At 65.3% G+C, this 57,671-nt stretch carries 44 protein-coding genes (2 of these 44 running past the window's edge); 20 read left to right on the top strand and 24 right to left on the bottom strand.

Features of this window, described 5'->3' with window-relative positions; translation table 11 throughout:
- Window positions 1-463, bottom strand: partial view of a GtrA family protein gene (locus tag J1M81_RS19665; RefSeq protein WP_371831416.1) — the 5' portion only. The gene continues 56 nt to the left of window position 1, outside the view; the window shows 463 of its 519 coding nt (coding positions 1-463); the start codon lies at window positions 461-463; its stop codon lies beyond the left edge, outside the window.
- Window positions 464-510: 47 nt separating this feature from the next.
- On the opposite strand from J1M81_RS19665, the gene J1M81_RS19660 reads away from it, so the two are divergent.
- Genes J1M81_RS19660 through J1M81_RS19650 form a run of 3 tightly spaced genes read left to right on the top strand, consistent with a single transcriptional unit; the run spans window position 511 to window position 4,687 of the window.
- Window positions 511-1,962 (top strand): FAD-binding oxidoreductase, encoded by a 1,452-nt coding sequence (locus J1M81_RS19660; protein WP_027494795.1) that lies wholly within the window; start codon window positions 511-513, stop codon window positions 1,960-1,962.
- The gene (locus J1M81_RS19655) at window positions 1,959-2,723 is read left to right on the top strand and encodes a decaprenylphospho-beta-D-erythro-pentofuranosid-2-ulose 2-reductase (RefSeq protein WP_027494796.1); all 765 of its coding nucleotides are present in this window, start codon (window positions 1,959-1,961) and stop codon (window positions 2,721-2,723) included. Before J1M81_RS19660 ends, J1M81_RS19655 begins: the two co-directional genes overlap by 4 nt.
- A gap of 5 nt (window positions 2,724-2,728) precedes the next feature.
- On the top strand, window positions 2,729-4,687 hold the full coding sequence (locus J1M81_RS19650) for a galactan 5-O-arabinofuranosyltransferase (protein WP_206498645.1): 1,959 nt from the start codon (window positions 2,729-2,731) through the stop codon (window positions 4,685-4,687).
- A 45-nt stretch (window positions 4,688-4,732) separates the two neighbouring features.
- On the opposite strand, the gene J1M81_RS19645 is transcribed toward J1M81_RS19650, so the two are convergent.
- Window positions 4,733-5,185: a helix-turn-helix domain-containing protein gene (locus J1M81_RS19645; protein ID WP_032374170.1), complete on the bottom strand. Its 453-nt coding sequence runs from the start codon at window positions 5,183-5,185 to the stop codon at window positions 4,733-4,735.
- A 79-nt stretch (window positions 5,186-5,264) separates the two neighbouring features.
- Here J1M81_RS19645 and J1M81_RS19640 point away from each other — a divergent pair, with 79 nt between their 5' ends.
- The 5 genes from J1M81_RS19640 to J1M81_RS19620 all read left to right on the top strand — a co-directional run bounded on the left by J1M81_RS19640 (window position 5,265) and on the right by J1M81_RS19620 (window position 15,680).
- Complete coding sequence (locus J1M81_RS19640) at window positions 5,265-5,963, top strand: nitroreductase (protein WP_045841680.1); 699 nt, start codon at window positions 5,265-5,267, stop codon at window positions 5,961-5,963.
- A 96-nt stretch (window positions 5,964-6,059) separates the two neighbouring features.
- Entirely contained in the window at window positions 6,060-7,829 is a 1,770-nt protein-coding gene (locus tag J1M81_RS19635; RefSeq protein WP_032374171.1) for a hypothetical protein, read from the top strand.
- Window positions 7,830-7,839: 10 nt separating this feature from the next.
- On the top strand, window positions 7,840-11,010 hold the full coding sequence (locus tag J1M81_RS19630; RefSeq protein WP_283348111.1) for an arabinosyltransferase domain-containing protein: 3,171 nt from the start codon (window positions 7,840-7,842) through the stop codon (window positions 11,008-11,010).
- Between the two features lie 75 nt (window positions 11,011-11,085).
- Window positions 11,086-14,403 (top strand): arabinosyltransferase domain-containing protein, encoded by a 3,318-nt coding sequence (locus J1M81_RS19625; protein WP_206498643.1) that lies wholly within the window; start codon window positions 11,086-11,088, stop codon window positions 14,401-14,403.
- Between the two features lie 305 nt (window positions 14,404-14,708).
- Window positions 14,709-15,680: a hypothetical protein gene (locus J1M81_RS19620; RefSeq protein WP_032371690.1), complete on the top strand. Its 972-nt coding sequence runs from the start codon at window positions 14,709-14,711 to the stop codon at window positions 15,678-15,680.
- 163 nt (window positions 15,681-15,843) lie between these two features.
- Here the strand turns inward: J1M81_RS19620 and J1M81_RS19615 are convergent, their stop codons facing one another.
- The 16 genes from J1M81_RS19615 to cobM all read right to left on the bottom strand — a co-directional run bounded on the left by J1M81_RS19615 (window position 15,844) and on the right by cobM (window position 40,077).
- Entirely contained in the window at window positions 15,844-17,388 is a 1,545-nt protein-coding gene (locus J1M81_RS19615; protein WP_206498642.1) for an acyl-CoA carboxylase subunit beta, read from the bottom strand.
- A gap of 3 nt (window positions 17,389-17,391) precedes the next feature.
- Entirely contained in the window at window positions 17,392-22,431 is a 5,040-nt protein-coding gene (pks13, locus tag J1M81_RS19610) for a polyketide synthase Pks13 (RefSeq protein WP_206498641.1), read from the bottom strand.
- 42 nt (window positions 22,432-22,473) lie between these two features.
- Window positions 22,474-24,372: a long-chain-fatty-acid--AMP ligase FadD32 gene (fadD32, locus tag J1M81_RS19605; RefSeq protein ID WP_032382997.1), complete on the bottom strand. Its 1,899-nt coding sequence runs from the start codon at window positions 24,370-24,372 to the stop codon at window positions 22,474-22,476.
- Between the two features lie 179 nt (window positions 24,373-24,551).
- Entirely contained in the window at window positions 24,552-25,550 is a 999-nt protein-coding gene (locus J1M81_RS19600) for an LLM class F420-dependent oxidoreductase (protein WP_027494807.1), read from the bottom strand.
- Between the two features lie 289 nt (window positions 25,551-25,839).
- Window positions 25,840-26,793 (bottom strand): cutinase family protein, encoded by a 954-nt coding sequence (locus tag J1M81_RS19595; protein ID WP_027494808.1) that lies wholly within the window; start codon window positions 26,791-26,793, stop codon window positions 25,840-25,842.
- Window positions 26,794-26,802: 9 nt separating this feature from the next.
- On the bottom strand, window positions 26,803-27,354 hold the full coding sequence (locus J1M81_RS19590) for a DUF732 domain-containing protein (protein WP_032374174.1): 552 nt from the start codon (window positions 27,352-27,354) through the stop codon (window positions 26,803-26,805).
- Between the two features lie 83 nt (window positions 27,355-27,437).
- Window positions 27,438-29,339 carry an alpha/beta hydrolase-fold protein gene (locus J1M81_RS19585; RefSeq protein WP_094643115.1) on the bottom strand — a complete coding sequence of 634 codons (1,902 nt, stop codon included), beginning with the start codon at window positions 29,337-29,339 and terminating at the stop codon, window positions 27,438-27,440.
- Window positions 29,340-29,558: 219 nt separating this feature from the next.
- Window positions 29,559-30,572, bottom strand: coding sequence for an alpha/beta hydrolase family protein (locus J1M81_RS19580; protein WP_027494811.1), 1,014 nt, complete (start codon window positions 30,570-30,572; stop codon window positions 29,559-29,561).
- Window positions 30,573-30,903: 331 nt separating this feature from the next.
- Window positions 30,904-31,914: an alpha/beta hydrolase family protein gene (locus J1M81_RS19575; protein ID WP_174557192.1), complete on the bottom strand. Its 1,011-nt coding sequence runs from the start codon at window positions 31,912-31,914 to the stop codon at window positions 30,904-30,906.
- A gap of 213 nt (window positions 31,915-32,127) precedes the next feature.
- The gene (zomB, locus tag J1M81_RS19570; RefSeq protein WP_283348112.1) at window positions 32,128-33,993 is read right to left on the bottom strand and encodes a flagellar motor control protein ZomB; all 1,866 of its coding nucleotides are present in this window, start codon (window positions 33,991-33,993) and stop codon (window positions 32,128-32,130) included.
- On the bottom strand, window positions 33,971-34,876 hold the full coding sequence (locus tag J1M81_RS19565) for a decaprenyl-phosphate phosphoribosyltransferase (protein ID WP_027494814.1): 906 nt from the start codon (window positions 34,874-34,876) through the stop codon (window positions 33,971-33,973). Before J1M81_RS19565 ends, zomB begins: the two co-directional genes overlap by 23 nt.
- Window positions 34,873-35,409 (bottom strand): phosphatase PAP2 family protein, encoded by a 537-nt coding sequence (locus tag J1M81_RS19560; protein WP_174557191.1) that lies wholly within the window; start codon window positions 35,407-35,409, stop codon window positions 34,873-34,875. Before J1M81_RS19560 ends, J1M81_RS19565 begins: the two co-directional genes overlap by 4 nt.
- Window positions 35,387-37,294, bottom strand: coding sequence for a glycosyltransferase (locus tag J1M81_RS19555; RefSeq protein WP_206498640.1), 1,908 nt, complete (start codon window positions 37,292-37,294; stop codon window positions 35,387-35,389). The genes J1M81_RS19560 and J1M81_RS19555 overlap by 23 nt, the downstream gene beginning before the upstream one ends.
- Complete coding sequence (glf, locus tag J1M81_RS19550) at window positions 37,291-38,520, bottom strand: UDP-galactopyranose mutase (RefSeq protein WP_027494817.1); 1,230 nt, start codon at window positions 38,518-38,520, stop codon at window positions 37,291-37,293. Before glf ends, J1M81_RS19555 begins: the two co-directional genes overlap by 4 nt.
- 67 nt (window positions 38,521-38,587) lie before the next feature.
- Window positions 38,588-39,337 (bottom strand): precorrin-6A synthase (deacetylating), encoded by a 750-nt coding sequence (cobF, locus tag J1M81_RS19545; RefSeq protein WP_027494818.1) that lies wholly within the window; start codon window positions 39,335-39,337, stop codon window positions 38,588-38,590.
- Window positions 39,334-40,077 carry a precorrin-4 C(11)-methyltransferase gene (gene cobM / locus J1M81_RS19540; RefSeq protein ID WP_032388104.1) on the bottom strand — a complete coding sequence of 248 codons (744 nt, stop codon included), beginning with the start codon at window positions 40,075-40,077 and terminating at the stop codon, window positions 39,334-39,336. Before cobM ends, cobF begins: the two co-directional genes overlap by 4 nt.
- A gap of 314 nt (window positions 40,078-40,391) precedes the next feature.
- Between cobM and J1M81_RS19535 the strand changes: the two genes are divergently transcribed.
- On the top strand, window positions 40,392-42,578 hold the full coding sequence (locus tag J1M81_RS19535; RefSeq protein ID WP_206498639.1) for a peptidoglycan recognition protein: 2,187 nt from the start codon (window positions 40,392-40,394) through the stop codon (window positions 42,576-42,578).
- Between the two features lie 79 nt (window positions 42,579-42,657).
- Here the strand turns inward: J1M81_RS19535 and J1M81_RS19530 are convergent, their stop codons facing one another.
- Complete coding sequence (locus tag J1M81_RS19530) at window positions 42,658-43,494, bottom strand: Cof-type HAD-IIB family hydrolase (RefSeq protein ID WP_027494821.1); 837 nt, start codon at window positions 43,492-43,494, stop codon at window positions 42,658-42,660.
- Window positions 43,495-43,569: 75 nt separating this feature from the next.
- Between J1M81_RS19530 and J1M81_RS19525 the strand changes: the two genes are divergently transcribed.
- From J1M81_RS19525 to J1M81_RS19495, 7 genes are all read left to right on the top strand, one after another.
- Entirely contained in the window at window positions 43,570-44,601 is a 1,032-nt protein-coding gene (locus tag J1M81_RS19525; protein ID WP_206498638.1) for an NADP-dependent oxidoreductase, read from the top strand.
- Window positions 44,602-44,656: 55 nt separating this feature from the next.
- Window positions 44,657-45,169 carry a peptide-methionine (S)-S-oxide reductase MsrA gene (gene msrA / locus J1M81_RS19520; RefSeq protein ID WP_027494823.1) on the top strand — a complete coding sequence of 171 codons (513 nt, stop codon included), beginning with the start codon at window positions 44,657-44,659 and terminating at the stop codon, window positions 45,167-45,169.
- A 147-nt stretch (window positions 45,170-45,316) separates the two neighbouring features.
- Window positions 45,317-46,615: a YhgE/Pip domain-containing protein gene (locus tag J1M81_RS19515; RefSeq protein ID WP_371831418.1), complete on the top strand. Its 1,299-nt coding sequence runs from the start codon at window positions 45,317-45,319 to the stop codon at window positions 46,613-46,615.
- 19 nt (window positions 46,616-46,634) lie between these two features.
- A complete protein-coding gene (locus J1M81_RS19510) occupies window positions 46,635-47,378 on the top strand; it encodes a CPBP family intramembrane glutamic endopeptidase (protein ID WP_027494825.1) in 744 nt (247 codons plus the stop codon).
- 5 nt (window positions 47,379-47,383) lie between these two features.
- A complete protein-coding gene (locus J1M81_RS19505) occupies window positions 47,384-47,977 on the top strand; it encodes a DinB family protein (protein WP_206498637.1) in 594 nt (197 codons plus the stop codon).
- A gap of 428 nt (window positions 47,978-48,405) precedes the next feature.
- Window positions 48,406-48,843, top strand: coding sequence for a nitroreductase family deazaflavin-dependent oxidoreductase (locus J1M81_RS19500; protein ID WP_283348114.1), 438 nt, complete (start codon window positions 48,406-48,408; stop codon window positions 48,841-48,843).
- A gap of 61 nt (window positions 48,844-48,904) precedes the next feature.
- Complete coding sequence (locus tag J1M81_RS19495; RefSeq protein WP_027494828.1) at window positions 48,905-49,738, top strand: LLM class F420-dependent oxidoreductase; 834 nt, start codon at window positions 48,905-48,907, stop codon at window positions 49,736-49,738.
- 83 nt (window positions 49,739-49,821) lie between these two features.
- Here J1M81_RS19495 and J1M81_RS19490 read toward each other — a convergent pair whose 3' ends face one another.
- Window positions 49,822-50,430 (bottom strand): hypothetical protein, encoded by a 609-nt coding sequence (locus tag J1M81_RS19490; RefSeq protein WP_206498635.1) that lies wholly within the window; start codon window positions 50,428-50,430, stop codon window positions 49,822-49,824.
- A 127-nt stretch (window positions 50,431-50,557) separates the two neighbouring features.
- Here J1M81_RS19490 and J1M81_RS19485 point away from each other — a divergent pair, with 127 nt between their 5' ends.
- Window positions 50,558-51,241, top strand: coding sequence for a response regulator transcription factor (locus J1M81_RS19485; RefSeq protein ID WP_080731811.1), 684 nt, complete (start codon window positions 50,558-50,560; stop codon window positions 51,239-51,241).
- On the top strand, window positions 51,238-52,653 hold the full coding sequence (locus J1M81_RS19480) for a HAMP domain-containing sensor histidine kinase (RefSeq protein WP_283348115.1): 1,416 nt from the start codon (window positions 51,238-51,240) through the stop codon (window positions 52,651-52,653). The genes J1M81_RS19485 and J1M81_RS19480 overlap by 4 nt, the downstream gene beginning before the upstream one ends.
- Window positions 52,654-52,678: 25 nt before the next feature.
- Here the strand turns inward: J1M81_RS19480 and J1M81_RS19475 are convergent, their stop codons facing one another.
- Together J1M81_RS19475 and J1M81_RS19470 are read right to left on the bottom strand one after the other, a co-directional pair.
- A complete protein-coding gene (locus J1M81_RS19475; protein WP_027494832.1) occupies window positions 52,679-53,164 on the bottom strand; it encodes a GNAT family N-acetyltransferase in 486 nt (161 codons plus the stop codon).
- A 9-nt stretch (window positions 53,165-53,173) separates the two neighbouring features.
- A complete protein-coding gene (locus J1M81_RS19470; protein ID WP_027494833.1) occupies window positions 53,174-53,914 on the bottom strand; it encodes a 1-acyl-sn-glycerol-3-phosphate acyltransferase in 741 nt (246 codons plus the stop codon).
- A 100-nt stretch (window positions 53,915-54,014) separates the two neighbouring features.
- Here J1M81_RS19470 and J1M81_RS19465 point away from each other — a divergent pair, with 100 nt between their 5' ends.
- The gene (locus J1M81_RS19465; protein WP_206498634.1) at window positions 54,015-54,902 is read left to right on the top strand and encodes a hypothetical protein; all 888 of its coding nucleotides are present in this window, start codon (window positions 54,015-54,017) and stop codon (window positions 54,900-54,902) included.
- A gap of 7 nt (window positions 54,903-54,909) precedes the next feature.
- On the opposite strand, the gene serS is transcribed toward J1M81_RS19465, so the two are convergent.
- Together serS and J1M81_RS19455 are read right to left on the bottom strand one after the other, a co-directional pair.
- Window positions 54,910-56,163, bottom strand: a complete 1,254-nt coding sequence (gene serS / locus J1M81_RS19460) for a serine--tRNA ligase (protein ID WP_032371704.1) — start codon at window positions 56,161-56,163, stop codon at window positions 54,910-54,912.
- 11 nt (window positions 56,164-56,174) lie between these two features.
- The gene (locus tag J1M81_RS19455; RefSeq protein ID WP_206498633.1) at window positions 56,175-56,567 is read right to left on the bottom strand and encodes an ankyrin repeat domain-containing protein; all 393 of its coding nucleotides are present in this window, start codon (window positions 56,565-56,567) and stop codon (window positions 56,175-56,177) included.
- A 34-nt stretch (window positions 56,568-56,601) separates the two neighbouring features.
- Between J1M81_RS19455 and J1M81_RS19450 the strand changes: the two genes are divergently transcribed.
- A protein-coding gene (locus J1M81_RS19450) for a septum formation family protein (protein ID WP_027494837.1) crosses the window boundary here: on the top strand, window positions 56,602-57,671 show its 5' portion. Its footprint extends 13 nt past the window's final position; 1,070 of the gene's 1,083 nt are visible here — the first part of the coding sequence; its start codon is at window positions 56,602-56,604; the stop codon falls past the right edge of the window.

Raw genomic sequence — 57,671 nt, 5'->3', positions numbered from 1 at the left:
TTCCCTGCGCGACGACGAACGCCACGTTGGCGTACCAGAAGCCGTCGGGCAGAACCTGGTAGAGCCAGGTGTAGATCCCGACCTGGACGGCGAAGGTGACTCCGTACAACGCGACGACGGCGAAGAACCGGGCCCGCGACGGTGCCGCGTTGAACGTCCACCGACGGTTGATCAGGTACGCCGTGGTGGTGCCGAGCACGAACCCGATTGCCTTGGCCAGAGTCACCCCGACGCCGAACACGAAATGCAGGATCAGGTTGATGCCCTGATCGACGATCGCCGACAGCACACCCGTCGCCAAGAACCGCATTACCTGCGTCTTGAGATCGAGGGCCGCGTCGGCGATGTTCTCGGTCAGTGGCAGCTCGACGGGCAGCGGGACGTGATGCTGCAGCTCGTCGTCCTCGGGCGACCAGTCGTCGTTCCCGGAGCCGTCTTCGATGGAGCGATCAGGGGTGGACACGAGGACTGACATTAGCTGCTATCGCAATGCGGGTACCCTCTTGAGCGATGTCCACGACAGCCGACGACGCACTCTTCCCCCTGGAACCACAGGCCGGGAACACTGCGCCGCTACCCACGCAGACCCGCACACTCACTGGTTGGGGCCGCACTGCGCCCTCCACCGGCGAGGTGCTCTCGACCTCCGACCCCGAGCTCATCGCGAACGCGGTCAAGCAGGTCGCCGAGCAGAACGACTCCAAGCCGGCTTACCTCCGACGCGGCGTCATCGCCCGCGGCCTCGGCCGCTCCTACGGCGACAACGCGCAGAACTCCGGCGGACTCGTGATCGACATGAATGCCCTCAACGGCATTCACAGCATCGACGCCTCGACGCGCATCGTCGACGTCGACGGTGGCGTCAACCTCGACCAGCTGATGCGTGCTGCACTGCCGTTCGGTCTGTGGGTTCCAGTGCTTCCGGGTACCCGTCAGGTCACCATCGGCGGAGCGATCGGCACGGACATCCACGGCAAGAACCACCACAGCGCGGGCAGCTTCGGCAACCACGTCCGCTCGATGGAACTGCTCACCGCGGACGGTCAGATCCGCCACCTGACGCCGACGGGCAAGAACGCCAAGCTCTTCTGGGCGACGGTCGGCGGCAACGGCCTGACCGGCATCATCCTGCGCGCGACGATCGAGATGACGCCCACGGAAACGGCCTACTTCATCGCCGACGGCGACGTCACCAGCACCCTCGACGAGACCATTGCCCTGCACAGCGACGGCAGTGAGAACAACTACGACTACTCGAGCGCCTGGTTCGACGCCGTGGCTCCGCCCCCCAAGCTCGGCCGCGCAGCTCTCTCACGTGGATCGTTGGCGCGCCTCGACCAGCTTCCCGAGAAGCTGCAGAAAGATCCGCTGCGCTTCAACGCCAAGCCGCTCGTGAAGTTCCCCGATATCTTTCCGAACGGGCTCGCCAACAAGTACACGTTCTCCGCCGTCGGCGAGGCCTGGTACCGCAAGGCCGGCAACTATCGGAACAAGGTTCAGTCCCTGACAGCGTTCTACCACCCACTCGACATGTTCAGTGAGTGGAACCGCGCCTACGGCTCCAAGGGATTTCTGCAGTACCAGTTCGTGGTGCCGCCGGAGGCCGTCGACGAGTTCAAGAAGATCATCGTCGACATCCAGAAGTCGGGGCACTACTCGTTCCTCAACGTGTTCAAGCTGTTCGGGCCCGGAAACAAAGCGCCACTGAGCTTTCCGATTCCAGGCTGGAACATCTGCGTGGACTTCCCGATCAAGCCGGGCCTGAACGAGTTCGTCCGCGAACTCGACAAGCGTGTGCTCGAGTTCGGCGGTCGTCTGTACACCGCGAAGGATTCGCGCACCGACGCCGAGACGTTCCACTCGATGTACCCGCGGATCGACGAATGGATCAAGGTTCGTCGATCTGTAGACCCCACAGGCGTTTTCGCCTCCGATATGGCTAGAAGGCTGGAACTGCTGTGACGATAGACGCCGTAGGTAACCCACAGACGATTCTCGTTCTGGGTGGCACCAGCGAGATCGGTCTCGCGATCACCGAGGAGTACCTGTCGAAGTCTCCGGCACGCGTCGTTCTCGCCGCGCTGCCCAACGATCCACTGCGTGAGAGTGCCGTTGCACAGCTCACCGCCAAGGGCGCGAAGTCCGTGGACGTCATCGACTTCGACGCACTCGACACCGCGTCGCATCCGAAGGTCATCGACGCGGCCTGGGCCAAGGGTGACGTCGACGTCGCCATCGTTGCCTTCGCCGTCGACTTCGATGCCGAGCAGCTCTGGCAGGACCAGCGCAAGGCCGTCCTGGCCGCGAACATCAACTACACCGCATCCGTGTCGGTCGGCGTTCTGCTGGGCGAGAAGATGAAGGCGCAGGCGTACGGCCGCATCATCGTCATGTCCTCGGTGGCAGGCGAGCGGGTCCGTCGCTCGAACTTCGTCTACGGCTCCACCAAGGCCGGTCTCGACGGTTTCTACCTCGGACTCGGAGAAGCGTTGCGCGAGTTCGGTCCTCGGGTCACCGTCGTTCGTCCGGGCATGGTGCGCACCAAGTTCAGCGCCCACGTCAAGGAAGCGCCGATGACCGTCGACAAGGAGGTCATCGCGAAGCTCGCGGTGAACGCTTCGCGCAAGGGCACCCCGCTCATCTGGACTCCCGCACCGTGGCGTCTGGTGATGATGGTGCTGCGACACGTGCCGCGGCCGATCTTCCGCAAGCTGCCCATCTGATCTCGATGACTGACGGGGTTGCACCGGCTCGCAGAACCGCCTCTGCCGTCGGGGAGATCGTTCTCGGTGCGCTCGTCGCAGTCGTGGTGGCGACGGTCGGGCTGTACGCCTTCTCACTGGTTCAGTGGCCGGCGTTCAACTCGTCCAACGTCACTCGCGCTCTGACAACTCTGGGCCAGGTGGTAGCCGCGGCCCTGTTCGCGTCGTCGATCTACCTGTACCGAATCCGTAAGTGGCCGTGGATCGCTCGACTCTCGGCGTGGGTCGGGCTGTCCGGCTTCGTTACCGTGACCCTCGGAATGCCTTTGGCGGCAACCAAGCTGTACCTGTTCGGCATCTCCGTCGACCAGGAGTTTCGCACCGAATACCTGACGCGGCTGACGGATTCGGCGTCGTTGCGCGACATGACGTACGCCGACATCCCACCCTTCTACCCCGCCGGTTGGTTCTGGCTCGGTGGACGGGTCGGCAACCTGCTGGGTATGGACGGCTGGGAAGTGTTCAAGCCGTACGCAATCGGACTGCTTGCTGTCACGTCGGTGGTCGCTTTCGTACTGTGGAAGGCCCTGATCCGCAGTGACTGGGCTGTCGCCGTCAGCGCTGTCACGACTGCATTGGTTGTCGCCTACGCCTCGCCCGAGGCCTACAGCGCCGTCATCGTGCTGCTGTTCGCCCCGGCATTGCTCCTGGCCTGGGGCGCGTTGCATCGCCCCGTCGGGATGAATGCGGCATCCAGTCGGTCAGACGGCAAGAATGGGACATTCATCCCCACGGGGGGACGCGCAGCAGGCGGCTGGGGAGCGGTAATCGGTACCGGCCTGTTCCTCGGCCTGGCCGCGACGTTCTACACCCTGTACCTGGGTCTGGCCGCGTTCACCGTCGTGCTGATGGCCTTGTTCGCCGCCGTTCTCGCCTGTCGCGAGCGCAAGACCTGGCGGGCCCTGATTCCCATTGCACTCAAAGTGGCTGCGATCGCCGTCATCTCGGGCCTCATAGCGGCGACGGTATGGCTGCCGTATCTCGTCGACTTCCTCCGCGGCGCACCGTCCACATCGGGCACCGCACTGCACTACCTGCCCGAGGCCGGTGCAACGCTTCCGTTCCCGATGTTCGAGTTCTCGATGATGGGCATTCTGTGCCTCTTCGGAACGGTATGGGTCGCAGTACGTTTCTCGTCGTCGCGTCGAGCACAGGCACTCGGAGTCGGCGTCGTCGCGGTCTACCTGTGGACGTTGCTGTCCATGGCGGCCACGGCTGCGGGCACCACACTGCTCTCGTTCCGACTCGAAGCGGTTCTCATCGTATTGCTCGGCAGCGCAGGCGTTTTCGGATTCCTCGAAGGCAGCCACGCGATCTACCAGGCCATCAACGAGCCACCGAAGTTCCGCATCGCTGCCGTCGTCGTCGCGACCATCGGCGCAATGGCCTTCGCGCAGAACATCCCCCAGGTACTGCAGAGCGAGATCACCGTCGCGTACTCCGACACCGACGGTGATGGCAACCGTGCCGATATGCGTCCGCCGAGCGCCGTCTCGTACTACCGCGAGGTCGACGACGCCCTGACCGAACAGACCGGTCGACCGCGCGACGAAACCGTCTTGCTCACTGCGGACACCTCGTTCCTGAGCTACTACCCGTACTTCGGATTCCAAGGACTGACGTCGCACTACGCCAATCCACTGGCGCAGTTCGATCAGCGGGCCGACGCCATCGAGCGGTGGACCGAGCTCGAGACCCCCGACCAGATGATCGAGGCGCTCGACACCAGCCAGTGGCGCGCCCCCGACGCCTTCCTGTTCCGCCGCGGTGCCGACGGCTACACCTTGAGACTGGCGGAGGACGTCTACCCGAACGATCCGAACGTGCGGCGCTACACCGTCACCTTCCCCGAGTCACTGTTCGAGGATCCACGCTTCACCGTGACCGATATCGGCCCCTTCGCACTGGCGGTGCGCACTGCATAAACGCCATGCGCGCCGGATCGAGACCGCGGCCGCAGGCCGAGTACGTCACGGCACAAGCGGGTTACCCGCGGCAGGCGCCGGCAGCACCTGACGAGCCGTGATCTCATCGCCACACGAGTCACACTCGAGCCTCACGTGTGCGTTGCCCCCACAGTCGCGGTGCGTGTAGTGCACGGGGACACCGTCGGGTGCCATGTACGCGTCGCCCCAGTCTTTGAAGGCCATCAGAATCGGATAGATGTCGTGGCCCTTGCGGGTCAGCCGGTATTCCGCGTAGGTGGAATCGGTCTGCACCTTGGCGAGAATGTCGTGCTCGACGAGGCGGTCGAGTCGATCCTGCAGCCGACTTCGTGAGATCCCCATGGCGCTCTGGAAGTGGTTGAAACGGCGAACCCCTGCGAACGACCACTTCAGAATCACCAGCGTCCACCGGTCACCCAGAACGGACAGAGACCTCGAAATCGAGCAGGGCACATCGGCCAGCTCCGCATGACGCATACCGTCGACCTTACCCAGCAGTCTCGAAACGAGACTATTGCTGCTACTTTGTAGTCTCGAAATGAGACCAGGGGTGTACATGGACGCTGTGACAGACGATCGAGGGCAGCAATTCTCGGCACTCGCCGGAATTCTCGAAGAACGCTGGACGTGCAGACAGTTCCGGCCGGATGCAGTGCCACGCGGCGATATCGAGCGTGTGCTCGCCCTGAGCCAGCGCACACCGTCGTGGTGCAACACCCAGCCGTGGCAGGTCATCGTGACGGAAGGGGAAGGGACAGACCGCTTCCGCCGGACACTCCAGGACCACGTCCGCGGCGGCGGCCCCGTGCAGAGTGACATCCCCTTCCCCACCCAGTACGCCGGCGACTATCGCGACCGTCGCCGTGCGTGCGGACTGCAGCTCTACGACAGTGTCGGCATCGAGAAGGGGGATCCGCGCGCCCTTGCTCAGATGCTCCGTAACTTCGACTTCTTCGATGCGCCACACGTCGCCGTGATCACCACCGAGGCCGATCTCGGCGAGTACGGAGCGATCGACTGCGGTCTGTACGTCAACACCTTTTTGCTCAGCGCACACAGCCTCGGCATCGCAACCGCCCCACAGGCCGCCCTCGCGTCGTACTCCGATTTTCTGCACGATTACTTCGACATACCGGAGCACCGGCGCATCGTGCTCGGTATCTCGTTCGGATACGCGGACCTGGAGCACCCGATCAACTCGTTCCGAACCGAACGGGCAGACGTGACGAACGTGACCACCTGGATCGGTGACTGATCCGTACATAGGGGTGGGGCGGCGTCGCACTCCAGCCGGTGTGACCCAGCACGTTCGAGTTTTCGCCGACCGTGATCTTTCTGTAACCTCGACGCGATGACCACCCACGACCAGAGAGTTCTCGAGCGGCAGCCGACCACGGCACCGGCTCGACACTCCGGCGTCGGGCGAGGCGACCTCGTGGCGGCCGTCGGATTTCTGATCGCCGCCGTGTACGTCCTACAGGGTCAGTGGCGCAATCTGAACGGCGGCTACCTCTACAACAGCGGCCAGGACCAGACGATGTGGGAGTGGTTCTTTTCCGTCGCCGCCCATGCCGTCGCGCATCTGGACAATCCACTGTCCAGTGACCTGCAGAATTACCCGCTCGGGGTGAATCTGATGGCGAACACGGCGATGTTCGGCATCTCCATCCCGCTCGCTCCGATCACGCTGTTGTTCGGACCCACCGTCACCTGGGCAATCGCCCTCGCCGCCGGCCTCGCAGGCACCTCGTTCGCCTGGTACTGGCTGTTCTCGCGTCAGCTGAACGCGTCCAAGGGTGCCGCCGCAATGGGCGGCGCACTGTGCGGGTTCGCGCCCGGTGCCATCTCCCATGCCAACGGCCACCCCAACTTCGTGGTGCTGTTCCTGCTCCCGGTCATCGCGATGCTGGTCACCCGCATCGCACACGGCGGCGGAACCACCAAGAACACCGTCGGGCTCGGCCTGATCGTCGCGCTGCAGATCCTGCTCGGCGAAGAACCGCTGCTGATCTTCGCGATGTCGTTCGCCATCTTCGCCGTCGTCTACTACCTGTCCCGGCCGCGTTCCCTGTGGCGGGCCGTACGCAATGCCGTACCCCGGCTCGCGGTGTCGGCGACCATCGCGCTGGCCATCGTCGCCTTGCCGCTGTGGTGGCAGTTCTTCGGACCGCAGTCGTACTCCTTCCTCGAACACGGCCCGATGGGCAACGACGCCAAAGCCCTGTTCCAGTTCCCGACGCAATCCATCGGTGGCGTCGCCACCCCAGGTCAGAACGTACGGATCAACGCCACCGAGGAGAACGCCTACTTCGGCTGGCCGCTGCTCGTGCTGTGCCTCGTGGCGGCAGTGTGGATGTGGCGTGTTGCCTGCGCCAGAGCCGCGGCTGCCACGGCCATCGTCATGAGCGTGCTCTCGCTCGGCGCAACGCTGATGATCGGCAAGAACGACACCGGCATCACCCTGCCGTGGACGAAACTCGCCGAATACCCACTCGTCGAATCCGTCCTCGAGACCCGCTTCGCCCTCGGCGCGGTCCCCGCACTCGCTCTGTTGCTCGTCCTGGCCACCGATCGGACGTTCCGCAACGGACTACGGCCGTTGCCTGCATTCTGGATCGCCGGACTCGCCCTCGCCCTCGTTCCGCTGATCCCGACGCCGCTGGTCACCGTCGACAAATCCCCCACACCTCGGTTCTTCGCCGACGGCGATTGGCAGAACTACGTCGACGACGGTTCCGTCGTCACCGTCCCTCTCCCACGGCCCGAGGACGCCCGGCCGCTGCGTTGGCAGATGGACGCGGACATGGGCTTCACGCTTGCCGCCGGATACTTCGTCGGACCGAGCGATCAGGAAGAGAAGGTCGCCAAGTACGGTGCCGTCGATCGCCCGACGGCGCTGCTGCTCGGCTCGGTCTACGACTCCGGCACCGTTCCGGAAATCACCGCCGATCAGCGCAGCCAGGCGGCGCAGGACATGAGCTTCTGGGAAGCCGACGTCGTGGTACTTCCGCCGAGCAAGAACACCGTCGCCCTGCGCAGCACGGTCACCGAGCTGCTCGACGTCCAGCCGCAATACACCGGCGGCGTATGGGTGTGGGATGTGCGCTCGCTCGTCCAATAGCATCGCCGGTGTGCCTGCGACCGCTCCGAACATCACGACTGCCCGGCTGATAGCGATCGTCACCGGCATCATCGGTGCCGTCCTGGCCATCGCCACTCCGCTGCTGCCGGTGCAGCAGGACGTCTCCACGCTGTCGTGGCCGCAGAGCTCGTTCGGTAGTGTCAACGCTCCGCTGGTGAGCTACTCCCCGCTCGATCTGGACGCGACGATCCCGTGCAGTACTGCCACTCGGCTCGACGGCGGCGGCACGGTGATGTCCACCGCTCCGATCGCAGCGGCGAAAACCGAGCAGCGAGCACTGACCGTGCGGGTCGACGACGATCGACTGCAGGTGCTGCTTCGCGATCGCGTTCTCGCCGAGGCTCCCGTATCCGACCTGGCCTCCGATTGCGCGCTGACGATCTCCTCGAACGCCGCTCGCACGGTGGTCGACCTCGGCGGCGCGGCCACCACTGTCGACGGCGACGTCCGACCTCAGGTCGTCGGCATCTTCACCGACCTCACCGCGTCGGTCGACGGTCTGAACGTGCGCGTGGACATCGACTCCCGTTACTCCTCGACCCCGACGACGTTCAAGCTGCTGGCGATGATCGTCGGCGCGCTGGCCGTCGTCGCCTCCCTGTTCGCATTGCATCGCCTCGACAGCGTGGACGGTCGGCGTCACCGCCGCTTCCTGCCGTCACGCTGGAAGTCGGTGACCGGCGTCGACGCCGTCGTCGTCGGGGTGCTGGTGTTGTGGCACTTCATCGGTGCCAACACCTCCGACGACGGCTACCTGCTCAACATGGCACGCGTCTCCGAGCACGCCGGATACATGGCCAACTACTTCCGCTGGTTCGGCGTTCCCGAAGCACCGTTCGGCATGCCGTACTACGACATGCTGGCCGCCCTCGCCAAAGTCAGCACCGCCAGCATCTGGATGCGCCTGCCTGCCACCATCGCCGCACTGCTGTGCTGGCTCGTCATCAGCCGCGAGGTCATCCCCCGCCTCGGGCGCGCGGTACTGACCAACCGCGTCGCGCTGTGGACCGCAGGCCTGGTGTTCCTCGCCTTCTGGCTGCCCTACGACAACGGACTGCGCCCGGAACCCGTCATCGCCCTGGGCGCGCTGCTCACGTGGTGCTCGATCGAGCGTGCGATCGCCACCGGACGACTGTTGCCCGCCGCGGTCGGCACACTGATCGCCGCCTTCTCGCTCGCCGCCGGACCCACCGGACTGATCGCCGTCGCCGCGCTGCTCGCCGGACTCCGCCCGATCGTGATGATCATCGTCAAACGAGCCCGCCAAGTGGGGTTGCTCGCGGTCCTCGCGCCGCTGATCGCGTCGGGACTGGCCGTGGTGATCGCGATCTTCGCCGACCAAACTCTGAGCACCGTGCTCGAAGCGACCCGGGTGCGCTCGGCTCTCGGACCCAACGTGCCCTGGTTCGAGGAACGGGTGCGCTGGGACGCGTTGATGACCATCTCCCCCGACGGCTCGCTCGCCCGACGATTCGGCATGTTCGCGATGCTGCTCTGCATCGTCGTCTGCATCGCGGTGATGCTCCGCAAGAACGGACGCATCCCCGGTACCGCCACCGGGCCATCGCGTCGGATACTCGGAATCGTCTTGGGCGCACTGGCTTTGATGATGTTCACCCCCACCAAGTGGACCCACCACTTCGGTGTGTACGCCGGTCTCGCCGCGTCTCTCGGCGCACTGGCAGCGGTGGCCGTCACGGCGGCTACCGTCCGATCCCCGCGAAACAGAACGCTGTTCACCGCCGCAGTGCTGTTCCTGACGGCCGTGGCGTTCACCAGCTCGAACGGCTGGTGGTACGTCTCGAGCTACGGCATTCCGTGGTTCGACAAGCCGCCGTCCATTGCCGGCAAGGGCTTCTCGACCATCCTGCTCGGCCTGACCGTGCTGACCCTGCTGTATGCCGCGTACCAACATGTCCGATTGCCTTATCGCACAGCAGAAACCACCACGCGTCGACGCTTCGCACCCTCCGCGTTGACCATCGTCGCAGGCGGTGTCGTCGCATTCGAAGTGCTCTCGTTCGCCAAAGGTGCTGTGGCCCAATACCCTGCGTACTCCATCGCGCGATCCAACTTCTCCGCACTCGCCGGCAACTCGTGCGGACTCGCCGGTGACGTGCAGGTGGAGACCGACGTCAACGGGTCCGTCCTGCAGCCGATCGACCCCGCCCCGGACGCGCCGGGAGCAGGTGGCAGCACCGGATTCACCCCGGACGGCGTCGCCGAAGACCTCACGGCCGACTCCGAGGACACCGCCCAGGGCAGTGCCAACTCCATCCGCCCCGAGGACTCCGAAGAGAGCGCGTCGGCCACCTCGTCGAACTCCGCAGGCACCTCGGGCGGAACCAACGAGAACGTCGGAATCAACGGCAGCACAGTCGCTCTGCCGTTCGGACTGAACCCCGAAACGACCCCGGTCCTCGGCAGCTTCGGAGCGACCGAGCCCGCGTCACTGACCTCCGGTTGGTATTCGCTGCCTGGAGAGGGCGACCTGATCGCCATCGCCGCCGCAGGCCGAATTCGCTCGGTGGACAAGGACGGCATCGTCACCCCGGGCCAACGCGTCGAACTGGAATACGGACGCCGCGACGGCGGCGACGTCCAGGCACTCGGCCGTGTCACGCCTCTCGACATCGGCCCCGCACCGTCGTGGCGCAACCTGCGCGTACCGATGAACGACCTACCCGCCGACGCGAACGCCGTTCGCATCGTCGCCGAGGACAACGACCTGGCCGGAGATCAGTGGCTCGCCGTCACTCCCCCACGCGTCCCGAAAACTCAGACGCTGAATTCTCTGGTCGGGTCCACCGACCCCGTTCTGCTCGACTGGGCGGTCGGGCTGGCGTTCCCGTGCCAGCGTCCGTTCGATCATCGCTACGGCGTCGCCGAGGTGCCGCAGTACCGCATCCTGCCCGACCGAACCGGAGCCGAATCCACCAACGCCTGGCAGGATTCTTTCGGTGGCGGCCCGCTGGGGTGGACCGAACTGCTGCTCGGTGCCCAGACTCTGCCGTCGTATCTGGCCGACGACTACGCCCGCGATTGGGGGTCGATCGAGAGATACACGCCACTCGATCCGGCTGCCGCGACCGCCCGGATCACCGTCGAGCAACAGTCTCGGTCGGGACTGTCCAGCGACGGACCGATGAAGACCGGCTGATTCCCTGTTTCTCCATCGGATCCGGGGACGGCGCCTGTGTGACCTCGAAGTCACGCTCGCATAACATCGACAATCGTGCCCGACGTCGTGACAGATTCATCAGCTGGTCCCCCCGTCCCCGCTCCGCTCGGAGCCTCGGACGAACTTCGTGCTCAGGTACGGATTCCCCGGCTGATCGCGATGGTGGCCGGCATACTCGGCGTGCTGTTCGCACTGATCACTCCGTTCGCACCCGTCACGCAGACCACCGCGAGCATCGAGTGGCCGCAGAACGGCCTTCTACAGGACGTGGACGCCCCACTGGTGTCCCAGGCACCCCTGCGACTGTCCGCCACCCTCCCGTGCTCTGCTGTGGCCGCACTACCCGCGTCGGGCGGGCTGTTGCTGGCGACCGCACCCCCGCAAGGTGAGGGTGCCGCCCTCAACAGCCTGTTCGTTCGCGTCGGCGAGTCGAATGTCGATGTCCTCGACCGCAACGTCGTCGTCGCGACGGCACCGCGCGCCGACGTCCAGAGCACGCGCTGCGCCGCCATCGAGATCACCTCGAACGACCAGTACACCTCCGCAGCCTTCACCGGACTGACCGACGAGAGCGGCCAACCCGTCCAGGGTCGGCTCGACGGCGATCTCCGTCCGCAGGTCGTCGGCATCTTCAGTGATCTCAGTGGCGCGGCCCCGGCCGACATGTCGGTCACCGTCGACGTCGACTCCCGCTTCTCGTCGACTCCGACCATCCTGAAGTCGTTGATCATGGTGCTGGCGATCGCCTGCACGTTGCTGGCCATGGGCGCGCTCGCACGGCTCGACGGCACCGACCGCCGCGCGCACCGCCGCTTCTTCCCGTCGCACTGGTGGAAGTTCACCGGCGTCGACGTCACGGTTCTCGGAGTCCTCGTCGGCTGGCACTTCGTCGGCGCCAACACCTCCGACGACGGCTATCTGCTCACCATGGCCCGCGCGGCCGAACATTCCGGCTACATGGCCAACTACTTCCGCTGGTTCGGCGTCCCCGAGGCACCGTTCGGCTGGTACTACGACGTCCTGGCCGTCTTCGCCAAGATCTCGACCGCAAGCCCGTGGATGCGCCTGCCCGCCCTGATCGCCGGAGTCCTGTGCTGGATGGTGATCAGCCGCGAGGTGGTGCCGCGACTCGGACGTGCGGTGCGCAAATCGAACGTGGCGTTGTGGACCGGCGGATTGGTGTTCCTCGCCTTCTGGCTCCCGTACAACAACGGACTGCGTCCCGAGCCGATCGTCGCCCTCGGCGCGTTGCTGACCTGGTGCTCGATCGAACGCTCCATCGCTACCGGCAGACTGCTTCCCGCAGCCGCCGCCTGCCTCATCGGTGCCTTCACCCTGGCCGCCGCACCCACCGGATTGATGTGTGTGGCAGCGCTTCTCGCCGGAGCCCGGCCCATCGCTCGCATCGTGGTCCGACGCCACCGTCAGGTCGGCACCCTCGCCATGCTGGCACCGTTGGTTGCTGCCGGAGTACTCGTCCTCGTCGTCGTGTTCGCCGACCAGACCTTCGCGACGGTCATCGAATCCACCCGAGTGCGCACCATCATCGGCCCCAACGAGGCGTGGTACCAAGACTTCCTGCGGTACTACTACCTCTTCGTCCAGACCGTCGACGGTTCCGTGGCCCGCCGCTTCGCGTTCCTCGCGATGCTCCTGTGCCTGTTCACCACGCTGTTCGTGCTCCTGCGACGCCGGCGCATTCCCGGCATCGCGAACGGGCCTGCCTGGCGACTGCTCGGCGTCGTCCTCGGAACCATCTTCTTCATGATGTTCAACCCCACCAAGTGGACTCACCACTTCGGTTCCTACGCCGGAATCGCCGGTGGGCTCGCCGCACTGACCGCAGTGGCCGTCTCGGCCAGTGCACTGCGCTCACGCCGAAACCGATCCCTGTTCACGGCCGGCCTGATGTTCGTTCTGGCACTGTCGTTCTCGGGCATCAACGGCTACTGGTACGTCTCGAGCTACGGCGTGCCGTGGTTCGACAAGACGGTCTCGCTCGGCGGCAACGAATCCGGCTCGCTGTTCCTCGTCCTCTTCGGACTGGTTCTCGCCGTCGCGGCATTCCAATACCTACGTGAGGGATACGCTCCGCCACAACCGAAACCGACGTCGGCCCGCGGTAGACGCATTCGCACGTTCGCTGCCGCACCACTGACCGTCATCGCCGGAATCATGGTGCTGTTCGAGGTCCTCTCCCTCGTCAAGGGTGCCGTCTCCCAATATCCCGCCTACTCGCTCGCGCGCTCCAATGTGCAATCGGTACTGGGTAATTCGTGCGGACTCGCCAACGACGTGCTCGTCGAAGCCGATCCCAACGCTGATGTGCTGAGCCCCCTGCCGGGTGAATTCGATCCCGTCGCAGGCCCCCTCGGCGGAGCCAGCGACACCCTGCGCAACTTCACCGCCAACGGGATCCCCAGCGACCTCAGCGCCGACGCCGTGGAAGTCAAACCAGGACAGGGCAATACCGACCAACAAGCCGTCGGACCCGCCTTCGAGGAAGGCCAGAGCTCGGGCACAGCAGGAGGCACCGGCGCACTGGGCGTCAACGGCTCCACCGCCGCCCTCCCCTTCGGACTCGACCCCGCCACCACACCCGTCCTCGGCTCCTACCAAGAAGGAATCCAGGAACCGGCCGAGGCCACCTCGAGCTGGTACCAGCTACCCGCCCGCAGCGACGACGCACCACTCGTCGTGTTCTCCGCGGCCGGACGTATCTGGTCCTACGACGACACCGGTGCCCTCACCTACGGCCAGTCGCTGCTGCTCGAATACGGCAAGCGCCAGCCCGACGGAAGCGTCCAGGCGCAGGGCACCTACCTACCTCGGGACATCGGACCCGCACCCTCGTGGCGCAACCTGCGAGTTCCGTTGGCAGACATCGCACCCGACGCCGACGCCGTCCGCATCGTCGCCAACGACCCCAACCTCACCGGCGACCAGTGGCTCGCATTCACCCCGCCGCGAGTACCGGTGATGGAGAATCTGAACACCATGATCGGCAGTGAGCAGCCCGTTCTGCTCGACTGGGCCGTCGGACTCCAGTTCCCGTGCCAACGGCCGTTCGACCACCGCTACGGCGTCGCCGAGGTACCGGGCTACCGCATCCTCCCCGACCGCCCACTGGCCGTCAGCTCCACCGACACCTGGCAATCCGGCGAGAACGGCGGACCGCTCGGATGGTCCGAACTACTCGCCAAGCCAGTTGCCGTCCCCACCTACCTCAAAAACGACTGGGCCAGGGACTGGGGCTCACTCGAGCGCTACGAGCAGTACTACCCCAGCGCCGTGCCCGCCGACCTGCAAACCGGAGAAACCACGCGATCGGGATTCTACGAGGACGGAAAGCTGCGAGTCTTCGAGAAATAGTCCACCCAGCCTCACCCGCCCCTCCGCGTGGTGTCGCCCGCTCCTTTTTGGGATCAATGTCCCTTTGTTGCACTCTGACTGACTGAATCCCGCATTCATGCGGACGGGGGTTGGCGTACGGCCGATGGAGCGGGGTTTGGCGCACGATCGATGGATCGGGGGCTTACCACCGACCCCCGACAGTCTTCGGTGCACAAGACACGCCCTCGAGGCACTTGTGCACAACCTCGTCGACCATCCACAGGGAACCCCTGAACGGCCGTTTTCGACGTCGAAGTGTCAGTGTCGCGTTCGACAGTCGAGGCATGAAACGGGGAGTTTGGGCCACAGACCTATCGATGCTCGAGGACGTCGCCGATCACGGCGTCGTGACAAGGGCACAGCTTCGCTCGGCCGGTGTCGCGGACGGGACGGTAGCCGGCCGATGCGCAGCCGGCGGACCTTGGCAGCACTTGCTCCCAGGGGTGGTGCTGCTGCACAACGGCTTCCCATCTCACCGACAGCGAATGGCTGCTGCCCTGGCGTACGGCGGTCCACACAGCATCCTCACTGGGAACGCGGCATTGAGTGTGCATGGCTTGGGGCCGAATCCACCGTCGAATGAAGTTCACATTCTCGTCCCGAACGAGATGCAGCGAGCATCCGTCAAATTCGTCCGATCCGAACGCACCTGGCGCATGCCCGAAACGGTGTTCGACCACGGTCCGCGCTGCGCTCCGGTATCCCGGAGTGTCGTCGACGCGACCCGCGCACTACGCGGACGATCTCAGTGCACGGCTTTGATTGCGGAGATCATCAGACGGGGTGCGGCATCACTCGAAGAGCTGGCAATCGAATTGGCGGAGGGGCCGAGACGCTACAGCGCATCGACACGGTTGGCGATCAGGGATCTGGAAGGAAACGCTCACTCCGTCGCCGAGGCGGACGCTCAACGGCTCTACCGATCGAGCGGACTCCCACCAATGATTCACAATGCCCGGCTGTTCACCTCGGACGGTACATTCCTCGGTAGCCCCGACGGCTTCCTCGACACAGTCTGCTTCGGGTGGGAGATCGACTCCCTCGCTCATCACCTCTCGCCGATCGATCATGCGAACACGATGGCTCGCCGAGCTCTCCTGCAACGCCACGGCGCGATCGTGGTGTCACATCTGCCGCAGGACATCCGGGACGACCCCCAGCGCGTACTCGCGGATCTTCGGGCCGGCTATCAACAGGCTCTGGCGCGGCCCCGTCCGAACCTCGTTCTTCGACGGAGCGCGACGTCGACCGGATGAATGTCTCTTGCAAGCACTCCAACTGCAACAAAGCCACATTCATTCGCTTCTGGCTCGGGGAGACAGACGAATGAATGTGGCTTTGTTGCAGTCAGAGCGACTGAAACCCACATTGATCCCAAAAGGGAGCGAAGCGACCCCGACGCAGGACCGGCGCGCTTGGCTAGATCGGCAGCAAAGAGTGCTTACGCGGACTCTTGTGTACTTCCTTGTCTTTCAAGATGTGCAAGGCCTTGCGAATTTCGAGGCGCGTCTGCGAGGGCTCGATGACGGCGTCGATGTAGCCACGTTCGGCAGCGATCCACGGCGTTGCGACATGCTCGTTGTAGAAGTTGATGAGCTGCTTCCGCAGCGCCGGAGCGTTCTCGCCTGCCTCGGCGAGTTGCTTGCGACTCATGATGTTGATGGCGCCCTCGGCACCCATGACGGCGATGCGGGCTGTCGGCCAGGCGAGGTTGATGTCGGATCCGAGCTGCTTCGAGCCCATCACCGCGTATCCGCCGCCGTACGACTTACGAATGACGACAGTCAGTTTCGGCACCGTCGCTTCGACGAACGAGAAGATGAAGCGGCCACCGCGATGGATGACGCCGAGGGTTTCCTGGTCGACGCCGGGCAGGAAGCCGGGTGTGTCGACGAGGAAGATGATCGGAATGTTGTAGGCGTCGCTGAGGCGAATGAACCGCGCACATTTGTCCGCTGCCTTGGCGTCGAGTGCCCCGGACAGGTGCATCGGCTGATTGGCGACGATTCCCACCGGCCGACCGTCGACGCGGGCGAAGCCGGTGATGACGTTCTGTGCAGTTTGGGCGGCGATCTCGTGGAACTCGCCGTCGTCGAAGATGCGCAGGATGATGTCGTGCATGTCGTAACCGGCGTTGTCGGCGTCGGGCATGAACGAGTCGAGCGTGCGATCGGATTCGGTGATCTCCGGCTCGAGCCCCGGGTTGATCACCGGTGCCTCTTCCTGGCAGCTCGACGGCAGGTAGCTCAGGTAGTTCCGAATCCAGTCGAATGCGGCCTTCTCGTCGGCAGCGACGTGGTGCACGTTGCCGTTCATGGCCTGGACACGGGCACTACCGAGTTCGTCGAGGCTGACGTCCTCGCCGGTGACGGACTTGATGACGTCCGGTCCGGTGACGAACATGTACGCCTCTTCGGTGGCGACGACGATGTCGGTGTTGATCGGTGCGTACACCGCGCCACCGGCGCATTTACCGAGGATCAGAGAGATCTGCGGGCACAGGCCGGAGAGCGCCTCGTGGCGTCGACCCAGTTCGGCGTACCACGCGAGGGAGGTGACGGCGTCCTGCACGCGAGCTCCACCGGAGTCGTTGATGCCGACGACCGGGCAGCCCATCTTGATCGCGAAGTCCATGATGCCGGCGACCTTGCGGCCGAACATCTCGCCGACGGTTCCGCCGAACACGGTCTGATCGTGCGAGAACACTGCGATCGGACGGCCGTCGACGGTTCCGTGCCCGGTGACGACGCCGTCGCTGTAGAGGGCACCCGGATCGTTCGGGGCCTTCACCAGCGCGCCGATCTCGACGAAACTGCCGGGGTCGAGCAGCGAGTTCACGCGATCTCGGGCGCTGGGTATGCCCTTCTTGGCGCGCTTGGCGATGCCGATCTCGCCGGCCGGTTCCTTGGCCAGTTCCAGCCTCGCCCGTAGCTCGGCCAGCTTCTCCGCAGTGGTGCCACTCAAAATCTACGCTCCGGTTCTTGCAGACTCGATGTTCTCGAGCGTCTTCGACAGATGGGCCGCAATTTTTCCAATGTACGGCTCGTCGACGACCGCGAGGTGGTCGCCTCCGACGTAGACGATCTCGAGGTCCTTGACCACCGGTCCCCAACCACCGTGCTCTTCGCGGGTGGCGTATGCGGGCTCGAGGGCGATCGCGTCGTCGTGGTACTTGTCGGCGAGGTACAGCGTGACGTGCCCGCCGTACTCCTTGAGCTCGGCCGTCTGGATAGCCCGATTGTCGAGCCACGACGTCCGCTGATGCTCGATGATGCCGCCGGGAATCTTTGCCCCGCTGAGCTTGACCAGATCGGTGATGATCCGAATCTGACCCTCGTCGTCGGAGTCGACCAACTTGTCGTACGGGATCGGGTAGTCGACGTTGTACGTCTTCTTGGCGAACGCGGCGTACCGCTCCCAACGCTTGCGGACTTCGTCCTTGGTGTCGGGGATCTTGGTGCCGGGCATGACGGTATCGAGCAGCCCCACGTAGGCGACCTCGATGCCTTCCTCTTCCATCTGACGCGCCACCTCGTAGGCGAGGATGCCGCCGAGCGACCATCCGACGAACACGTACGGTCCTTCGGGCTGGATCGCCTTGATCAGCGGCACGTACTCCGCGGCGCGCTTGGCGATGGGTCCTTCGACGCGCTCGAGGCCGTACATGGGCGTGCCTGCCGGCAACTTCCGCAGCAACGGCTCATAGGCGACGGTGGAGCTACCGGCCGAGTGGAACGCGAATACCGGTGTGGCCGAGGAGCCCTCGGGGCGGGCCCGAAGATTGCGCACGACACCGTCGATCTCGCCGTCCTCGAGATGCGGGCGTACCTTGTCGGCGAGCTGCTCGATGGTCTCCGAGTCCAGTACGTCGTCGAAGGTGATCTCGCCGCCGGCCCGCTCGGTCAGGCGAGCGGCCAACTTCTCGGCCGTCTCGTCGTCGAGGATCGGCAGGGTGTTGAAGATGCCCTTGGCCGATTCCTTCGTCACCACTGCCCACGTTGCGAACGTCATCCGCTCGGCGTTGTCACGTGGGGGCACATCGGATCCGGCGGCCTCGGCGAACGCTTCCTTGCCGCCCAGGTCGGTCTGCGCTGCGACCACCGGTGCGGGTTGGTATTCCGCACTCGGAACCGCGGTCTCCGGTGCGGCGACGGCCGTCTCCAGGGCTGCGTCGCGTGCAGTCGCGCCACTCTCGGCAGCCTGCTCGGCAGCCTTTTCGGCGGCCTGCTTGTCTGCCAGCGCCTGCACCTCGTCGCGGTTCTCGATGGCGTAGCGCAGGTACTTCTCCACCTCACGCAGGTTCGCATCACGCACGGCCTGCAATTGCACTGTGGGGATGTCGAATTCGTACTCGACGCGGTTCTTGATCCGAACGGCGCTGAGCGAATCGAGCCCCAGTTCGATCAGCGGCACCTCGGGAGGTAGGTCCTCGGGTGCGTAGCCCATCGACTCGGCGACGATGATCGCCAGTCGATCTTCGAGCTTCTGATTGCCGTTGGGATCCCAGCGGTCACCGAACGTCTCGACGACCTCGGGCAACTCTTCCATCGGAGACGAGGATCGCTCTTCTACCGCCACAACAGGTTCCGGCCGCACATCGCCCGAGGTGACGACAGCCTCGTGCAGCAGGGTGAACGCCGAGCCCTCGTGTGCATGGACCTGGACCGACGCCCCACCGAGGTGCGAGGTCAATGTGGTGACGACCGTGCCGGCCACGGGCACCGATGCATGCGAGACCGAAGCACCCAGCGCCACATCGGAGAACACCTGCGAGGCAGCGGCGGTGACCAACGCATCGAATCCCGAGACGGCCGAGGCCTGGACTTCCCAGACGTGGCGGCCGTCGGGCAGCGCCACCCGGGCACCGGGAACGCGAGAGTTACCGCTGGAGCTGACTTGCGAGTTGAGCCAGAACTCCTTGCGCAAGTACGCAGTTCGCGGAATTGCGGCATACGGACCCGACTCGAACAGCGTCGCCAGTTCCAGCGCATGACCGTGCACGTACAGCTGCGCCAGCGCGGCGAGGAACGTGTCGGCCTCGTCTTCCTTGCGCTTGAGCGTCGGAATCAACGTGGCGTCGGCCAGGCCGGCAGCCCACGCGGTAGCGGCAACCGACATCAGCGCGACGGGGTTCGGGGCGAGCTCCACGAACGTCGTGTGCCCGTCTCCCACAGCAACATTGACGGCCTGGGTGAACCAGACCGGGTGACGCATTCCCTTGGTCCAGTAGTCGACTCCGTGAATCGCCGCATGTCCGACGCGGTAGTGCGCCTCACGATCGACCGAGGAGTAGACCCCCGCGGTGAGCTTGCTCGGTTCGATTCCGGCGAGCTCGGCGGCGAGCTCACCGAGCAGAACGTCGACTGCTGCGGTGTGGCCGGCTCCCTTGACGTCGAGCAGTCGGGCCATTTTGCCCGCGGCCTCGGCCTTTTCGACGAGGGCTTCGACCTCGGCGCGGGGCCCGCCGACCGTGGTGTGCGTGGGCGCGGCGTACACGCAGGGCTCCACGTTCGGGAACTGATCGGTGAGGGTCTTGACCTCGTCGGGGGTGTACTCGACGAGTGCCATGGCACCCTGCGAGGCGGCACCGAGGCCGTCCTGGCCCTCGGCCAGCAGCCGCGAGCGGGCGTAGATGATGCGGACGGCGTCTTCGAGGTTCAGGCCTCCGGCCACGTACGCGGCGGCGACCTCACCCATCGAGTGGCCGATGACGGCCGACGGCTCGGCACCGTGCGCGCGAAGCGTTGCGGCCAAGGCGATCTGGATGACGAAGATGGCGACCTGGGAGTTCTCGAACTCGTAGGTCTGCGAGTCGTCGAGGATGATCTCGCGGATGGAGTAGCCGGCTTCGTCGACGAGCAGCTCGTCCACCTTGTCCACCTCGGCGGCGAACACGGCGTTGGTTCGGTACAGCCGCGATGCCATCTTGCGGTGCTGCGAGCCGAATCCGGAGAACACCCACACTGCGCCGTTGGACGCGGGTGAGTCCGCGGAGAACACGCCCGGTCCGGGCTTGCCTGCTGCGATGGCGCGCAATCCGGCGATGGCCTCGGCTGTGGTGGACGCGAGAACCACTGCGCGCGAACGCCCGTGGTTACGCCGAGCCAATGTACGGCCGACATCGACCAGAGGCGTCGTGCTGCCCTCTTCGGTCTCGAGCCAGTCGGCCAGTTCCGACGCCGCGCGCTTACGGCGCGACGGCAACGCGGCCGACACCGCGAGAATCACTGTCTCCGGAGCACTGTCGGACTCCGCCAGGATGGTCTCGGCCTCGGCGACCGGGCTGGTCGTCTCGGCGTCGAGCTGCTCCTCGTAGACGCCCTCCACCACCGCGGCCTCGGGATCCACGGCAGCGGGGTCGAATTCGGCCGAGGTCTCACCCGGTACGTACTCGCGCACGACGACGTGGGCGTTGGTGCCGCCGAAGCCGAAACCGGAGATGCCGGCGACGGCCTTGCCGGTGTACCGCGGCCAGTCGGTGGCCTCCGGGATGACCTTCAGGTGCGCCTTGTCGAAGTCGATGTACGGGTTGGGGCCCACGTAGTTCAGTGACGCTGGGAGTTTGTTCTCCTGCATCGCCAGCACGACCTTGATCAAACCTGCTGCGCCCGCGGCGGATTCGAGGTGCCCGAAGTTGGTCTTCGCCGAGCCGAGCAATGCCGGCTTGTCCGCGTCGCGGCCACGACCGACCACTCGGCCCAGCGCGTCGGCCTCGATGGGATCGCCCAGGATGGTTCCGGTGCCGTGCGCTTCGATGTAGTCCACGCCCGACGGGTTGATGCCGGCGTCGCGGTATGCGAATCGGAGTGCGTCGGCCTGTGCGTCGGGGTTCGGCGCTAGGAGTCCGTTGGAGCGGCCGTCCTGGTTGATGGCGGATCCGGCGATGACGGCGAGCACCTGATCGCCGTCTCGCTCGGCATCCTCGAGTCGCTTGAGCACGACGAGTCCGCCGCCCTCGGAGCGAATCATGCCGTTTGCGTCGGAGGAGAAGGCCTTGATTCGGCCGTCGGGAGCGAGCACGCCCGTCTGACCGAAGCCGACGGTGATCGGCGGGGCGAGCAGCATGTTGACCCCGCCTGCCACGGCCAGATCGGATTCGCCGGTACGCAGGCTGCGCACTGCCTGGTGCACAGCAACCAGCGAGGACGAGCAGGCGGTGTCGACGGCGATCGACGGCCCGCGGAAGTCGTAGAAGTACGACACGCGGTTGGCGACGATGGCGGTGGAGGTGCCGGTGAGTGCGTAGGGGTGCACGGCCGGATCACTGACGGCGATGAGCTGGTAGTCGTTGGACGAGCTGCCGATGAAGACGCCGACCTGGCTGCCCTTGACCGAGCTGGCCGGGATGTGCGCGTGCTCGAGCGCTTCCCAGGTCAGTTCCAGCGCGAGGCGCTGCTGCGGGTCGACGTTGACGACCTCGTTGGGCGACATCGCGAAGAACTCGGCGTCGAAGGTCTTGACGTCGTCGAGGTAGCCACCCTTGGTGACCGTCGCGTCGACGGCTGCGGCGATGACGGGATCGGAGGTGAATTCCTTCCACCGGCCCTCGGGCAGGTCGGTGATGCCGTCGCGGCCCTCGATGAGCAGCGACCACATCTCCTCGGGGGTGTGACCGGTGCCGGGGAAGCGCGACGACAGTCCGACGATCGCGATGTCGTGGGCGTCGCCCGACTGCACGCCGCTGGTGTAGAACGCGTCGTCGACGGTACCCACCGGCTCGTCGGGTTCGCCCTCGATGATGATCTTGGCCAGAGACGCGATGGTGGGGTGCTGGTAGACGACGGTCGCGGTCAGCGTGACCCCCACCAGCTCCTCGATCTCACCGCTCAGTGCGACGGCATCGCGAGAGGACAGACCGAATTCCTCCATCGGACGGTCGTCGGAGATGGCCGACGCGGGTTGACCCGTCGCGTCCGCAACCCAGTTGCGTAGCCAATCCCGCAGTTGGGCGACCGTGAGGTCCGTCCCGTCGGCACTCTGAATCTTGTCTGTCTCTTGTTCAGCCATTACTCACCAAGCTATGTATCGAAGGAACGGGAGGCCCAGAGATCAGTCGGGTAGTTCGGCGTCCGGGAATGCCGTCTGCTGGTAACCGCCGCGCAGGGTGCCCTCGATGTAGGCGGCCTTGCACGCGCGTCGGGCGATCTTGCCGCTCGACGTACGCGGGATGGAACCGGCCGGGACGAGCAGGACGTCGCGGACCGTGACGCCGTGCCGCGCCGAGACTGCGGTGCGCACCTCGTCGGCGATCGGAGCCGGGTCTGCCTTGCCCGAGCCGGGAGCGCGCTCGGCAACGATGACGAGCTGTTCGGAGCTGTCGTCCGAATCCTTGGTCAACGCGGCACCACTGAACTCGAACACGACGTCGGGCAGCTGGTTGAGCGGTACCGCGAACGCCGCCACGAAGCCCGGCCGCAGAGCCTTGCTTGCTTCCTGCGCCGAGAACTCGATGTCCTGGGGGTAGTGATTGCGGCCGTCGACGATGACGAGGTCCTTCACGCGGCCGGTGATGTAGAGCTCGCCGTCGTGATAGACGCCGAAGTCTCCGGTGCGCATCCAGTTGGCGCCCTCGGGGGCACCCGTGGCGTGCGACCCGTCGGCGACGCGGTGGACGAGCTTGTTGTGGAAGGTTTCGCTGGTCTCGGTCTCGCGACCCCAGTAGCCCTTGCCGATGTTCTCGCCGTGCAGCCAGATCTCGCCGACGTGCTCGTCGGGCACCTCGGTGGCGGTTTCGGAGTCGACGATCGCGGCCCACTGACTCCGGGCGACGGTTCCGGTCGATACCTGCGGGATGGCTCCGGGAGCGTCGGGTGCGACGACGACGAAGTTGCCTGCGTTCAGCTCGACACGGTCGACGTAGACGACCTTGGCCTCGTCGGCGTGCTTGCTCGTCGAGACGAACAGCGTGGCCTCGGCCATGCCGTACGACGGCTTGATCGCGGACTTCGGCAAACCGTACGGGCCGAAGGCCTCGTTGAACTTCTTCATCGACGACGTGGTGACGGGCTCGCTGCCGTTGATCAGGCCGATGACGTTCGACAGGTCGAGACTTTCACCGTTCTTGGGCAGTCCGCGCTGGGCGGCGTGCTCGAACGCGAAGTTCGGTGCCGCGGCGAACGTGCCTGCTCCGTCGGAGACAGCGGCGAGTTCCTTGATCCAGCGCCACGGCCGCTGCACGAACGCGCGCGGGCTCATGATCGTGATGTATTTGCCACCGAGGGCCGGGAGGATGACGGTGAGCAGACCCATGTCGTGGAACATCGGCAGCCAGGTGACGCCGCGCGAGTCGTAGTTGATCTCCATGCTGTCGACCATCTGCAGCGCGTTGACGCCGACCGCGCGGTGCGTGATCTCGACGCCGGCCGGGGTTCGCGTCGAACCGGACGTGTACTGCAGGTAGGCGATGTCGTCCAACCCTGCATTGGGCTCGACCCACGTCTCGCCGACGCTGTCGGGAACGGCGTCGACGGCGATGATGCGGGGCCGCTCGGCAGCGGGGAGCGCGCGGAAGAACGCCCGAACGCCCGCCGCGGAGTTGCTGGCGGTGAGGATCGCGCTGGGCTTGCAGTCGCCGAGGACGGCATGCAGGCGGTCGGTGTGGCCGGGCTCGTCGGGATCGAACAACGGCACCGCGATGGTGCCCGCGTAAATCGCACCGAAGAACGCGATGACGTACTCGAGGCCCTGGGGAGCGAGGATCGCCACGCGGTCACCGGGCTCGGTGACCTGCTGCAGACGGGCGGCGACAGCGCGCAGCCGCTTGCCGAACTGTGACCAGGTCAACTCGTGCGCTTCACCGTCCCGTTCCCGGGAGTAGTCCATGAACCGGTACGCGAGTGTGTCGGCGTTCTCTTCGACATTCGCCTCGACGTGGCGGACGAGTGTCTGCCCTTCACCGATGGTGATGTGGCCGTTCTCATCGATGAAATCATCGAACGTGTGGCTCATTTGCTTCAATCTCCTCCGACACGAATCGCTGCCACACATCGTGCGTGACCTGGCCTTGCATTGACGACGTTCATCGATGCAGACCCCGAACAGCGTTTTATGTTACTAAGTGGTAACTCCAGCGGTGGCGGTTTCGGTCGACCTCGAGGCCGACTCCATGCTACCGACACGCGCCTGCGTCACTCGCCTTTCAGCAAGTCGACAACCGGAGCGAATGCTTCCATTTGTGTGGGGAAAACCCCGACATAGGACATCGTCGTCCGCGCGCGAACGTTACGGATCTGATCGGCGATTTCCTCGTACGTTCCGAAGGCGAGGTACGGCGACGACAGAATGTCCTCGACCGTGAGCTTGACGTCGACGTCCACGTTGGGCGGATAACCGTTGTCCAGCGCGGCCAACGCCATCTCGGCCATCTGCTCGCGATCGTCGGTGACCACGATGGTGGTGATCGCCCAGTTCAGCTCGATGTCGTCGAACCGATCCCCTGCGGCAGCCCGGATGAGCTCGACGCGCTCGAGAGTCTTCTCGATGGTCATGCCCGACAGCAGCAACTTGCCTTCCTTCGAGGTGCTCGGCACCACGGAGATGATGTCGGCGTGCTTGGCCGCCAGCGCGAGCATCTTGGGGCCGCCGCCGCCGATGCAGATCGGCGGACGCGGTCCCTGACGCGGACGAGGGCTGCCCTTGAGACCGGTGATCGTGTAGTGCTTGCCCTCGTAGTTGCATTCCTGACCGCGCAGCAACACGTCGAGAATGTCGAGGGTCTCTGCGAGCTTTTCGATGCGGACGCCGGGACGGTCGTAGGTGATGCCGGCCTTGTCGTATTCCTCGCGCATCCAGCCCGCGCCGAGTCCGAGTTCGAGCCGTCCGCCGGAGAGCACATCGATGGTTGCCGCGTCCTTGGCGAGCACCGCGGGATGGCGGAAGCCGTTGGCGAGCACCGCCGTGCCGAGCCGAATCTTGTCGGTGGCAACGGCGAGAGCTCCGAGCGCCGCGATCGGCCCGACCTGATTACCGAGATGATCGGGGATCATGAAGCTGTCGTAACCCAGTTCCTCGGCCTGCTGAGCCAGCTTGATGAACTTCCGAGCCCCGCCCTCCTCCGCGTTTCCCTCTCCGCCTGCAGCGAAGCGGAATTTGCGCGGCCCGGGGGTCGCGGCCTCGGCGGAACTCATCTATTGCTCTCCTCTGGGGTCTGGAGCGGCCGGCACCTGGGGTCTGAGGTGGTCGGCACCGGGGGTCTGGGCACACCGTGCGGGGCAGTCGGCCGGGGCCGATCCGCGCAGGTCCAAGGCGTCACTCTAGCCGCTCGCGGGAGCGGATCCCACCGACTGGGGGTCGCAGACCACAGGTTTGTGCCCTGCACCAGTTGGCGACACGCCGCGTTGTGACCTGTCCGTTATCCATGACACCGGTCACTGCGCTACCCACGACCCCGATCACGCCGTCGTCCACACGACCCGATCACGAGTGCGGAGGCGTCGGCGCATTCTCGATCAGATCGGCCGCCCACGCCGCCGTCCACTGGGTGGCCGTCGTGCCGGAACCGTCGACGACGAAACTGTTGTACGACGCGTGCACCGGATTGCCCGCCGCCCCGATCAGAATTTGGATGCTCTGCGGAATGTTTCGCAGCGACAGTCCATCCGACGGGGACGCACAGATCAGGTCGCCGGGTGCACAGATCTGATTGGTCCGGTCGTCGAGCGCACCGAATCCGCCGTCCCGACGCCCCGTCATGGTGATGCCGGGGAGGTCGAGTCCCCCGAGGGCGACCTCGGCTCCGACGCCGTCGAGCGGTCCCGGCACGTCGGTACCCGACACTCCGTCGCGGCGGCCGTCGGCGATGAGGGTGACGCCGAGGACACGATCGGCGGAGATGGGTCCGTTACCCGCGCCGATGTCGGCCGCGATGTCGCCGGATATGACTGCTCCCTGAGAGAAGCCGGCCATGACGAAGTTGGTCAGTGGGCACCGCGCTGCGACGTCCGACATCTTCTGCACCGCAACGTTTTTGCCCTCGGTGCGGCTGTTGTTGTACGACTGTTGGCCGTCCGGCGGCAGCGCGATGGGGTTCGAGAACTGTGCGACGTAGGGCACCGTGTAGACGTCCGCGCGAGATCCGGGGAACTGCTCCTGCAGCGGCCGGGTGACGTTGAGCATCAGCGACACCGGATTGGCGGTCGGGTTGTACGGGTCGTCGGTCGACGAGGACTCCCACGTACCGGGGATGGCAATGACCTGAACGTCCGGGCAGTCCGCCGGTTGCGAGGTCGGCTGCTCGGGCCCCGGCGGCGGTACCGGTCCCGGTCCGGGTCCGAGACGCCCGGCAAGGAGGTACCACAGGGCCACGATGACGAGCCCGATGATCACCGCGAAGGCGATCACCGGTAGAACTCTGCGTTTACGTTTGGCCATCAGCGCGAACTACGGCGTGCAGTACGTCGCCTGCGCGGCGGCGATGTAGGTCTGGGCAGCCTGCTGGGCCTGAGTCTCGTTCATCTGCGTTCCGGCTGCACTGGCCTCGACGCCGACGTTCGCGGTGACGTAGGTCGTGATTTCGTCGGCTGCGACGCCCTGCGCCTGCGCGGCACAGATGTAGTTGGCCGTCGACACCGCGATGTCGCCGTTGCCCGCCGGAGTGACGCCCTTGCTCTTCAGCTCGTCGAGGAAACGCTGGCCGCGGTTGTCGATCTGGCTCTCCGTCGGCCCCGGGAAGTCGTCCGGCACGGCCTGGGGTTGCTCCGGCGGTGCCGTCGCAGCCTCGCCCGGGCTGGTGGTCGGAGCGACAGTAGTGGTGGTGCTCTCGGCCGCCGACGTCGACGAACTCGCCTCGGTCGTCGTCGCAGCTGCCGTGGTGGTGCTCGTCGGCGCGCCGGTGGCCGTCGAGTCGTCACTTCCACACGCCACCAGCATCGAGCTCGCCGCCACGGCGAGCACGCCGAGTGACAGAGTTCTGGCCAGAGAGTTACGCGTCATCGATCGAAATCCTTCGGTCGTCGGGTCGCAGGCGAGAGTACAGCCACGCTCTGAGAGAACTCTGAAGCCGTGACTGCCTCCGGTCACGGAGCGATCGTGGCCTTGCCGTCCTTGACGGTGATGATGCCGAACTGGAAGTTCTGTTGCTTACCGCCACCGTCGATGTCGAACTGATCGCTGGTGGGGTAGCCGAGGCGGCCACCTTCGTAGCCCACCGATCCCCAGGCGTCGAAGATCGGGCCGTACGGCATGGACCAGGCTCCGCTGACCGGGCTCCAGTAGATGTTGCCGGTCTCGAACTGATTGAACCGTCCGCCGTCCCGGATGGGGCCGATCTCGTTGGACTTGGGGAACCCGAGAGGTCCACTCTCCCAACCCAATTCACCGTACTTGCCGAGAATCATGCCCTGCACAGAATGCACGCCCGCGTCGGGAGAGGTGTAGATCGCGCCGATCTCGAAGCCCTGCACCGAGCCGGGCTTGTTGGGTGTTGCCACCTCGTCGAGCACCGGGTATCCCAGAGGACCGCCCTCGTACCCCTGGGCTGCCCACTCGTCGAGCACGGCACCCTTGACCACATGGGCTCCGGTCTGCGGCGTGAAGTAGACCATGCCGTTCTGGAAGGCGTTGAAGCGGCCGCGGCCGTCGGGAGTGGCGATCTCGCCGGTCTTCGGGAAGCCGAGCGCACCCTCGGGGCCCTTGTTGCCCTGGTAGATGCCGCCGATAGCGCCGGCAACCACCTGCGCCCCGGTGTCGGGAGTGAAGAAGACCCGACCGAACGTGAAGTCCTGAGCTCGTCCGCCTGCAACGTTGTACTCCGCGGTGAGGCAGGGACCCAACCACGAGTTCGCGCCGCTCGCATTGCCGATCATGCCCGCGACACTGCAGGTGGGCTTGTCGACCTCGACGCCGAGTGCCGTGGCGAGCTGCGGCCACAGCTGGTGCAACTCGAACTGCCAGTACGGCCACGAGTGCGTGCCCGACGGGCGGTAGTTGACCTGCGCGGGGATTCCGAGCTGGTTGAGCTTGGTGGCGAAGGTCTGGGAAGTGAGTCGCGAGAGGATCTCGAGCCCCATGCCCGCGTAGTTGGTGCTGACGCCCGGAATCGGCGACGGCTGATCGTACGGGCCGGTCGAGCCGTTGCCACTCGAGATGTAGAGGCTGACGCCCTTGAGCTTGTCGGCCAGCAGGTACGGATCGTGCTGAGCCCACAGCGAGTTGGACGGTGCGCCCCACATGGCCTTGGAGTTGTAGCCGCCGGCGTCGGTCATCGCGTACTGGATGGCCTGCGGCATGCCGAGCGAGGTGGTGGTCAGGATGCCCGACAGCGAACCGGCGAACTTGAAGAAGCCGGGGTTGCGGGCCGCGAGGAACATCGCCGACGTGCCACCCATCGACAACCCGACGACGCCACGGTTGTCGGTGCTGCGCCAGTCCTTGGCCAGGATGGGCGGCAGCTCCTTGGTCAGGAACGTCTCCCACTGGTAGTTCTTGCCGTTGTCCTGATCGACCCAGTCGGAGTAGAAGCTGGACTGTCCGCCGATCGGCAGCACGACGTTGACGTTCTTGTCGGCGAAGTAGGCCTCGGCGTCGGTCTCGGCCGTCCAGCCGTTCTCCTGGTCGGTCGCCCGGAGGCCGTCCAACATGTACACCTGCGGGAACGTGGCCTGCGGGTTGATGTTCCAGTCACGCGCGAGCAGCAGCTGCACCTGGATGGGCGTTCCCATCGACGGCGACTGGATCCACAGCGCGACGCGGCGATCGGAGAGCCAGTCCACCGAGGTGACGGTCGCACCACCGGTCTGGGTGTAGGCGGGGCCGGTCTGCGCCATCGGGGCGGCATGAGCAACCGGGGCTGCAGTGGCCAACGTCGTCGTCGCGAAGGGAATCATCAGCGCGGAGGCAACAGTCACTGCTGCTGCCGCTCGCCGAGCCCGTGTGCCGGCCGATGGGGTACGACCGAACCGAACAAGCCCAGTGCGCATGATGGTGACTCTCTTTCCTGTGACGACCGAAGGTCTCGTCTCGAGACATGCTTCGTATGTCTTTCTACACGTGCCCGATGGCCACGAACAGCAGACTCGCTGTGACTGGTGGTGCGAATGTGAATTGGGGAGGCTCGGAGAGCCGGCGCTCGAACCGACAATGCCGCCCGACGCGAGAGCGTGGGGCGGCATTGTCGGAGAGCACGTTACGGAACCGAATCAGGCGTTCAGCGCGTCCAGGATCTGGGTGCGTGCCTTCCACAGCTCGGCACCCCAGTACGGCCAGGCGTGGATTCCGTTGGCCGGGAAGCTGTAGGTCGCCGGGATACCGAGGGTGCCCATGCGGATCTGGAATGCACGGGTGTTGGCGAGCGAGAGTGCCTCGAGCGCCATGCCGTTGGCGGTGTTGTAGAAATCGATCGGCGCGGCCGGGCGGTCGAACTGGCCGGGCAGGCCACTGGCTGCGGAGATGTACAGCGACAGGCCCTGCAACCTGGGTGCGAAGACGAACGGGTCGTTGCGCAGCCACGCCGGGTTCCAGGGCGGTCCCCACATGGAGTCGACGTTGAAGCGGCCGGCATCGAGCATCGCGATACGAATCGCCTCACGCATGCCCGGGGCCGAGATGTTCAGGTAACCCGAGAGCGAGCCGGCGAACTTGAACTGGTCGCGGTGGTACGCGGCGAGCGTCAGGGCAGCCGAACCACCCATCGACAGTCCGAGAACACCGTTGTTGTTGCGCGAGACGCCGTAGTTCTCCAGGAACGCCGGGAGCTCCTGCGTCAGGAACGTCTCCCACTTGTAGGTGACTTCCTGGCCGTTGAAGTTCGACGAGGTGTACCAGTCGCTGTAGAAGCTGGACTGTCCACCGACGGGCATGACCAGAGTCACGTCGTCGTTGGCGAACTGATCCTGCGCGTTGGTCTCGAAGGTCCAGGCGTTGCGATCGTCGCGGGCACGCAGGCCGTCGAGCAGGTAGAGAGCAGCGTTTCCGCCGCGTGCCGCCCACTGGACCTGGACCTTGATCGGACCCATCTCGGACGGGACGATCAGGTCCTCGCGGCCACCGGCCGGGGTCTGATGGACGACGGCAGTGGGGGCAGCGACTGCGACTGCGCCGCCGACGACACCGGCTGCAATCGGCAGAACGAGTGCGGCAGCACCCACGCCGAGCAGGCGCTGACGCCAACGTGATGACGCCTTCGGGTTACTGCTGAGGCCGGCAAATCGCATGAATCGTGCTCTCTCTCATCTACGCGGTCTCCGCTGTCGTAGCGGCCCCCGGCAATCGAACAGGGCTGACTGACGGCCCATGAGGCCGGGGTGAAGCTGTGGTGTGTCGAAACGTCGAGGTTCTGCTGCATAACAGGCGAACCGCTCGATGGAGGTTATTCCATCGAGCGGTTCCAAGGCAAAACTGTGATCAGCGTCCCAGTTTCGCCTCTGCGAGTTTCTGAAACAGGAGACTATCCTGCGCGGTCCCCGCTGAACAGCCCTGAAAAGTCGTGAAATATCACTACAGGGCCGAAAGCGGGGACTGCGACAGCAAACGCTGCCGGGTGGATCAGTTACCGATGTTGGCGCTCAGGTCCGGTGCCATGACGCGGATCTGCTCGCCCCAGTAGCCCCACTGGTGGGTACCGACGGCCGGGAACGCATACGTGACGTTGTTGGCACCGATGCTCGCCATGCGGATCTGGAAAGCACGGCTGTTCGCCAGGGCGATGGCCTCGAGGCCCATACCGTTCGCGGTGTTGTAGTAATCGATGAAGCTCTGCGGGCGATCGAGACCGCCGGGCAGACCGCTGCCTGCGAAGACCCACACGCGCGTGCCGTTGTCACGCAAGCGAGGCGCGAAGACGAACGGGTCGTTGCGCAGCCATGCCGGATCCCACGGCGGGCCCCACATCGCGTCGATGTTGTAGCGGCCGGAGTCCAGCAGAGCCAGGCGCATCGCCTCGCGCATGCCGGGCGCGGAGATGTTCAGGTAGCCCGACAGCGAACCGGCATAGCTGAACTGGTCCGGGTGGTACGCAGCCAGCGTGAGGGCTGCGGAGCCGCCCATCGAGATGCCGATGACACCGTTGCGGTTCGGGTTGAAGCCGTAGTTCGCGCGCAGGTTCTCGCGGAGGTTCTGCGTCAGGAAGGTTTCCCACTTGTAGGTGGTCTTCTGACCGTTGAAGTTGGACGGTGCGTACCAGTCGGAGTAGAAGCTCGACTGTCCACCGACCGGCTCGACGACGTTGATGTTCCACGAGGCGAGAACTGCTCCGGCGTCGGTCTCGTGCTCCCAGCCCGAGATGTCCGTCGTGGCGCGCAGGCCGTCGAGCAGGTAGACGACGCGGTTGGTGTTACCGTCCGCTGCCCGCCACACCCGGCTCTTGATCGGGCCCATGCTCGAGTCCGTCCAGACGTCGATGGCGTTGCCGTCGAACGCTGCGTTGGCAGTTGCGCCACCGCCCGCCACGGCCAAGCCCAGTGGTAGCACCACTGCCATCAGCATGGATGTTGCGGCGCGGCGTCCCCAGGAGCCCGCTCGCTTGTCCCCGGACCGGCTCTTCCATCTACCCAGCATGCACTCGACCTCTCAGCAGCTTCGTCACATCGGTTACGCAATCAACGATTGATCTCGCAAGTTCATCATGTATGCGCCCGACCCAGGGTCTGGCGCATACATATCCTCCGCACTTATCGCACGAAGTACGTCGCCCGTTACAGGATCGAGACAGCTCATCTTCGCGTCGAGACCGAATCGGCGCAACCCGGTGATCTTCTCGTGTTCTGTCGGCTAATTATCGGCCTTCAATACAGGTGCCGGAAGATCACATCGCTGTATTTCGTATTTCGGCACCCGGTCGAATCGATAACCGGCATAGAACAACGAACGTTTCACATTCCGGACGAACAGATCCTTCGTCAACGGTGCTCGGTAGGACGTCAGCATTTCTTGGGTGTCCGGGCAGGTCAACGCCACCTGAGCTTCGGTCACCCAGTCCTCGTCCATGTACCAGGGCAGGTACGGATGGATGCCGACCAGTCCCAGATCGGCGACGACCCAGTCCGGGTAGAGGTTCTTGTCATGACCGATGCGGCCGTTCTCGAGGCGTTCGGTGTGCGATGCCAACGGGTACGCCAGCCCCATCTGATCGATGACCCGCACGTCGAGGCCGACGTTCATGCTCGTCATCCCCAGGTTGAGGAAGTAGACGGTGTGACCGAATCCACCCTCGGGGATCGGGAGGGGCGGCGGGACGACATCCCAGTAGGTGAATTGCGCGGACGGCAGCAGCAATCCGCCGTCCGGGGTGTCGTCGATCGCCTGAACCATCGCCCGCATCCGCGGATAGTCGAGATAGTCCGACGCCAGGATCGGATGAGCGTGCCCGGTGTTGAGCGAATAGAACGCTCGTTCGTCGACGATTCCGCTTCGTCCGACGATCGAGCCCTGGGGCATTCCCGTCGTGTTCGCCGCAATCACAGCCCAGACGACGATCCCACCCCAGACGAATACATCCGCGACGAAAACAGCAGTCGCACGATTACCGGACCATCGTTGCGGGAGCGCGACGGGCAATATCGAAATGGGCAACAGCAGCGTGAACAGGGCGGGCAACAATGTTCGCCCGTGCATGAAATCGCCACCGACTCGAATTGCGTAGACCGCGAGCAACAATCCACTGACGAGCACGAATACGACGACAGCAGTCGGCGTGCGCAACGCGGCGAGCAGGCCGCCCACTGTTCTGGGCAGCGTCGGGCGCACTCGTGTCACCGACAGGGCGGCACCGAGCAGGAGCAGCACCAGCGGGAGCCACAGTAGGTACGGTCCCATCAGGTTGGTCAGATACGCCCACCCTTGCGACCACTTGGCACCGCCGGCGTCCTTGGACACTGCGGTGTTGGGGTACGGAAGGCCGTAGTAGCCCATGCGCCAAATTTGGTACAGCACGGGAACCGCGCCCGCGAATGCGAACACGCGCAGCCTCGACAACCACGTCTGCGGGGCGAGGAAGATCATCGCCAGTGCCAGAACCGACACGATGGACAGCTCGGGGCGCACCAGCGGGCCCAGGCCCGCGAAGAAGGCCAGCAGCAGCAGCTCGACGCCACCTCCGCGGCGCTGCCCCCAGCGCACCATCAGCAGCCACAAAACCGCCAGCCAGAAGATGACCAGGCAGGTCTCCAGTCCGGACGTGGCGAAGTCACGGGCCGGCGGTACCGCGATGTACACAAGTACACCGGCGGGGAGGAAGAGAGTGCGTGACGCGGTGCGCCCACGCAGGGAGAACGTGCCGATCATCGCGATGACGACGGCCGCTGTGGACAGCACGAGCGCGATCGTCAGCACCACGTACTCGAGCCGGCCGTCGCTGAGCCAGCTGCCCGCGTAGACGAGGTAGGTCCAGATGGTGCTGGTGTTGGTCTCGACCCGCTCGCCCGCGTTGAACACCGGGCCGTTGCCGGCCAACAGGTTGCGGACGGTGCGCAGGACGATCAGGCCGTCGTCGGCGATCCAGCGACGTTCCCAGGCACCCCACAGAAACAGGGCACCGGTGACGACGGTCCCGACCCAGAAGACCGCCCTGGTCGAGACCGTCGGCGCCGGGGTGTCTTCTCGCGTGTCTCGCTGGTCAGGCGAGGTAGACAGCGACACCAACCACTCCGATCCACGCTATGGCGAGTAGCTGGAGAACCCTGTCTCCCAACGCGATCTCTTCGGGTTCGCCTGCCTCGCCGCCGTCTACGTCCACTGCGTATCGCAGGATTGCGATAGTAAACGGAATCATCGAGATGGCGAACCAGTTGGAGTCCGTTTCGGCGTCCTGCTGAAAAGCCCACAGGCCGTAGCAGATGACGACGGCCGTCGCGGACAGCGTCCACACGAAGCGCAGATATGTCGTGGTGTAGTTCTCGAGCGACTTACGGATCTTCGCCCCGGTGCGTTCGGCCAGTTGCAGCTCGGCGTAGCGCTTGCCTGCCGCCATGAACAGCGAGCCGAACGCCATGATCAGCAGGAACCACTGCGAGAGCGGGATCGAGGCAGCGACGCCACCGGCGATCGCGCGGAGCAGGAAGCCCGAGGAGACGATGCAGATGTCGAGCACGGCCTGGTGCTTGAGGCCGAAGCAGTACGCCAGCTGGATGACGATGTAGACGCCGATGACCAGCGCGAGCTTCCAGTTCGCGAAGAACGACAGGCCGACGGCGAGTCCGAGCGACACCACGGCCATCGCATAGGCGATCGTGACGGGCAGGACTCCTGCAGCGATCGGCCGGAACCGCTTGGTGGGGTGCGCGCGGTCGGCCTCGACGTCCATGGCGTCGTTGACCAGATAGACACCGGAGGCGGCGAAGCAGAACACGATGAACGCGAGCGCGACGGACAGCAGCACGTCGCGATCGGTGACCGAGCCTGCCGCCAACGGCGCGGCCAGGACCAGCACGTTCTTGACCCACTGACGCGGGCGAAGCGCCTTGACGATGCCGTCCGCCAGATTCTTCGGCGGTGCGCCTACGGGTGCGGCATCCTCGCTCATTTGTCTCCTTCGAACTTCACGACGGCAGCAGCCGTCAACGCGCCGAGTGCAGATCCGGCCAGCACATCGGTGGGGTAATGGACTCCGAGCACCAAGCGCGAGAGCAACATGGGTGGGACGAGGACCGCCGGTAACGGTAGCCCGGTCACGCGGCCGAGGAGAACCGCAGCCGCTGTGGTGGATGTCGCATGCGACGACGGGAAACTCAGCTTGCTCGGCGTCGAGACATTGATCCGGACGGCCGGATCGTGGGGACGCGGCCTGCGCACGATGCGCTTGATGACGATGGACGCGGCATGCGATCCGACGGCACCGACGGCCACCGACGCCCACTGGCGTCGCCGCGGCGCGTCCAGAGCAGCGCCGATACCTGCGATCGCCACCCAGCCGAGGGCATGTTCGCCGAAGTGCGACATCCCGCGCGCGACGGTGATCGCACCGGGGGCGCTACCGACCGTGGCCTGCACCTTTTCGAGGATGCGCACTTCGGTCGGCACCTCGGTCTGGCCTTTACGCCTGGTAACGAAAGACACGTTCCCACGTTTCCTTACTGGTCAGGTGCGGCACGGCATCACGGTATCGAGCCTTGAGAGCAGGGAATTCGGCTGCCAACTGCTTGCGCAACGACAGCGCTTCCTTCAGCAACGCCGCCGCCTGCGCGCGGTCGCGCTTGCGGTAGACGACGCCTCGGCCGTCGGCGGTGGTGACGGTGACGCCGTCGACCTGGGACAGCAGGAACCAGCGCGCGTCGAGAGTCGGCACGTTGAGCTGCGGACGCTCGTGGTGCTGCTCGTGCGCAGGCTTGACGTTGTGCAACAAGCCCTTGGCCAGACGACGGACCTTGGAGATCGGGTTGGTCGGCAGGCCGACGGCTCCGACTTCCTCACCCGATGCGAGTGGCAACTCCGTGGAACTGCCGACAACGACGGCGTCGGGGAATTCCTTGCGCAGTGCGTGCACCGTCGGCAATGCCGTGGGCAGGATCTCGAGGATGTGCTCGGGACCGGCCAGGAAGTCACGAATCGCGAGGTTCTGGATGGCGACCGTCGAGTACTCGAGGCACAGCAAGTGCTTGACGGTGGCCTTGATGGTGTCCAGCACCAGGCCCTTGCCGTCGCCCGGCATGTGCAGCGACGCAACAACGAGACGGTTACGCAGGTGGAAGTACGCCTGCCAGTCGATGGCGTCGTCCTTGTCGCTCCACGCCATGTGCCAGATCGCGGCACCCGGCAGCGTCACCGTCGGGTAGCCGGCTTCGCGTGCGCGCAAGCCGTATTCGGCGTCGTCCCACTTGATGAACAGGGGCAACGGCTGCCCGAGTTCCTCGGCGACGACGCGCGGGATCATGCACATCCACCAGCCGTTGTAATCGACGTCGATGCGGCGGTGCAGCAGCTTGCTGGTGCGCAGCGGATCCTCGGAGAAGTCGTGGTCATATTCGACGTTCTGCGCGCCGGTCCACATGAAGTTCCCGCGGTCGATCACTTCACCCATGACGTGCAGGTGACTACGCGCCTGCAGATTCAGCATCTGGCCGCCGACGAGCGTGGGCACCTTGGCGAAACGCGACATCGCCAACGCCCGCAGAATCGAGTCGGGCTCGATCTCGATGTCGTCGTCCATGAACAGAATGTGTTGGCAGGCAGTGTTGTTCAGCGCCTCGTACATGATCCGGCTGTAGCCGCCGGACCCACCGAGGTTCGCCTGATCGTGGATCGCGAGACGGCCACCGAGCGCAGCTGCGGCCTCGTCGAAGCCGGGTTCGTCCTTCGCCTTGCGGGTGCCCTGATCCGGCATGATCACGGCCTGGATCACGTCGAGCACCAACGGGTCCGAGCCAAGGGCGACAAGCGCTTTGACGGCGTCGGTCGGTCGGTTGAACGTGGGGATGCCGACGGCGACGGTCGCCTCGCCGGGAGCCTCGATCGGCGCGTACCAACCCGCGCTCTCGAGGACCACCTCGGAGTCGGAGGTGATGTCGAACCAGATCCACCCGCCGTCCTCGAACGGGCCGAGGTCGATCAGAAACTCTTGCGCCGCATCGCCGTCCACGGCCTCGCGGCCCTCGACGTGGATGCGCGACGCATCGGCCTTGGACCGGTAGACGTCGATCCGGCAGTGGCCGGACACCTCGACGCGCAGCACCACGGACTTCAGGACGCTGTAGCGCCGCCAGTAGCTCGCCGGGAATGCGTTGAAGTAGGTGCAGAACGACACCTCGGACTCGCCGCCGATGGTGAGCGAGGTACGCGAGAGCGAGTGCGCGCGTTTGGCATTGGTGGTCGCTTCTTCGAGGTACAGCGTGCGCACGTCGAGCGGCTCACCCGAACGGGGCAGCAGAACACGCTGCAACAGCGATATTCCGAGGACCGGCGCGACGTCTGCCACCCCGTCCTCGAGCAGATGCTTGGCGGTCATTTGTCCCCCGCCAGGGCGGTGCCGGTCTCGAAGTGCGGGGCCAGGGTGTTGTCGTACATGTTCAGTGCGCTCGCGATGGCCATGTGCATGTCGAGGTACTGGTACGTGCCGAGTCGACCACCGAACAGCACACCGTTGGAGGCCGTCTCGGCCTTCGCGCGGTTGCGGTACGCCTCGAGCTTCTGCCGGTCGTCGGGGGTGTTGATCGGGTAGTACGGCTCGTCGCCGCTCTCGGCGAAACGTGAGAACTCGCGCATGATGACCGTCTTGTCGGTCGGGTACTCACGCTCGGGATGGAAGTGGCGGAACTCGTGGATCCGAATGAACGGCACGTCGCCGTCGTTGTAGTTCATCACCGGCGTTCCCTGGAAATCGCCGACCGGGAGCACCTCGGTCTCGAAATCGATGGTGCGCCAGCCCAATTCGCCCTCGGAGTAGTCGAAGTAGCGGTCCAGCGGCCCGGTGTAGACGATCGGGGCGTCCGGGCTCTCGGCGACCAACTCGTCGCGAACATCGAACCAGTCGGTGTTCAGGCGAACGTCGATTTTCTCGTCGCGTGTCATGTTCTCGAGCCACGCGGTGTAGCCGTCGACCGGCAGCCCCTCGTAGGTGTCGTTGAAGTAGCGGTTGTCGAAGGTGTAGCGCACCGGCAACCGGGTGATGTTGCCCGCGGGCAGTTCCTTCGGATCGGTCTGCCACTGCTTGGCCGTGTAGTCCCGGATGAACGCCTCGTAGAGCGGACGTCCGATCAGCGAGATTGCCTTCTCCTCGAAGTTCTGCGCGTCCTTGGAGTCGAACTCACTGGACTGATCCTCGATCAGGGCCCGCGCCTCGGCCGGGGAGAAGAACTTCCCGAAGAACTGCGAGATCAGCCCCAGGCCCATCGGGAACTGGTACGACTGACCGTTGTGCAGCGCGAAGACGCGGTGCTGGTAGCCCGTGAAGTCGGTGAACTGGTTGACGTAGTCCCACACGCGCTTGTTGGACGTGTGGAACAGGTGCGCACCGTACTTGTGGATCTCGATACCCGTCTCGGGCTCGGCTTCCGAGTACGCGTTGCCGCCCAGGTGGTGCCGCCGATCGAGAACGAGAACACGCTTGCCCAGCTGGGACGCCGCCCGTTCTGCCACGGTCAGACCGAAGAACCCGGATCCGACGACGATGAGGTCGTAGCGGCCGGTCGCGGTGGCGTCGGAAGAGGTGGTCTCGGGGCTTACAGCAGTCACGGGCAACCAGGGTATCCGACGATCGTGACGGCTCCACCCCGCCAGGCACCGCCCGGCCGGTCCGGTGTCAACCTGGCAGGCGTCGGAGCAGGTAGGTATCCATCACCCAGCCGTGTGCCTCTTTGACCTCGGCGCGGGCGCGGCGAATGTCGTCGAGCACGTCGTCGAGCGGCCCGGCCACGAGCTTCTCGTCGGTCGTACCCAGGTTGGCTCCCCAGTGGATGCCCCAGCCTGCGCCGGTCAGCGCACTGCAGGCCAGGTTGCCGTCGAGCATGACGACGAGGTTGTCCAGCCCGGCTGCGACGTCGCCGGCCAGGTTCCTGCCGGTGGTGATGACGATCGGGCCCCCGATGCGATTGAGGACGAGTCGATGACTCGCCGCCAGCATGGACACGCTGGAGATGCCGGGTGTGACATCGAACTCGATGTCGCCGCGCAGTTGGGCGATCCGCTCGACGACGCGGATCGTGCTGTCGTAGAGCGCCGGGTCGCCCCAGACGAGAAACCCCACGACGGTGCCGTCGGCGAGACCGTCGAGCACGTCGGCGTACGCCCGGGCGCGGGCGTCGTGCCAATCGAGGACCGCGGTCTCGTACTGCCGAGGTGACCGGTCGCGTGGGGGGTCGGGCACCTCGATGACCCGGTAGCTTCCACCGTGGTGGCGTTCGAGGATCTCCTGCCTGGCTGCTGCGAGATCCCCGACGGACGCACCCTTGTCTGCCACGACGAACACGTCCACGGCCCGCAGCTTCTCGACGGCTTGCACCGTCACCTGGTCCGGGTGACCACCGCCGATGCCGATCAGATGGATTTTCACGAGCGGTCCCGGCAGGCGTCGTACAGGTGGGATTCGGCGAAGACGCGACGAGCCAGAGCAGGACCGACGAGGATCACTGCGGCCTGACGCAGGCCGGCGGCCTCGACCTGGTCGGCGATGTCGGCCAGAGTGCCGCGCAGAACCATCTCGTCGGGCTTGCTGGCATGGAAGACGACCGCGGCCGGGCAGTCCGAGCCGTAGAACTGCGCCAACTCGTCGGCGATGATGCGGGTGCGAGTGATGGCCAGATGCAGTGCCAACGTCGCGCGAGTGGCGGCGAAATTGGCCAGCGCCTCGGTGTCCGGCATCGCCGTCGAGCGGGCCTGCGCGCGAGTGAGGACCACCGATTGCGTCACCTCGGGAACGGTCAGCTCGACGCCCAACGTGGCCGCAGCGGCCGCGTAGGCGGGCACTCCCGGCGTGATGTCCCACGGCACACCCGCGGCGTCGAGTCGAGCCGACTGTTCTGCGATCGCGGAGTAGAGGGACGGATCACCCGAGCACAGGCGTGCGACGTCGTCCCCGCGCTGGTCGGCGGCGATGAGTTCGGCGGTGATGGCATCGAGATCGAGCTTCGCGGTGTCGACCAGGCGAGTACCGGCCGAGCAATGTTCGAGGATGGCGTCGTCGATGTAGGTACCGGCGTAGACACACACCGGACTGGATCGCAGGAACTCGACGGCCCGCAACGTGAGCAGGTCTGCCGCTCCGGGTCCGGCTCCGATGAAGTGAACAGTCACAGGTGGAAAGCGTAGGGGGCGGGAGTGGAGCCTGCGGAATGACCCATGAAGGCGGGAGTGGAGCCTGCGGAATGACCCATGAAGGCGGGAGTGGAGCCTGCGGAATGACCCATGAAGGCGGGAGTGGAGCCTGCGGAATGACCCAGGAATGCAAGCCCCGACGCGCCGCGCCACTGGAACTTCCCGGCTGTGGCTAACTGTCAAGCTAAGGTTTAGCCTTGTGTCTGATGGGACTCATGTTGCTGATGTGATTCATGTTGTTCAGCAGTGAAGATCCTACGACGCGTACCTACCACCAACCAGGGAGTACCGCCTTGCCGAACCGTCGAACGAAGCCGTCGATCGTTCTCGGTGCTGTCGCACTACTCGCCGTCGCGACCCCGTTTGCGGTCGCAGGGCTGACAGACAGCACGACCACCGGAGTTCGACCGGCCAACGAGACAACCCCGGTCACCGTGCCGACGAAGATCGTCGAGACCGCGCTGAGCGCTGCGCCGGACATCGTCATTCCGCTGCAGGAGCTCACCGGCCTGCCGCTGCCCGATCTGCGGCTCTCCGATCTGAAATACCTGCCGCTGCCGGATTCCATCGTGATCCCGCCGATCGAGATTCCCGACATCCCGGGTCTCACGACGCCGGCTCCGGGTGGCGCAACCGCGCAGGCCCCGATCCCCAGGGTGGACGCCTCGGCACCGGTCAATCCTGAGGCTGCCGACCCCACCGGGCCGCCGCTCGGAGCGGCAGTCAAGGAAATCTCGCAGGACACCCCGTTCAGCATGGTGGCGTTGACCTCCGAGCAGCTGAACGGCGCGAGCGCACAGGTTCGACGTCAGCTCGAGGACGGATCCTGGGGCCCGTGGCTGCAGACCGCACCGGTGGATACCACTGCGAGCGACGCCGTTCCCGCTGCGGAAAAGCAGGGCACCGAACCGATCTTCGTGGGACTCACCAAGGCCGTGCAGGTGCTGTTGACTCCGCTGACGAGCAGCGCTGCTCCCGAAAGCTTTGCAACGCCGCCGGTTCCGGAGGTCCCGGTTGTTCCGCTGCCTTCCGATGCCTCCGCACCTGCGCCTGCTCCCGCCGCTGCGGAGCAGCCTTTGGGCTACACACCCGCGTCGTCGAGCAAGCCGCTGCGCCAACAGGATCCGGCACCGATAGAGCCTGCTGCGCCCGAAGCCGCTCCTGAGGTGTCGGCCGAGCAGTTGGCGTCGGCAGTGAGCGACATCAGCGCCGTGCTCATCACCCCCGGCACGTCCCCCGCCGATTCGGCGTTGAGCGACCTCGCCACTCCGGTGGCGGGCGATGCAGGCCCCAACGTCATCACCCGCGCCCAGTGGGGTGCCGACGAGTCGATCCGTTGCGCCAACCCGACAATCGACGATTTCATCGGCGGTGCCACCGTGCACCACACCGCAGGCAGCAACGACTACTCGAAGTCCGAATCGGCCGAGATCGTCCGCGCCATCTACGCGTACCACGCACAGACTCTGGGCTGGTGCGACATCGGCTACAACGCACTCGTCGACAAGTACGGCCAGATCTTCGAGGGTCGCGCCGGCGGCTTGGACAAGCCGGTCCAGGGTGCGCACGCCGGTGGATTCAACGAGAACACCGTCGGAGTGGCCATGATGGGCGACTACTCCACTCAGGATCCGTCGCAGGAGACCGTCGACTCGGTCGGCAAGTTCCTCGGCTGGCGACTCGGCAAGGCAGGTCTGGATCCCAAGGGGACCACGACGATGACCTCCGAGGGAACGGATTTCACGTTCATCGGCAAAGGCAAAACCGTCGACCTGCCGGTGATCTTCGGTCACCGCGACGTCGGCAACACCGAATGCCCCGGTGACGCCGGATACGCCAGGCTCGGGGAGATCCGCGACATCGCGGCCGCGAACCTCGGCGGTGGCGGCGACGTCACACCGGCAGCACCCGAGACCGCGTCCGATGCCACCGCACCGGACACCGCGGTGACCGACCCGGCACCGTCACGCCCGGGCACGGACGTCAGTTCGACTCTGGGCGAGAACATCCCGGCCCTGGTCGCAGAATTGCAGCGCCTGGCGTCGACGAGCCCCGTCGCGCAGAAGTGGTTGTCCTCGGGCGGCGAAACCGGCGCTCTCGGCGTACCGGTCAGCGGCCTGGTTCAGGTCAGCGGCGGCCGCGAGAAGGCTCAGTTCCAGAACGGCGAGATCATCACCAACATGGCCGGCCAGGCCGTGGCCGTCATCGGCAAGATCTTCCAGCAGTACCTGCAGCAGGGCGGTGTCGACGGCGTCCTCGGTCTGCCGCTCACCGACGAGTTCAAGGTGCCGGAGGGCTTCCGAACGGACTTCGAGAACGGTTCGCTCATCTTCAACGAGCTCACCGGCATCGTGACCACGGTGATCAAGACGTACAACGACACCTACAACGCAGAAATGCAGAAGCCGGTCGCCGCGCCGGTGGAGCCGGCACCTGTTGCCGAGCCCGCTCCGGCACCGGAGCCCGCACCCGCGGGCTGAGTTCAGACAGTCGACAAGGGGCCGAGTCACCGTGGTGACTCGGCCCTTGTCGTGTTCGATGCGCCGCTCTACCAACGAATCACCACCAGCGTTCGAGTACCTGCGCCACTCCGTCGTCTGCGTTGGTGACGGTCACTTCGTCCGCGGCGGCGACGGCGGCCGGATGCGCGTTGCCCATGGCGACGCCCAGGCCGACCATCGACAGCATCGGGACGTCGTTGGGCATGTCCCCGAAGGCGACGATATCGGCGACGTCCACGGACAGGGTCTCGGCGACCTTGGCCAGGCCCGACGCCTTCGTGACGCCCGGGGCCGACAGTTCGATGAGCCCGTTGTCGGTAGAGAAGGTCAGGTCGGCGCGGCCGGAGATCAGCGGCGAGAGAATGTTTGCCATGTGGCCGCTGGTCGATCCCGACAGTCGTATCAGCAGCTTCACCGCGGGGACGTCGACGACGTCGTCCTCGGACATCTCGACGTTGTCGGGATTGAGCCACGCGTGCTCGTAGCCGGGCGAGCTGACGAACTGCGGCGTCGCCGCGTCGTGCGCCGATCGGCCGACGCGCTCGGCCGCGAGACCGCAGCCGGGTAGCGCGCGGTACGCGACGTCGGCCAGCCACTGCAACGTCTCGACATCGAGGGTCTCCGCACTGAGCACGCGATCGGTGGCCGCGTCGTAGATGACCGCACCGTTGGCGCACACCGACATCGGCGCGTATCCGAGACCGTCGACGACGGGGTGGATCCACCGCGGCGGCCTGCCGGTGGACAGCACGAACGGCACTCCGTCCGCTACGACGGCTGCGACAGCTCGCTTGGTGCGTTCGCTGACACGTTCGTGCTGGTCGAGCAGGGTTCCGTCGACATCGCTGGCGACGAGGCGAGGGGCGAGGCGGGTGGTGTTCGGCGCGTTGGTCATCGTGACGTCATTCTGCCCTAGTGTCGAAGGACCCTGTTTTCGACATGCACGTCTTCGATGTGGAAGGAACGGTAGATGACATCCGTGAACCGTCAGATCCGCTTGGCTCAGCGGCCCGTGGGGCGTCCCGACGAGTCGACGTGGGATCTCACCGAGGAACCCATCCCCACCCCGGGCGACGGCGAATTCGTCGTCACCGTCGACTACGTCTCCCTCGATCCCGCCATGCGCGGTTGGCTCAACGATGCGCGCTCGTACGTGCCTCCCGTCGGCATCGGTGAGGTGATGCGTGCTCATGCCGTCGGCCGCGTCCTCGAGTCCCGGCATCCGGATTACGCTGTCGGCGAGGTTGTTTCGGGCTCGTTCGGCGTCACCGAGCATGCGATCTCGGACGGGTCGGGAGTGCAGAAGGTCGACGAATCGATCGCACCGGCACCCACGTGGCTCGGTGCCCTCGGCTTCCCGGGATTGACGGCCTACTTCGGGTTGATGGACGTCGGCAAGCTGGCCGAGGGCGACACCGTCGTCATCTCCGGGGCGGCTGGTGCCGTCGGCAGCATCGCGGGTCAGATCGCGAAAGCCAAGGGAGCCAACGTGATCGGGATTGCCGGCGGACCCGAGAAGTGCGCCTGGCTCACCGAGGAGCTGGGCTTCGACGCGGCGATCGACTACAAGAACGAGTCGGTGTACAAGGCCCTGAAGGCCGCTGCACCGAAGGGCATCGACGTGTATTTCGACAACGTCGGCGGCGAGATTCTCGATGCGGCTCTCTCGCGCCTGCGCAAAGGTGCGCGAGTGGTGTTGTGCGGGGCCATCTCCGGCTACAACGCCACCGAACCGCAGCCCGGACCCGCGCACTACCTGTCCCTGCTGATCAACCGTGCGTCGATGACCGGGTTCATCATCTTCGACTATCTCGATCGCTACCAGGAAGGCGTCGACGCTCTGTCGGAGCTGCTCACCAGCGGCAAGATGACCGCGCGCGAGCAGATCGAGATCGGCGGAATCACGGTGTTCGGATCGACGCTGAATCTGTTGTTCGACGGTGCCAATACCGGCAAACTCGTCCTCGAAGTCGGCGAACGTACCCACGATTCGGAATTATGAGGACGACTCGTTCGTTGAACCCCACGTATCGCTCGATAGAGAACTAGGAGAGCACATGTCTGCAGCCACCGAAACCGCCATTCTCGCCGGAGGATGCTTCTGGGGAGCCGAAGAGCTCGTCCGCAAGCTGCCCGGGGTGGTCTCCACTCGCGTCGGCTACACCGGCGGCGAAGTCCCCAACGCGACGTACCGCAACCACGGCAACCATGCCGAGGGGCTCGAAGTGATCTATGACCCCACCCAGACGTCGTACCGGGATCTGCTGGAGTTCTTCTTCCAGATTCACGACCCGACCACGAAGAATCGTCAAGGCAACGACATCGGCGCCAGCTACCGCTCGGCCATCTTCTACCTGAACGACGAGCAGAAGCGCGTGGCCGAGGACACGATCGCCGATGTCGACGCGTCGGGGCTGTGGCCGGGCAAGGTCGTCACCGAGGTGACCCCGGCAGGAGATTTCTGGGAAGCCGAACCCGAGCACCAGGACTACCTGCAGAAGTACCCCGAGGGCTACACCTGCCACTGGGTTCGCCCGGACTGGAAGCTGCCGCGTCGGGCAACCGCCTAGGAGCGGCTGCGCCGCATGTGCATGGAACTTCGTAGCCTGCTACGAAGTTCCACTCACATGGGTGTGCGTAACGCCCATTCCGGACGGCCGACGGTCCACAGGTAGAACTACCGCGCAGTTAGCAGCCGAACTTGCGACACTGATCCGGTGACACCCGACAGAACCCCTCGGTCGATGGCCGACGTCCTTCGTTCGCCGCGCTTCTGGCTCGCTCCGATCCTTGTCGTCTCGACCCTCATGTCGTTTCTCGCGGCACTGTATCTGGGCGGTGTTCTCGATCCACGGGGTAACTTGCACGATCTGCCCATTGCGATCGTCAACCAGGACGAGGGCGACACCCTTGCGGGTGAGCAACGCAATATCGGCAACGACATCGTCGACGGATTGACTCAGAACGTCGATTCCGAGAAGGTCGCTTTCCGCGAGGTCGGCCCGGCGCAGGCCGAATCGCTGCTGTCCACGGCCGAGGTCTACGGCTCCATCGTCATCCCCAGTGATTTCACCAAGAGCATGGGAATTCTGGCCGAGGGCAGCATCGTTCCCGGTGATATCGAGAAGCCGATCATCACCGTCTACACGAATCCGCGGGCGGGTAGCTTCGGAATGTCGCTCGTGACCGGAGTGGCCACTCCTGCATTCGAATCGGTGAATCAGACCGTGGGCCAACAGATCACCGATCAGGTTCGCCAGCAGCTCGGCGACACTCCCCTTGCGGGCGCGAGTGCTCTGTTGTTGGCGCAGCCGATCAATGTGATTGTTGCTCAGCACGATCCACTGCCCGACGGTACCGGCGGTGGCCTGTCTGCGTTCTACTACGCGCTACTGCTCGTCTTGGCGGGATTCACCGGTGCGACCATCGTCAGCACCCTCGTCGACGGCTTGTTGGGGTTCACCCCCACCGAAATCGGCCCGAAGTACATCCACCGCGGACCCACCCGGATCAGCCGGTTCCAGACGCTGTTGGTCAAGTGGCTGGTGATGTTCGTTCTGGCCATGCTCGTATCCGCCCTGTACCTACTGATCAGCCACTTGCTGAGCATGCCCATCACCCATGCGTGGACCCTGTGGATGTACGGCGCGTTCGCGATCACCGCCGTCGGATTCACGGCGCTGGCGGTGATGTCCGCATTCGGCACAGCAGGGTTGCTGGTCAACTTGGTCGTCTTCATCATCCTGGCCCTGCCGTCCTCGGGTGGCACGATTCCTCTCGAGGCAAGCCCGCCGATTTTCACGTGGCTGGCCCAGTTCGAGCCGATGCATCAGATCTTCCTCGGCACCCGATCGATCCTGTACTTCAACGCCTCGCCCGACGCCGGCCTGCTGCATTCGGTGGGTATGACGTCCCTCGGGCTGCTCATCGGGCTCGTGTTCGGCCTGGTGTTCACCCTTCTCTACGACCGTAAGGGCCTCGACAGAAGCCTCGATTCTCCGGGTGTCATCAGCTGACGCCGGTACACTCGATCCAATGCTTGCCGTCAATCCAGCCGGGAGCGTGGCACCCCGACGGGCCGTCCGCGCCTATCTCGACGTCGCCATCGTCGTTCTCGTCCTCGTGGGCACCAACCTCATCGCACACTTCACCACGGTGTGGGCGAGTATCGCGACGGTTCCGATCGCCGCCGTTCTCCTGGTGATCCTGTCGAACCGTCGCGGACTCGGATGGGCCGAGCTGGGACTGTCACCCAAGCAGTGGAAGACGGGTTCGCTCTACGCACTCGGTGCCGTCGGCATCGTCCTGACCGTCATCGCCATCGGTGCATTGCTGCCGATGACGCGGCCCTTCTTCATGGCCGATCGCTATGCCACCATCTCCGCGGCTCTGGTCGCCTCGATGATCGTCATCCCGCTGCAAACGGTCATCCCGGAAGAACTCGCGTTCCGTGGAGTGCTGCACGGCACGTTGGGCCGCATCTACGGTGCACGCGGAGTCTTCGCGGCGGGATCCCTACTGTTCGGTCTGTGGCACATCGCGTCCTCGCTCGGCCTGACCGCCGGGAATGTGGGTCTCAGCGGATTTCTCGGCGGCGGGCTGTTCGGGCAGATCGTCGGGATCGCGCTCGCAGTCGTCGCGACCGCCGCAGCCGGGGTCGTTTTCACCTGGCTGCGCAGTCGAAGCGGGAGTCTCATCGCACCCATCGCCCTGCACTGGTCGTTGAACGGACTCGGCGCACTGGCCGCAGCACTCGTGTGGCACGCATCCACGAGCTGAACGACATGAAAAACGAGCTGCACCAATACCTTCGGATCGCTCGCCAGAACATGCTGTGGAAGCTCGACGGCCTCACCGAATACCAGAAGCGACGACCGATGACGCCGACGGGAACCAACCTCTTGGGGTTGGTCAAACACCTCGCCATCGTCGAATACGGCTACTTCGGCCTCACGTTCGGTCGTGAGTTTCCAGCTCGTTTCGCGGAATTGGAAGCAGAGGGCATGGCCCGGCTGAATTCCGACATGTGGGCCACCGCCGAAGAATCGTCGGAATCCATTGTCGCCCTGTACCGCGAGGCGTGGACGTATGCCGACAAGACCATCGATTCACTCGACCTGGATGCAGCGGGACGCGTCCTGCACTGGCCTGCGGACAAACAAGAAGTGACGCTGCACCGAGTCCTGGTCCAGATGATCGCCGAGACCAACCGGCACGCGGGGCACGCAGACATACTGCGCGAATTGATAGACAACTCCGTCGGACTGCGCCTCGGCAACGAGAACATGGCCGACGGCGACGCAGCCTGGTGGGCACAGTACCGATCCGAGTTGGAAACCGTTGCTCTCAAGGCTGATCAAGCCCGTCCCGCCGACTGAGCCTTTTTCGGCTCGACGGCTATTTTCGCGGTGTACCTGTCCAACCGCGATCGATGACCCGATTCAGCGCGACGACAGCCTGCGCGGAAATCCCGGGCAGTGATCACTGTCCGTCTACCGTTCTTTTTCTCGATTCTCACGGCCTTCCCGGAGCGCAGCTTCGATACCGGTGTCGCCCCCCCCTGCTATCGAAGCGAAGACCCCAGCCTGCCCGATCGCGCATCGGATGCACGTCGGACACGGATGTACCCCAAAATGTCTTCGGCAATAATCTGCGCCCGCGGCCAACCACGCGTTGCCCACGCATCGATGCCACGATCCCCGGTGTGGAAGGGGTGGAATTACCAGGAATACCAGGAGTAAGGGGCAAAGTTTCGTTGAGCGAGACGTATCGGGAATTTCCGGCCATGGCGACTGTTTGCGCCCACGTGCTTGATAACGAGACCGCCACCGAAACCGAGCTGAGCCCCAAGTCCTGGGTCCGCGAGCTGACCGAGCAGATTCTCGAGCAGGGCACCACCGAGGGGGCCGAGTATCAGGGTCTGCCTGTCGTGCTGTTCACGATCACCGGGGCGAAGTCCGGCAAGAAGCGGTACGTGCCCTTGATGCGCGTCGAAGCCAACGGCAAGTACGCCATGGTCGGTTCCAACGGTGCCGGTGCCACGAACCCGTCGTGGTACTACAACATCAAGGCAAACCCCACCGTCACGGTGCAAGACGGGACGAAGGTTCTCACCCTCCAGGCCCGCGAGCTCGACGGGGCCGAGCGCGAGAAATGGTGGACGCTAGCCGTCGAGTCCTTCGCTCAGTACGCCGAATTCCAGTCCCAGACAGACCGGCAACTCCCCGTCTTCATCCTGGAGTGACCCCGGCTGTGATCCCACTTCACGCCCCGTGCACGGGCGACACCCGACGTTAGGAACAGCATTGAAAATCGGAATCTCCACCTTCGTCACCGACGACGGGATCGACCCGGTGTCGCTGGCTCGCGCCATCGAGGAGCGTGGATTCGACTCGCTGGTTGTTGCCGAGCACACTCACATCCCAGCCAGTAGGGAGACGGCGTTTCCCACCGGCGAAGAGATGCCCGACTTCTACTATCGGACGCTCGACCCCTTCGTCACTCTGGCAGCGGCCGCAGCGGTGACATCGAAGATCGAGCTGGTCACCGGTATCACCTTGCTCATTCAGCGTGATCCCATCACCACTGCAAAAGAATCCGCCAGTATCGACCTGATCTCACGGGGCCGGTTCGTATTCGGCGTGGGAGCGGGTTGGCTCCTCGAGGAGATCCGCAACCACGGCACCGACCCGAAGACACGGGGTGCACTGTTGGACGAGCAGATCGAAGCAATCAAAGCCCTGTGGACGAACGAGCCGGCCGAGTATCACGGCAAGCACGTCGATATCGAACCCTCCTACCTCCGTCCCAAGCCGGTGCAGACACCGCACCCCCCGATATTCATCGGCGGTGCCTCCGATGCGACGGTGAAGCGCGTCATCCGGCACGACGCCGGGTGGATAGCCAACCCACAGCCCGTCGATGTCATGTCCGCGCGCATCGATGCGATGCGCGAAGGACTCGGGCACGACGTTCCGTTGCTACAGTTCGGCACCCCCGCGGATCCCGAGTACTGGCACGCCTGCGAAGAGTTGGGATTCGGGCAGCTTGCGCTCATGCTGCCCACCGCGCCGCACGACGAATCGTTGAAAATCCTCGACGAGTACGCCGCGCTGGCGTCCGCGTACCGCGGGAGATAAAACCCTGGGCGCGTTCGGAAGTCGCGCGTCCACCCACACCGGTCCCCGCACCGATCCGGTGCGGGGACCGACCTAGCTTGCGTTCAGGAACCGGACGGCGCTGCCGGCGGTACGGGAGGCGTCGCACCATCAGCGGGTGCCGGCGGCGCGGGCGGAGTTGTGCCATCGGCCGGTGCCGGCGGCGCGGGCGGCGTCGCTCCGTCTTCTGGTGCGCACACCGCTCCCGGGCCACCTGCGCCCGGCCCACCCTTACCCGGACCACCATCGGCCGGTCCGCCCTTGCCCGGACCACCCGCGGGCGGGGCAGGCGGAGTTGCGCCGTTATCCGGTGCCGGTGGTGTTGCGCCATCACCCGGTGGGGTCGGAACTGCGGGAACCGTCGATCCGTCACCGGAATCGGGTGCCGCAGGAGCCGCAGGCACCTCCGATGCATCCACACCGCCACCACCGTCGGTTCGCTGTCCGAGGGCAGACGACGACGCCACGGTCGACACGCCTGGCGAGACATCGGGTCCGGCGGCTGCGAACACAGCCGCGGTCACCAGGGCTCCGATGGCAAGTCCCGCTGCTGCGGTCGCGGCCAGCGGTGCCCGTCCCTTCCACCGCTTGGGCTTGCTCTCCCGAGTTGCCTGGGCGCTCGGGGTGGGCTCGGGGTTCGATGCGGCGGGAATCGGTTGGGTCTGATCGTTCACGTTCACTCCTTGTTCGGACTGCGTCGTTCGTTTCGGTCTGTCACCGACACTGCCGCCGCTAGCTGAAGTCACCCTGAAGCTGGGCGCATCTTCAGGATCACTTCAGCTGGTGGGTGACAATCGAGGCATGACATACAGTTCCGCTCCCCGGGTGATGGTGGTGGAGGATTCGTTACCCATCAGGGAAGCGCTCGTGGCCGCGTTCGAGGACGCGGGTTTCACCGCCGTGTCCCTGCCCGACGGCGACGACTTCGAGCCCACGATGGCAGGCTTCCGTCCCGATGTGGTGATCCTCGACGTCATGCTGCCCGGTGCACGGGACGGGTTCGATCTCATCGACGTCGTCCGACAGAGCAGCGACGCGGGCATCATCATGGTCACCGCGAAAGATCAGCTGGCCGACCGGTTGCGTGGACTCGGCGACGGTGCCGACGACTACGTGGTCAAGCCGTTCCAACTCGACGAGGTGGTCGCCCGCGCCAAATCCGTGCTGCGGCGTCGCGGTCGTTCGTCCGACGCGGTCCAGGTCGGTGATCTACTGGTCGACGAGCCCGCCGGAGTGGTCACTCGGGCGGGTCAGGTTCTCGATCTGACGGCGACGGAGCTCCGCTTGGCCACGTTCCTCGTCGCACAACGCGGACGTACTGTCTCCAAAACCTCTATCCTGGAATCGGTCTGGGGCTACGGCGCGTACGACGGTAACCTGGTGGAAGTTCACATCAGCGCGTTGCGTCGCAAGATGGAAGCGCATGGGCCGCGGTTGATCCATACCGTCCGCGGCTTGGGTTATGCATTGCGGGCTCCGCAGTGAAGCGGACGCCGACCCCGTCGCTTCGGATGCGGGTGGTCGCCACCGTCGTCGTATTGTTCGCGGCACTGCTGGTGATTGTCGGCTCGTCGGTGGATGTCGTTCTGGGTCAACAGCTTCGGCGTGATCTGGAGGCGCGGTTGTCGGACCGGGCAACTCGGGCTGTCGAGCTCGTGGAGAGCGGCGTCGGGCCCGGGGATCTGGTGCAGGCCCTGCAGGGCGACGCCATCCGAGTTCGTGTCACGGCTGCGGACGGCACGGTGTATGGCGCTCCCGGCAGCGGACCGCCTGGCCCGGACATCCGGCCTGCCACCCCGGCTCCGCCTGCGGGCCAGTCGCGAACTCCGAGTCCCCCTGGTCCGCCGGATCCTCCTGCGCCCCCGTCCGATTCGTTCGAGATCACCGAACCGTTGCCCGACGGTTCGACGCTGTCTCTCCTCGGCGATACCACCGCCATCGCCGATGTTCGGCGACAACTACGCATCCTCATGCTGGGAGCGGGTGCTGTGACGCTGCTACTGGCCGCCGCAGCACTCACCTTTGCCGTACGGCGAGCACTGTCCCCGCTGGACTCGATGACATCGGTCGCGCGCCGAATAACCAACGGCGACAGGGGCAGACGGCTGCTTCCCACCAAACCGAACACCGACCTCGGCCGCACCGCCTCGGCCGTGGACGAGATGCTCGACGCCCTCGAGGACGCCGAGCGCCGCGAGGCAGCAGCGGCGCGCACAGCCCGCCTCGCCGAGGAGGACATGCGGCGCTTTCTGGCCGACGCCGCACACGAGCTGCGCACTCCCGTCGCCGGGATCTCGGCGTTGGCGCAGTCGCTGCAGCGCGACGCCGAGCATCGCCCCGATCGAGTCCCACGCTGGAGCGAGCTGCTGGTCGGGGAATCGAGCAGGGCGTCACGCTTGGTGGGCGACATGCTCGATTCCGTCCGTGCGGAGAACACGTCGGATCTCGACGCAACCGATACCGACCTTGCCGACATCACCCGCCGCACCGTGGAGCGAGCAGCTCTGGTCATGCCGGATATTCGGTTCGATGTCGCTGCCGCGCAACCGATTATGGTTCACATCGATGTCGGACGCATCGAACAAATCCTGTCGAACGTGCTGGACAATGCCGGTCGTTTCACCCCGTCCGACGGCACGATTCGGGTAGCGGTCGGCCGGGACACCCACGCATTCGTCACCGTGGACGACGAAGGACCCGGTGTCGCAGAGGCAGACCGTGAGCGCATCTTCGAACGACTCGTCAGGCTGAACTCCGCCCGTGACCGAGCATCCGGTGGCGTCGGACTGGGGCTGTCGATCGCTCGAACACTGGCGCGCGCCCATGGCGGCGAACTCGTCTGCCTCGCAGGGCCTTCGGGCGCGCGATTCCGGCTGACTCTCCCCCTGAACGCGTGAACACCTGAAATCCCGAACATGTCAGCTACTCGACGATCAAGTCCATCAGCAGGCTGTCGTGCCAGCCGTCCGGCCCCTTCTCGTACTTGCGCATGATCCCGACGGGCTCGAAACCGACTGCGCTGTAACAGGCTATGGCCACTGCGTTGTCGGCGGCGGGATCGATCACCAGGCGGTGATGACCGAGACCGACTGTCAGGTAGCGCACCAGCGTGCCTACCGCGTCCTTTCCGACGCCGCGGCCGTGTACAGCCGGATCGAGGAAGATGTCGATCGACGCGTGCCGGTACATCGGGTCGGTCTCTTCGCCGTACTGGATCAAACCGACTGTCGCGGAGTCCAATTCGACAACCAGGCGGGTCTCTTCAGGGTTGTCGAACGGCCAGCTCTCGTCGGCGTCCTCGTCACCCCACCGCGCATGCACCTCGGGGGTGTGCAGTATTCGGCGTAGCTCCGGCACGTCCTCAGCGGTGATCGGCCGCAACACGACCCGTTCACCGCGGAGGTTCATGCCCGCCGACTACTCGACGCGCTTGGCTGCGCGCGCCGCCAGATCCTGGGCGTCGAGCTTGTCGGCTTCCTCCAGGGTCGGGGCACTGCCACCGAGTCGGGCCGGAACCCAGTACGCGCCGGGCTCGTGGTGGTAGCCCTCCTGAAGCTCGAGCAGCATCTTCTGCATGACCGACCGCAGCTTGTCGGTCAGTTCGTTCGGCGGCCCGACCGGCGCAATCGGTTCACCGACGGCAATGGAGATCGGAGTGTTGGTGCGGCCCAATCGCTTCGGGTAGCCCTTGGTCCACACTCGCTGCGCACCCCAGATGACCGTCGGGATGATGGGGACGCCGGCCTCGATGGCCATCCGCGCTGCACCGGACTTGAATTCCTTGATCTCGAAGCTCCGGCTGATGGTGGCCTCGGGGTAGACGCCCACCAGTTCGCCGTTGCGCAGACTCTGCACGGCCGACTTGTAGGACTCCGCACCTGCCCCACGATCTACGGGGATGTGCTTGAGCGCGCGCATGATGGGTCCGGAGATCTTGTTGTCGAAGACTTCCTTCTTGGCCATGAAGCGGATGTAGCGCTTCACTCGCCGCGGCGGCAACCCGGCGTAGGTGAAGTCCATGTATCCGGTGTGGTTGACGGCGATGACCGCTCCACCGGTAGCAGGGATGTGGTCCTCGCCCTCGACCTCGAACTTCAGGCCCTCGAACGCGAACACTGTGCGAGCGATGCCGATGACTGATCGGTAGACGGGTTCCACAGTCGGTTAGCGTAGTCGGTGGACGGGGTCGGAGAAAGGTCCGGCCAGGAGCGCGGTCGGGTCGTGCGCAGTTCGAGAAGCTACGGGGGAGAGAATTCACGTGAAGAACAGAGCGGCTTCACCGCGGCGCAGCCGAGTCTGCCGAACCGCGCTGCCGCTGATAGCGATGATTGCGCTGGTCGGTGCCTGCGATTCCGCGGTCGGGATCCCATCCGATCAGGACGCAGCCCCGTCCAGCAGCAGTGCCGAGTCCACCGCCGAGTCCGCGAATGCCGCCGAGCCGAGCACCCCAGAGCCCTCGGCCACCACCCCGGCACCGCCGCCCATCCCACCGGGTCCGCCCGTCGGCGAAGCCCCCGGAAATCCTGCGGCCGCCGCGGCGCTACGGCCGTTCGTCAACGATCTCACCGGCGGCGGAATAGGTGTCGTCACCGCGAGGTGCTGGACTGTGCCGCCGACCGACATTCCGACGATGTACTTCGACACCGGCGCCATCCTCGCAGCGGTGGCGGCTCCCGCGGTCGACGGTCAGTACGCGGTGACGTGGACCGGACCCGCGGCAACGGTCGCCATCAAGCGCAGCGAGATCGCGTCGGGCTACGCCTGCCCTACCGTCTATCCCGCCGGCATGACGCCGGTGTTCGACGCGACGGACGCGGTCTACACCGTCGATCGCTATCTGGGACGCATCGCCGGTATCCCCGTCAATCGGGGCGACGTCGAAGAGAGCTACCCGCTGGTGTGCGACAGCCGCGGCACGTGGGATCCGAACGGCACCGGGTCTCCTACTTCCCCACCTCTGGCCGAGAACCCGGCAATTCTGCCGAGCATCACCTCGTTCGATCCCGACAGTGTGTTCGTGACGGCTCAGAACGGCGTCTACACGCAGGTCAATGCGGACATCATCGACGCCTCGGGGGTGTACCAGAATCGCACGTTCCTGCTGGCGATCGGCGGCGAGGGCTACTGCATCGGCGACATCGCCTGATCCTGAATTACTTCAGGACATCGGTCCCGACGAAAGGCACGAGGGCCTCGGGAACTCGGACGGTGCCGTCGGCCTGCTGGTGGTTTTCGAGGATCGCCACGATCCACCGCGTGGTGGCGAGGGTGCCGTTCAGGGTGGCGGCGGTCTGAGGCTTGCCGTTCTCGTCGCGGTATCGCACGCCGAGGCGTCGGGCCTGGAAGGTCGTGCAGTTCGAGGTCGAGGTGAGCTCGCGGTATGCCTTCTGCGTGGGGACCCAAGCTTCGCAGTCGAACTTGCGAGCGGCCGAGGACCCGAGGTCTCCGCCTGCGGTGTCGATGACGCGGTAGGGCAATTCGACTGCGGCGAGCATTTCCTTCTCGTACTGCAGCAGCTTCCGATGCTCGGCCGCCGCGTCCTCGGGCTTGATGTACGAGAACATCTCGATCTTGTCGAACTGATGGACGCGGATGATGCCGCGGGTGTCCTTGCCGTAGCTGCCCGCTTCACGACGGAAGCACGACGACCAACCGGCGTAGCGCTTGGGGCCGTCGGCGAGGTCGATGATCTCGCCCGAGTGGTAGCCCGCGAGAGCAACTTCGGAGGTTCCGACGAGATACAGGTCGTCGGCTTCGAGGCGGTAGATCTCGTCTGCGTGTGCGCCGAGGAAGCCGGTTCCCGACATGATCTCCGGCCGCACGAGAACCGGCGGGATCATCATGGTGAACCCGTTCTTGACGGCCTTCTGCGCGGCGAGCTGAAGCAGCCCCTGCTGCAGCAACGCGCCGTAGCCGGTCATGAAGTAGAAGCGTGAGCCCGACACCTTGGCTCCGCGTTCCATGTCGATCAGGTTCAGCGACTCGCCGAGTTCCAGGTGGTCCTTGGGCTCGAAGTCGAACTCGGGGACGTCGCCGACGGTCTCGAGCAGCACGAAGTCGTCCTCGCCGCCCGCGGGCGTTCCCTCCTCGACGATGTTGGAGATCGCCCGGTGTGCCGTGTCGAGAGCTGCGTCGGCCTCGGCCTCGGCTGCCTGTGCCGCCTTGACCTTCGCGGCCAGCTCCGATGCCCCGGCCAGCAGCGCGGGACGGTCCTCGGCCGAAGCCTTGCCGACCTTCTTGCCCAGCGCCTTCTGCTCGGCACGCAACTGATCCCCGGCCAACACAGCGGCGCGGCGGGAGGCGTCGGCGTCCAGAAGAGCGTCGACGAGAGCGGGGTCCTCGCCTCGGGTGCGCTGCGAGGCGCGCACTGCGTCGGGGTTCTCGCGAAGCAATTTCAGGTCGATCACGAGAGCAAACCTTACTTGCCGAGCAAGCCCAGGTAGTCCTCGCGTCCGAACATCGTGGCTGCGTCGATCGCCGAGGGGTGGCCGCCGTGTGGGTCGGCTCCGCCGTCGACGAGCAGCCGCACCACCTCGTCCTCGCCTTTGAACACAGCGCCCGCGAGTGGGCTCTGACCCTTGTCGTTGGCCTTGTTCACATCGGCACCGCGTTCGACCAGCACCCGTACCGCATCGGTGTGACCGTGATAGGCGGCCAACATGAGCAGGGTGTCCCCCGACTCGTTGTGCAGATTCACCCGAACTCCGGCGTCGACGTAACTCGCCAGACCGACGGCGTCACCGGTACGTGCCATTGCGAACAGTCGACCGGCCAGCTCACTGAGGTCGTCGTCACCCGTTGGGTCGCTCATGTCGACCGAACATACTCGGGCATGATGGAGGGCGATGTCCGCTACAGAACCAGACCCCACGACGAGCGAGAGTCGGAGAACTCTCTCGGCCACCACTGCTCGACGCGGCCTCGCCATGGTGGCCGTCGGTGCAGTCCTGGCCGCGGGGGCAACAGTGTTCCTGTCCGGCGGATTCTCGACTCCCGAGAAGATCACCACGCATTCGACGGCCAGTGGCCCCGCCACCGCAGGTCCGGTGTCCGCGAAGTCCTTCGGTGCCGCCGACCCGGGCGTATGTCTGCAGTGGACGCCCACCGACGATCCCGAAACCGATCGTCAGGACCTCAGCGAAGTGCCGTGCGCCGACGCCCACCGCTTCGAGGTGGCCCGCGACATCGACATGAGCGTCTACCCCGGCATCGAATTCGGCCCCGGCGCGCCGTACCCGGGAGCGCTGCGCTTCGGCGAACTGCGCGACGAGCACTGCACCGCCGCCGTCGACGGCTACGTCGGTGCCAAGTTCGACCCGAACGGCCGCTACGGCGTCGGCCTGATGTTCCCCAGCCAGGCCGGATGGGCCAAGGGCGAGCGCACGCTGCGGTGCGGTGTGCAGATGCCGTCGAACACCGGTGCGCTGCTCGAGATGACCGGCTCGATCCTCGACCAGGACCAGTCCAAGGTGTGGCCGACGGGCACGTGCATCGGAATCAACCAGAACGTGCCTGCCGACCCGGTGGACTGCTCGACTCCCCACGCGTTCGAGGTGGCCTCGGTGATCAACCTCACGCAGCAGTTCCCCGGCGGGCACCCGTCGGAAGGCGACCAGGACGCGTACCTGGAGAAGACCTGCACCGACGCCGTCAACGGATACCTCGGCTCGGAGAACGCGCTGCGGGACAAGACGTTGACGTTGTTCTGGGACACGATCGACGTCTCGAGCTGGCTCGCCGGTAGCCGTCAGGTGACCTGCTCGGTGGGCAAGGAACTCGACTCCGGTGGATTCGCAACCATCGTTGGCAGCGCGAAGGGCGACATCCTCATCAACGGTGCCGCACCAGTGCCGCCGCCCGCAGCCCCCGACGGCCGCGCCCTCCCGACTCCGCTGCCCGGTGCCGCTCCGATCAC

The sequence above is a fragment of the Rhodococcus sp. KRD175 genome, from assembly GCF_017168275.1.
GTDB lineage: Bacteria > Actinomycetota > Actinomycetes > Mycobacteriales > Mycobacteriaceae > Rhodococcoides > Rhodococcoides fascians.
This window is presented reverse-complemented; position numbering and strand designations above follow the sequence as displayed.

Coding starts and splice junctions, on each gene's coding strand:
- J1M81_RS19660 (WP_027494795.1), top strand. CDS start 511: ATGTCCACGACAGCCGACGACGCACTCTTCCCCCTGGAACCACAGGCC.
- J1M81_RS19650 (WP_206498645.1), top strand. CDS start 2,729: ATGACTGACGGGGTTGCACCGGCTCGCAGAACCGCCTCTGCCGTCGGG.
- J1M81_RS19645 (WP_032374170.1), bottom strand. CDS start 5,185: ATGCGTCATGCGGAGCTGGCCGATGTGCCCTGCTCGATTTCGAGGTCT.
- J1M81_RS19640 (WP_045841680.1), top strand. CDS start 5,265: ATGGACGCTGTGACAGACGATCGAGGGCAGCAATTCTCGGCACTCGCC.
- J1M81_RS19635 (WP_032374171.1), top strand. CDS start 6,060: ATGACCACCCACGACCAGAGAGTTCTCGAGCGGCAGCCGACCACGGCA.
- J1M81_RS19620 (WP_032371690.1), top strand. CDS start 14,709: ATGAAACGGGGAGTTTGGGCCACAGACCTATCGATGCTCGAGGACGTC.
- pks13 (WP_206498641.1), bottom strand. CDS start 22,431: ATGGCTGAACAAGAGACAGACAAGATTCAGAGTGCCGACGGGACGGAC.
- fadD32 (WP_032382997.1), bottom strand. CDS start 24,372: ATGAGCCACACGTTCGATGATTTCATCGATGAGAACGGCCACATCACC.
- J1M81_RS19600 (WP_027494807.1), bottom strand. CDS start 25,550: ATGAGTTCCGCCGAGGCCGCGACCCCCGGGCCGCGCAAATTCCGCTTC.
- J1M81_RS19595 (WP_027494808.1), bottom strand. CDS start 26,793: ATGGCCAAACGTAAACGCAGAGTTCTACCGGTGATCGCCTTCGCGGTG.
- J1M81_RS19590 (WP_032374174.1), bottom strand. CDS start 27,354: ATGACGCGTAACTCTCTGGCCAGAACTCTGTCACTCGGCGTGCTCGCC.
- J1M81_RS19585 (WP_094643115.1), bottom strand. CDS start 29,339: ATGCGCACTGGGCTTGTTCGGTTCGGTCGTACCCCATCGGCCGGCACA.
- J1M81_RS19580 (WP_027494811.1), bottom strand. CDS start 30,572: ATGCGATTTGCCGGCCTCAGCAGTAACCCGAAGGCGTCATCACGTTGG.
- J1M81_RS19575 (WP_174557192.1), bottom strand. CDS start 31,914: ATGCTGGGTAGATGGAAGAGCCGGTCCGGGGACAAGCGAGCGGGCTCC.
- J1M81_RS19565 (WP_027494814.1), bottom strand. CDS start 34,876: ATGAGCGAGGATGCCGCACCCGTAGGCGCACCGCCGAAGAATCTGGCG.
- J1M81_RS19555 (WP_206498640.1), bottom strand. CDS start 37,294: ATGACCGCCAAGCATCTGCTCGAGGACGGGGTGGCAGACGTCGCGCCG.
- J1M81_RS19530 (WP_027494821.1), bottom strand. CDS start 43,494: ATGACCAACGCGCCGAACACCACCCGCCTCGCCCCTCGCCTCGTCGCC.
- J1M81_RS19525 (WP_206498638.1), top strand. CDS start 43,570: ATGACATCCGTGAACCGTCAGATCCGCTTGGCTCAGCGGCCCGTGGGG.
- msrA (WP_027494823.1), top strand. CDS start 44,657: ATGTCTGCAGCCACCGAAACCGCCATTCTCGCCGGAGGATGCTTCTGG.
- J1M81_RS19510 (WP_027494825.1), top strand. CDS start 46,635: ATGCTTGCCGTCAATCCAGCCGGGAGCGTGGCACCCCGACGGGCCGTC.
- J1M81_RS19505 (WP_206498637.1), top strand. CDS start 47,384: ATGAAAAACGAGCTGCACCAATACCTTCGGATCGCTCGCCAGAACATG.
- J1M81_RS19485 (WP_080731811.1), top strand. CDS start 50,558: ATGACATACAGTTCCGCTCCCCGGGTGATGGTGGTGGAGGATTCGTTA.
- J1M81_RS19475 (WP_027494832.1), bottom strand. CDS start 53,164: ATGAACCTCCGCGGTGAACGGGTCGTGTTGCGGCCGATCACCGCTGAG.
- J1M81_RS19455 (WP_206498633.1), bottom strand. CDS start 56,567: ATGAGCGACCCAACGGGTGACGACGACCTCAGTGAGCTGGCCGGTCGA.